This is a genomic window from Pelagicoccus enzymogenes (genome assembly GCF_014803405.1).
In the GTDB taxonomy this organism is placed as follows: Bacteria; Verrucomicrobiota; Verrucomicrobiia; order Opitutales; family Opitutaceae; genus Pelagicoccus; species Pelagicoccus enzymogenes.
Genome location: NZ_JACYFG010000051.1, coordinates 576717 through 634387, shown reverse-complemented (window position 1 = coordinate 634387; position 57671 = coordinate 576717). Strand labels below are relative to the sequence as shown.

The 57671-nt window shown below is 56.6% G+C and carries 51 protein-coding genes and 1 other RNA gene (2 of these 52 cut by a window edge); 31 read left to right on the top strand and 21 right to left on the bottom strand.

Features of this window, described 5'->3' with window-relative positions:
- From IEN85_RS21475 to IEN85_RS21445, 7 genes are all read left to right on the top strand, one after another.
- Window positions 1-253 carry the end of a small ribosomal subunit Rsm22 family protein gene (locus IEN85_RS21475; protein WP_191619153.1) on the top strand. The gene continues 761 nt to the left of window position 1, outside the view, so the window shows 253 of its 1014 coding nt (coding positions 762-1014); its start codon lies off the left edge, out of view; its stop codon occupies window positions 251-253.
- Window positions 254-506: 253 nt separating this feature from the next.
- Window positions 507-3092, top strand: coding sequence for a chitobiase/beta-hexosaminidase C-terminal domain-containing protein (locus IEN85_RS21470; protein ID WP_191619152.1), 2586 nt, complete (start codon window positions 507-509; stop codon window positions 3090-3092).
- Between the two features lie 23 nt (window positions 3093-3115).
- A complete protein-coding gene (locus tag IEN85_RS21465; RefSeq protein WP_191619151.1) occupies window positions 3116-8236 on the top strand; it encodes an immunoglobulin domain-containing protein in 5121 nt (1706 codons plus the stop codon).
- 60 nt (window positions 8237-8296) lie between these two features.
- Window positions 8297-9271: a DUF4097 family beta strand repeat-containing protein gene (locus IEN85_RS21460; RefSeq protein WP_191619150.1), complete on the top strand. Its 975-nt coding sequence runs from the start codon at window positions 8297-8299 to the stop codon at window positions 9269-9271.
- Window positions 9272-9623: 352 nt separating this feature from the next.
- Entirely contained in the window at window positions 9624-10367 is a 744-nt protein-coding gene (locus tag IEN85_RS21455; RefSeq protein ID WP_191619149.1) for a pseudouridine synthase, read from the top strand.
- Between the two features lie 9 nt (window positions 10368-10376).
- Window positions 10377-11078, top strand: a complete 702-nt coding sequence (locus IEN85_RS21450) for an HAD family hydrolase (RefSeq protein ID WP_191619148.1) — start codon at window positions 10377-10379, stop codon at window positions 11076-11078.
- Between the two features lie 24 nt (window positions 11079-11102).
- A complete protein-coding gene (locus IEN85_RS21445) occupies window positions 11103-12722 on the top strand; it encodes a beta-N-acetylhexosaminidase (RefSeq protein WP_191619147.1) in 1620 nt (539 codons plus the stop codon).
- A gap of 9 nt (window positions 12723-12731) precedes the next feature.
- On the opposite strand, the gene IEN85_RS21440 is transcribed toward IEN85_RS21445, so the two are convergent.
- The 3 genes from IEN85_RS21440 to IEN85_RS21430 form a co-directional block, all read right to left on the bottom strand.
- Window positions 12732-13178, bottom strand: a complete 447-nt coding sequence (locus tag IEN85_RS21440; RefSeq protein ID WP_191619146.1) for a peroxiredoxin — start codon at window positions 13176-13178, stop codon at window positions 12732-12734.
- Window positions 13179-13342: 164 nt separating this feature from the next.
- A complete protein-coding gene (locus IEN85_RS21435) occupies window positions 13343-13852 on the bottom strand; it encodes an outer membrane lipoprotein (protein ID WP_191619145.1) in 510 nt (169 codons plus the stop codon).
- A gap of 50 nt (window positions 13853-13902) precedes the next feature.
- Window positions 13903-14532, bottom strand: a complete 630-nt coding sequence (locus IEN85_RS21430; RefSeq protein ID WP_191619144.1) for a hypothetical protein — start codon at window positions 14530-14532, stop codon at window positions 13903-13905.
- Window positions 14533-14745: 213 nt separating this feature from the next.
- On the opposite strand from IEN85_RS21430, the gene IEN85_RS21425 reads away from it, so the two are divergent.
- The gene (locus tag IEN85_RS21425) at window positions 14746-14940 is read left to right on the top strand and encodes a hypothetical protein (protein WP_191619143.1); all 195 of its coding nucleotides are present in this window, start codon (window positions 14746-14748) and stop codon (window positions 14938-14940) included.
- A gap of 115 nt (window positions 14941-15055) precedes the next feature.
- Entirely contained in the window at window positions 15056-15469 is a 414-nt protein-coding gene (locus IEN85_RS21420) for a hypothetical protein (protein WP_191619142.1), read from the top strand.
- Here the strand turns inward: IEN85_RS21420 and xseA are convergent.
- Both xseA and IEN85_RS21410 read right to left on the bottom strand, forming a co-directional pair.
- Window positions 15466-16839, bottom strand: a complete 1374-nt coding sequence (gene xseA, locus IEN85_RS21415) for an exodeoxyribonuclease VII large subunit (RefSeq protein WP_191619141.1) — start codon at window positions 16837-16839, stop codon at window positions 15466-15468. The two genes, IEN85_RS21420 and xseA, sit on opposite strands and share 4 nt — an antisense overlap.
- Complete coding sequence (locus tag IEN85_RS21410; protein WP_191619140.1) at window positions 16820-17491, bottom strand: TVP38/TMEM64 family protein; 672 nt, start codon at window positions 17489-17491, stop codon at window positions 16820-16822. Before IEN85_RS21410 ends, xseA begins: the two co-directional genes overlap by 20 nt.
- A 226-nt stretch (window positions 17492-17717) precedes the next feature.
- On the opposite strand from IEN85_RS21410, the gene IEN85_RS21405 reads away from it, so the two are divergent.
- The gene (locus IEN85_RS21405) at window positions 17718-18098 is read left to right on the top strand and encodes a response regulator (RefSeq protein WP_191619139.1); all 381 of its coding nucleotides are present in this window, start codon (window positions 17718-17720) and stop codon (window positions 18096-18098) included.
- Between the two features lie 19 nt (window positions 18099-18117).
- Here IEN85_RS21405 and IEN85_RS21400 read toward each other — a convergent pair whose 3' ends face one another.
- The gene (locus IEN85_RS21400; protein WP_191619138.1) at window positions 18118-18327 is read right to left on the bottom strand and encodes a hypothetical protein; all 210 of its coding nucleotides are present in this window, start codon (window positions 18325-18327) and stop codon (window positions 18118-18120) included.
- A gap of 272 nt (window positions 18328-18599) precedes the next feature.
- Here IEN85_RS21400 and IEN85_RS21395 point away from each other — a divergent pair, with 272 nt between their 5' ends.
- From IEN85_RS21395 to IEN85_RS21385, 3 genes are read left to right on the top strand one after another with little or no spacing between them, the layout of a single operon-like run.
- Window positions 18600-19487 carry a transglutaminase family protein gene (locus IEN85_RS21395; protein ID WP_191619137.1) on the top strand — a complete coding sequence of 296 codons (888 nt, stop codon included), beginning with the start codon at window positions 18600-18602 and terminating at the stop codon, window positions 19485-19487.
- A 53-nt stretch (window positions 19488-19540) separates the two neighbouring features.
- A complete protein-coding gene (gene aroE, locus IEN85_RS21390; protein WP_191619136.1) occupies window positions 19541-20464 on the top strand; it encodes a shikimate dehydrogenase in 924 nt (307 codons plus the stop codon).
- 10 nt (window positions 20465-20474) lie between these two features.
- Window positions 20475-21395: a prepilin peptidase gene (locus IEN85_RS21385; protein WP_191619135.1), complete on the top strand. Its 921-nt coding sequence runs from the start codon at window positions 20475-20477 to the stop codon at window positions 21393-21395.
- Between the two features lie 152 nt (window positions 21396-21547).
- On the opposite strand, the gene IEN85_RS21380 is transcribed toward IEN85_RS21385, so the two are convergent.
- The 3 genes from IEN85_RS21380 to ygfZ all read right to left on the bottom strand — a co-directional run bounded on the left by IEN85_RS21380 (window position 21548) and on the right by ygfZ (window position 23139).
- Window positions 21548-21862, bottom strand: a complete 315-nt coding sequence (locus tag IEN85_RS21380; RefSeq protein WP_191619134.1) for an HU family DNA-binding protein — start codon at window positions 21860-21862, stop codon at window positions 21548-21550.
- 132 nt (window positions 21863-21994) lie between these two features.
- Entirely contained in the window at window positions 21995-22180 is a 186-nt protein-coding gene (locus IEN85_RS21375) for a hypothetical protein (protein ID WP_224772763.1), read from the bottom strand.
- A 17-nt stretch (window positions 22181-22197) separates the two neighbouring features.
- Window positions 22198-23139, bottom strand: a complete 942-nt coding sequence (gene ygfZ, locus IEN85_RS21370; RefSeq protein WP_191619132.1) for a CAF17-like 4Fe-4S cluster assembly/insertion protein YgfZ — start codon at window positions 23137-23139, stop codon at window positions 22198-22200.
- 257 nt (window positions 23140-23396) lie between these two features.
- On the opposite strand from ygfZ, the gene IEN85_RS21365 reads away from it, so the two are divergent.
- The 3 genes from IEN85_RS21365 to IEN85_RS21355 all read left to right on the top strand — a co-directional run bounded on the left by IEN85_RS21365 (window position 23397) and on the right by IEN85_RS21355 (window position 28369).
- Window positions 23397-24461, top strand: coding sequence for a 3-deoxy-7-phosphoheptulonate synthase (locus IEN85_RS21365; RefSeq protein WP_191619131.1), 1065 nt, complete (start codon window positions 23397-23399; stop codon window positions 24459-24461).
- A 175-nt stretch (window positions 24462-24636) separates the two neighbouring features.
- Window positions 24637-25617, top strand: coding sequence for a malate dehydrogenase (locus IEN85_RS21360; RefSeq protein WP_191619130.1), 981 nt, complete (start codon window positions 24637-24639; stop codon window positions 25615-25617).
- 400 nt (window positions 25618-26017) lie between these two features.
- Window positions 26018-28369, top strand: a complete 2352-nt coding sequence (locus tag IEN85_RS21355; RefSeq protein WP_191619129.1) for a glycoside hydrolase family 127 protein — start codon at window positions 26018-26020, stop codon at window positions 28367-28369.
- 156 nt (window positions 28370-28525) lie between these two features.
- Here the strand turns inward: IEN85_RS21355 and IEN85_RS21350 are convergent, their stop codons facing one another.
- Window positions 28526-30022, bottom strand: a complete 1497-nt coding sequence (locus IEN85_RS21350; RefSeq protein WP_191619128.1) for a mechanosensitive ion channel family protein — start codon at window positions 30020-30022, stop codon at window positions 28526-28528.
- A 197-nt stretch (window positions 30023-30219) separates the two neighbouring features.
- Here IEN85_RS21350 and IEN85_RS21345 point away from each other — a divergent pair, with 197 nt between their 5' ends.
- A complete protein-coding gene (locus IEN85_RS21345) occupies window positions 30220-31131 on the top strand; it encodes a cation diffusion facilitator family transporter (protein WP_191619127.1) in 912 nt (303 codons plus the stop codon).
- A gap of 76 nt (window positions 31132-31207) precedes the next feature.
- Here IEN85_RS21345 and IEN85_RS21340 read toward each other — a convergent pair whose 3' ends face one another.
- The 5 genes from IEN85_RS21340 to IEN85_RS21320 form a co-directional block, all read right to left on the bottom strand.
- Window positions 31208-32269, bottom strand: coding sequence for a 3-deoxy-7-phosphoheptulonate synthase (locus IEN85_RS21340; protein ID WP_191619126.1), 1062 nt, complete (start codon window positions 32267-32269; stop codon window positions 31208-31210).
- 467 nt (window positions 32270-32736) lie between these two features.
- On the bottom strand, window positions 32737-33720 hold the full coding sequence (locus tag IEN85_RS21335) for an alpha/beta hydrolase family protein (RefSeq protein ID WP_191619125.1): 984 nt from the start codon (window positions 33718-33720) through the stop codon (window positions 32737-32739).
- 192 nt (window positions 33721-33912) lie between these two features.
- Window positions 33913-36870 (bottom strand): TonB-dependent receptor plug domain-containing protein, encoded by a 2958-nt coding sequence (locus IEN85_RS21330; RefSeq protein ID WP_191619124.1) that lies wholly within the window; start codon window positions 36868-36870, stop codon window positions 33913-33915.
- Window positions 36871-37857: 987 nt separating this feature from the next.
- A complete protein-coding gene (locus IEN85_RS21325; RefSeq protein ID WP_191619123.1) occupies window positions 37858-38862 on the bottom strand; it encodes a FecR family protein in 1005 nt (334 codons plus the stop codon).
- 37 nt (window positions 38863-38899) lie between these two features.
- Window positions 38900-39415 (bottom strand): RNA polymerase sigma factor, encoded by a 516-nt coding sequence (locus IEN85_RS21320; protein WP_191619122.1) that lies wholly within the window; start codon window positions 39413-39415, stop codon window positions 38900-38902.
- A gap of 293 nt (window positions 39416-39708) precedes the next feature.
- On the opposite strand from IEN85_RS21320, the gene IEN85_RS21315 reads away from it, so the two are divergent.
- From IEN85_RS21315 to IEN85_RS21290, 6 genes are all read left to right on the top strand, one after another.
- Window positions 39709-39903 (top strand): LacI family DNA-binding transcriptional regulator, encoded by a 195-nt coding sequence (locus IEN85_RS21315; protein WP_191619121.1) that lies wholly within the window; start codon window positions 39709-39711, stop codon window positions 39901-39903.
- On the top strand, window positions 39903-40193 hold the full coding sequence (locus IEN85_RS21310; protein ID WP_191619120.1) for a hypothetical protein: 291 nt from the start codon (window positions 39903-39905) through the stop codon (window positions 40191-40193). Before IEN85_RS21315 ends, IEN85_RS21310 begins: the two co-directional genes overlap by 1 nt.
- Window positions 40194-40392: 199 nt before the next feature.
- Window positions 40393-40914, top strand: coding sequence for a DUF3592 domain-containing protein (locus tag IEN85_RS21305; RefSeq protein WP_191619119.1), 522 nt, complete (start codon window positions 40393-40395; stop codon window positions 40912-40914).
- Window positions 40915-41090: 176 nt separating this feature from the next.
- Window positions 41091-41450: a transfer-messenger RNA gene (ssrA, locus tag IEN85_RS21300) on the top strand.
- 228 nt (window positions 41451-41678) lie between these two features.
- Window positions 41679-42344, top strand: coding sequence for a DUF6088 family protein (locus IEN85_RS21295; protein WP_318186765.1), 666 nt, complete (start codon window positions 41679-41681; stop codon window positions 42342-42344).
- Window positions 42341-43366, top strand: a complete 1026-nt coding sequence (locus IEN85_RS21290) for a nucleotidyl transferase AbiEii/AbiGii toxin family protein (protein WP_191619117.1) — start codon at window positions 42341-42343, stop codon at window positions 43364-43366. Before IEN85_RS21295 ends, IEN85_RS21290 begins: the two co-directional genes overlap by 4 nt.
- A 608-nt stretch (window positions 43367-43974) precedes the next feature.
- Here the strand turns inward: IEN85_RS21290 and IEN85_RS21285 are convergent.
- The gene (locus IEN85_RS21285; RefSeq protein WP_191619116.1) at window positions 43975-44757 is read right to left on the bottom strand and encodes an energy transducer TonB; all 783 of its coding nucleotides are present in this window, start codon (window positions 44755-44757) and stop codon (window positions 43975-43977) included.
- Between the two features lie 442 nt (window positions 44758-45199).
- On the opposite strand from IEN85_RS21285, the gene IEN85_RS21280 reads away from it, so the two are divergent.
- The 4 genes from IEN85_RS21280 (at window position 45200) to IEN85_RS21270 (ending at window position 48899) form a co-directional block, all read left to right on the top strand.
- Window positions 45200-46288 carry a hypothetical protein gene (locus IEN85_RS21280; RefSeq protein WP_191619115.1) on the top strand — a complete coding sequence of 363 codons (1089 nt, stop codon included), beginning with the start codon at window positions 45200-45202 and terminating at the stop codon, window positions 46286-46288.
- 486 nt (window positions 46289-46774) lie between these two features.
- Window positions 46775-46906: a hypothetical protein gene (locus IEN85_RS24725; protein WP_263597567.1), complete on the top strand. Its 132-nt coding sequence runs from the start codon at window positions 46775-46777 to the stop codon at window positions 46904-46906.
- Between the two features lie 87 nt (window positions 46907-46993).
- Entirely contained in the window at window positions 46994-47920 is a 927-nt protein-coding gene (locus IEN85_RS21275) for a glutathione S-transferase family protein (RefSeq protein ID WP_191619114.1), read from the top strand.
- Between the two features lie 70 nt (window positions 47921-47990).
- Window positions 47991-48899, top strand: a complete 909-nt coding sequence (locus tag IEN85_RS21270; protein ID WP_191619113.1) for a histone deacetylase family protein — start codon at window positions 47991-47993, stop codon at window positions 48897-48899.
- Between the two features lie 50 nt (window positions 48900-48949).
- Here the strand turns inward: IEN85_RS21270 and IEN85_RS21265 are convergent, their stop codons facing one another.
- The 3 genes from IEN85_RS21265 to IEN85_RS21255 form a co-directional block, all read right to left on the bottom strand.
- Window positions 48950-49144 carry a hypothetical protein gene (locus IEN85_RS21265; RefSeq protein ID WP_191619112.1) on the bottom strand — a complete coding sequence of 65 codons (195 nt, stop codon included), beginning with the start codon at window positions 49142-49144 and terminating at the stop codon, window positions 48950-48952.
- Between the two features lie 188 nt (window positions 49145-49332).
- Window positions 49333-49785, bottom strand: coding sequence for a glycine zipper 2TM domain-containing protein (locus IEN85_RS21260; RefSeq protein ID WP_191619111.1), 453 nt, complete (start codon window positions 49783-49785; stop codon window positions 49333-49335).
- Window positions 49786-49911: 126 nt separating this feature from the next.
- On the bottom strand, window positions 49912-50856 hold the full coding sequence (locus IEN85_RS21255) for a cupin domain-containing protein (RefSeq protein WP_191619270.1): 945 nt from the start codon (window positions 50854-50856) through the stop codon (window positions 49912-49914).
- An 84-nt stretch (window positions 50857-50940) separates the two neighbouring features.
- Between IEN85_RS21255 and IEN85_RS21250 the strand changes: the two genes are divergently transcribed.
- The 4 genes from IEN85_RS21250 to IEN85_RS21235 all read left to right on the top strand — a co-directional run bounded on the left by IEN85_RS21250 (window position 50941) and on the right by IEN85_RS21235 (window position 55715).
- Window positions 50941-51807, top strand: a complete 867-nt coding sequence (locus tag IEN85_RS21250) for an NmrA family NAD(P)-binding protein (RefSeq protein ID WP_191619110.1) — start codon at window positions 50941-50943, stop codon at window positions 51805-51807.
- On the top strand, window positions 51804-52277 hold the full coding sequence (locus tag IEN85_RS21245; RefSeq protein ID WP_191619109.1) for an anthrone oxygenase family protein: 474 nt from the start codon (window positions 51804-51806) through the stop codon (window positions 52275-52277). Before IEN85_RS21250 ends, IEN85_RS21245 begins: the two co-directional genes overlap by 4 nt.
- Window positions 52278-52282: 5 nt before the next feature.
- Window positions 52283-52693, top strand: coding sequence for an ester cyclase (locus IEN85_RS21240; RefSeq protein WP_191619108.1), 411 nt, complete (start codon window positions 52283-52285; stop codon window positions 52691-52693).
- A 250-nt stretch (window positions 52694-52943) separates the two neighbouring features.
- Window positions 52944-55715 (top strand): exo-rhamnogalacturonan lyase family protein, encoded by a 2772-nt coding sequence (locus IEN85_RS21235; protein WP_191619107.1) that lies wholly within the window; start codon window positions 52944-52946, stop codon window positions 55713-55715.
- Between the two features lie 231 nt (window positions 55716-55946).
- On the opposite strand, the gene IEN85_RS21230 is transcribed toward IEN85_RS21235, so the two are convergent.
- Window positions 55947-57473, bottom strand: a complete 1527-nt coding sequence (locus tag IEN85_RS21230) for an alpha-N-arabinofuranosidase (RefSeq protein WP_425503179.1) — start codon at window positions 57471-57473, stop codon at window positions 55947-55949.
- Window positions 57474-57623: 150 nt separating this feature from the next.
- Window positions 57624-57671, bottom strand: the final stretch of a protein-coding gene (locus IEN85_RS21225) for a glycoside hydrolase family 2 TIM barrel-domain containing protein (RefSeq protein WP_191619106.1). Its footprint extends 2784 nt past the window's final position; 48 of the gene's 2832 nt are visible here — the last part of the coding sequence; its start codon lies beyond the right edge, outside the window — the gene reads right to left on this strand; its stop codon occupies window positions 57624-57626.

Here is a 57671-nt window from a genome sequence, read left to right as displayed (position 1 = left end):
CAACAAAAGCCTTCCGGCCTCAACCGATCGCCCCCAGGCCCCGGCCGCCTCCCGCCTCATCGGCCGACCCCGCCAATTCAAAGGCTACACCCGCCTGCTCAGCTGCGACGCCGCCGGCCTGCGCGACCTCGAGCTGCAAAAGCGCGACGACAAGCAGCTCTGGAAAGCCCTCAAAAAAGAGCAAAGCACCCTCTTCCGCTGGCAGGAGATAGAGGACGCAACCAACCGCCTTAAAAGCGGTGAGACTATCTAGTAGAGGGTGGAGCAAAGACTTCGAAACGTCCGTGGTCTCTTAGGGTGCGAACGATTTCGGACGATCCGTTCGTCTAAAAACGAACAATCTGTCATCAATTGATTTGTCATCTTCGGTAAATCTACCAACGGATCGTGGGTACGTATTTGATACGATCATGGAAGTACTTAATCCCCCGAGCTGTTCCAGATTCCGCCAAGCCCTTCGGCAAGCTGGTTACTTAGCTAAAATAGCCATTCTGTTTTCAATATCCTTGGCTGATTCGCGAGCTCAGGAAGTCGTGACGCAACCTGAAATTTCTCCTTCTTCAGGAAAATTCTACGACTCGGTGACAGTCAGCCTTGGCATTCACGACTCCGAGAGCTCGATACACTACACGCTCGAAACAGAGGGAGTCACTAGCAGCAGAAAAACCTATACCGGACCTTTCGATTTAGATAAATCTACCATAGTCCGAGCAATCACGAAAAGTACCAGCGGCTTGGAGAGCATCGTCTCCGAGGCCCGATTTCTGAAGATTGAGGAGCTTGAGGCTTGGAACACTATCCAAGAACTGGATACGGCCGCACTTCAAGCTAACGTCGATCTTGTCACCGCGTTTTCGGACGGTGTGCTGGCACTGAAAACGGATGGAACGGTAGTGCAGAGGCAGACCACATTCGACCGGACTCCCCAACCACCGGCAGGGCTCGGAAAGGTGGCTGAAATCGCGGCCGGTTCGCACTTCCTAGTTACCCTTAGCGAAGCAGGTAAAGTCAATACTTGGGGAAACTCTGACTATTTGGATACTTCCAAGATAACTCCTCCCGAGGGACTGGATAACGTCGTTTCGATCGTAGCAGCAGAAGATGCCGCCATAGCCCTTTTGCGCGACGGAAAGGCTAGGGCATGGGGCGGCTCTGCTCGGAACTGGTCGCTCGAACCTCCACGACACCTTGCCAACCTTATTCACATCGTGGCGGACGATGCTTTCGCCGTCGGCATTTTGGAGGACGGCAGTATCAGGGCATGGGGCAGCGGTAATTGGCGCGATGAGTCCTTGCCCAGCGGCATTGAAGGAGCCATCGACTTCGCTTTCGGCAACAACCACTCCCTAGCTCTCAAAGCGGACGGGACCGTACTGGGCTGGGGTGGCTATGCCGCGACGCCCGAATTCAAGGCTGCTGTCGGTTCCTGGACTGACATAGTCGACATAGCGGTCTCATACGACACGAGCTTCGGCCTTCGTGCGGATGGTACCATCGTAAGTTGGCCTCTCAGCAGCTCTCTCCAACCTGATTCTCGTCTAGACAAAGTCATCGCCATTGATGCCGAGCACTACGGCATCGCCGCGCAGCGTGAAGCAGCTAGCCAGCCCCATCAGCTCTCACTCTCTTTCGACGCAAGCAGGGGGCATGTCCGCCGCTCCAAACAAAAGAGCAACTTCCAAGAATCGGAGACTCTTAAACTTGTCGCGATCCCCGCCCCAGGATTTGGGTTTCACCGCTGGGAAGGCGATCTGCAATCATCAGAGAACCCACTCAATATCCGCCTAAACGAAGCACTAAACCTTCAAGCCGTTTTTCTTCCAATCCTCCTGCCCCCCTCTACCGATTTCGACGATTCGCGAAGCCAATCGAGTGGCGGCCAAATAAGCCTCACGAACCCTAACGCCTCGGGAGCGATACACTACACATTGGACGGCTCGAAACCCAGTTCCGATTCCCCTATCTACGAAAACCCGATTCCCTATGAATCATCCTTTCAGCTGAGGGCTCGTTGCGTTGCTGACGGCTTCGCTGACAGCATTGAGACGATTCGTTTCGTCGACCTCGTTAGCCTTCTCGGCTACGGCCCTCAAAACCACAGCCTTCTCGACTCCCCTCCTGGAGCCAACGGCGTCGCAATAGTCGCTGCTGGCTCGAACCACATACTCGCGCTAAAACAAGATGGAACCACCTTCGTTTGGTCAGATCGCCCACTAGAGTCGAAGGTCACTTTGACGGACGTTGTGAGCGTGGCCGCCGGGAGCGGCATTAACTACGCTCTCCATTCAGATGGGCGAGTCTCGATCTGGAGCCTCGATAGCGCCCTCTGGCAAAGCCCCGACTCCCTGCAAAACATCATATCAATCAAGGCCCAAGGAGACCACTTCATGGCCCTAAAGGAGGACGGCACGGTGCTCGCTTGGGAGGATTTTACCCGCACTCAAATCACAGTGCCCCAACTTCCCGAACCGGCCGTCGCAATCGCATGCGGCGAGCGCCGTAGCCTTGCACTTTTCGCAGATGGCCGAGTAGCCGAATGGGGCGAAGACGGACCGCTGATCATTCATGACGAACTCGGAAAAGTCGTCGCCATCGAGGCGTCCCTCGATTACTCAGTCGCTTTGCGAGAGGACGGCACCGTAAAGCCTTGGGGCCTCATCTCGACGATCGGTCCCAGTCCGAACGACATCATCGATATCAGCCTGAACTGGGCAGGAGGCTACGCTCTGAGAGCGAACGGAGATATTATCCCCTTCGGGAACTTCTATGACCTCGTTCCCATCAATGAAGATCACGACGGCGCACTCGGTTGGATCTCCGTCGGCGGAAGCTTTACCATCGCCAAACCGCTCGGACAAGGTCCTCTGAAAACGCAATTCAGCGTCCTCGCCAACCAGCAAGACCTAACGCCAATTTGCTCCTTCCAAGTCCCCGAAGGTCAACATTACTTCGTCCGCTTCAGCCGGGATCTCGAAAACTGGATCCGTCATCCGAACTATCAGGCCATGAAGCTCAGCAAGGGAACGCTCCAAACCATCTCCCCGTACGATGAGGAAGGTATCCCCATCTTCCTTCAACTCGTAACTCCCTAAGAAGCACCGCAATCCACCTCGCCATGCGAATCCCTCTCCCCCCAAAGACGTTCAGACTTATTTGCCTGATCACCTTGGCTCCCTACTTCCAGGGCCTGGCCGAAACATACCGACTCAGCGAGAACTTTGAACTCGAGTCCCGCCAAGACGCCATCCCATCGCAACTTATCGCGCTCGAGGATGGCTCCCACTTGGCCGTCGGCGGCTTCGACTCGGTCGACGGAGAATTCTCCGGCTCGCTCGCAATCCTCAGCCCGGAGGGCAACTTCGAACCCCTTTCGCTGAGTTTTCCAATCCTCGAGGCCCAAGCCGATCAAGCCGCACTCAACAGCGATGGTTCAATAAGCATCTCCTTCACCAACGTCGCCCCAGAGCTGGGGCTAAACGGGAACACCGTGATACAATTCTCCCCAAACGGCGAGCCGGTCCTTACAATCGCAAACCAACAAGGTCTCATCCTGCAGAAGGACAACCGTTTCCTTCAGATCTTCGGGGAAACAGACCCCAGCCAACCGGGAAAACAATTCACCCGGATTCAAAGGCTCGTTCGATCCGAAACGGGAGACTACGTTTTGGACGAAAGCTTCAAAGCTCCCAGAGTCGAGGGCTACTGCCGCGCCGTTCACATCCTTGCGAATGGAAAAATCCTCGCGGTCGGCGCCTTCCCCAACAGCTCTACTCTGACGACCGGAAACCTCATGCTGCTGGAGCCAAACGGCCAAGCTGCCCCGGGATTTAGCCGCTACGGCTATCGAAACGAGCAGCTCGAATACAACCAATACCACATAAGCAGCCTACCCACTGGCGAAATTTTTCTGCTATACGAAAGCGGCGACCAATATTTTCCGACTAAGATTGGTGCAGACGGAAAGCGTGACAGCTCATTCGGCGTATCAAACCAAGCTTCAGTCTACTACAAGAGCGAAGTCTTCTCTGCTGGTGACGGCGGCTACTTCGTCACCGGCGCTTGGAACCAGATCGGAAATGATTTCACGCAAGTGATAAAACTGAAAGCAGACGGCCAGATCGACGAGGCATTCAACTTTGATCCGGACGGATTATTCACCGATGATGGTCCAATCGATTACTTTTCCGCAGCCATGACGCAAAACGGCCTCCTGCTGTCCGGCCGCACTAGCTCCGATTCCAAGAAAATCGCTTTTGCCTTCCTCTCTGAAAACGGCACCCTAGCGGAAGCCCACCCAAGCAAAATTTCCATCAGCAAACCGAAAGCCGCGAGCTGGACGAACAGCGGCGAACTCTTGATGGGAGACGGCATCGCACGAATTGACGGGACCATTCGCGTATCGTTCGAACCCGTCAACAACCTCAAGCTTACTCAGCTAGCCGACGGCACTTTCACTACCGACGACTTCCTTTTCTACGACCAAAACCGTACCCGCCTACCTGTCCAACCTCACTTCGACCCTTCATTGTGGTTCCGGGCTCAAATGCCAAATGGAGAATGGCTTGCCGAGCAGCGAGCAAGCAAATGGGGACAGGAGATCGGCGTCGTCAAACTCCTCCCTCATGGCAGCGTAGACGAATCCTTCCCCACCCTCGATCCGGACACCGCCATTCTCTGCGTCACGAAACAACATATCTACTACACTCTTGGAAAATGGGCAAATATCCCAAGAGAAGTCCGTCGTATGTCTCACTTGGGAGCTCCAGACCCGGACTTCTCGATTCCAAACCTCTACGGAAATCTCGCGTTCATGAAGGTAGTCGGCGACTGGCTGTATTTCCCCAGCCTCACCATAGGCGATAACCAAATCGCCAAACCCCTCGGCGCTAGATTTTCAATCAACGGCGAACTGGACCAGAACTACGCTCCGGAGAAGTTCATCGAACGGCCCTACCAAAGTGCAAATACCTGGCCTAGCCAAAGCGCAAACCGCTACGCGGATGACGGTTCGACTGTGATATTTGGATACAAAATAGATCAGCCAAGCGAATCAGGAAGCGAGCGGCTATGGCATGTCTCACCTGAAGGTGTGGTCACCGAAGTTGATGACCGATTTAAATGGAAAAACACAGAAGTAGACATAGCACCAAATGGAGACCTCTATTTGGCCGGCACAGCCCTCACTCCAATCGGCCCTCTACCGACCTCCGCAAGATATACTCGTTCCCCAGCAAGCTTCTCCACTCCTTTCAAGAAACGAGTTTCCTTCTCTGAAGGTCCTGTCTCTCTCGAGGTCACTATCGTCGATTTTTTGCCCGACTCCATCGTCTGGCTAAAAGATGGAACAGAAATCCCGGGAGCAAACGCCCCCCAACTCGACTTCGACCACTTGGACGCGTCACATGCAGGCACCTATCAAATTCGTATCCAAAGTGTAGATACAACTATCACAAGCAACCCAATTCGCCTACTACCGCCCAAAGCTCCGCATTTCCTCACTCATCCCCACGACAGCGACGCAAGCTCCTTCGGGAGCCTAATTCTGAAAGCAAGCGTTGACGGAGCACCCTACCCAGAGCTCCAATGGTACGTCGACGGTTTGCCCATCGAGGGCGCCAATACTCCCGTCCTCGAATTCGATGAAATCGGACTGCAGGACATCGGTACCTACCGTCTAAGATCAAAAAATTCTATCGGAACCCAATGGTCTAAGCCCGCAATCGTCTCGGTGAATGACATCGTTCCACAAATCGAAAAGAAATTCGACGTCGGACGCGAAAGCCCGCTCTACGCTTCATCAATCATCCCTTCTCCAAATGGCGGATACTACATCCAATCGCTGGAGGACTCCCTGCCTCCCATCCGCAAGATTAGGACAGACTACGTGAATGAAGAGGGGGAGATGACAATTGACTGGAGTAAGGATCGCATTCCCGCCGGATACGACAGCCTCAACTTCTGCCCCTTCACAGGAACCCATTTCGCTCTCCTGACAGAATTTGTTCCTGGAGGATCGGGCGACACAATCACCCACTTCACCCGCCTCACCCCTCAAGGAATGCCTGACACCGCGTTCGGCGTTCACCGTTTCGATAGCAACATGTATTCTGTTATCGCTTTCCGCCAATGGCCAGATGGCAATGTCTGGGTCGACGATGGCAGCACTGCACTCGAAATATCAAACTCAGGCACGGTGACCCCACTGCCGAGAATTGAACAGTTCGTAGGTGGCATGCCTCCCTGGACCTTTATTCATCCTCTGAGCATGAGGATCGCCGACGACACTTATACACTCACCCGGCCCAATACTCATTGGCTCATCCGCCTCGGAGCCGATGGGAAGAGCCTCCCTGGTTCAGACATCATCGATATCGGCTACTCTCCCTTAGTTACTCAAATCCTTGGCATCTGGGCAAACGGTACTCAACTCAAGCACGACCCTGTTGCTCAAACTCTGAGTGGAAGCACATTCGAGGGCGAGGAGCTCTGGAATCTCAATATCACAGGATGGACCATTCCTACCAATAACATCTTTGCTGTTAAGAGTGCAGATGGCACTCGCCTCTCCATCATAGCCCACGCGGAACTCGATCCAAAGTCCGCTCGCATCTTCTGGGTCGAGTCCGATGGCACTAATAATTTTCACGACTCGAAAACCTTCGATGGGCTCCACAGTTACCGGCAAATCGTTGGACTTAAAAACAACGCCTTCGCCCTTCACGGACTCGCCGACCCACAAGGAACCAAGGAAAGAGTTGTATTCATTAATTCTGACAGCAACCCATCCGAGCCCACAAAACTCGTCCGCCTAGAGACTGCCTACTTGGGTGAACCTACCGCCGCTCTCGATGGTCAAAACCTGTTCCTTCCTATCACTGGAGAACACGTCGACGGAACCCTAACAGGACCGATCCTCAAGTTGGATGCCGCCGGAAACATCGATTCATCATATTTCGCATCCTTGCCAGAAAGCGCTCTACCCGCGACAAAAGCGCTTTGCCCGCTTCCTCAAGGATACCTCGCTGTGCTCCGCGGAGAAAACTACGGCTACGAGTACGAATTACACGTCCTCGACCCAGTCGGAAACCCAGTCAGTTACCGAGATCTCGGCACCATCTATCAATCTCCGCCAAAACTCATCTATCATCCGTATTCAAATACCGGATTCCTCGTGGTCTCCATCGAGCCTAACTCCGGCGAATCCGTTCGCTTTGACCGCTACCTCATCGACGGAACCCTCGATCCCGACTACCAGCACGGGGTAAAGAAAGTCCAAAACAACTACACCATGGTTACCAGCGACAGCCTTGGCAGAGTCTACCTCTACCGTCGACAATTCAACCAAACTCCTGCGGCGGTGATCAGAGTAAATGCCAACGGAGAAGTAGACAATTCCTTCACCCTCGATCCAAGCTTGAGCCAAATCGAGGCCATAGCCATCGACAGGAGCGACCGACTTCTCATAGCAGGAACTCAATTGCTAAGACTCTCAAATAATGGAGCTATTGCCCCAGGCTTCGCGGTGCAAATAGATGCGATATCGGCGAGTGATCAATTCGGAGCGCTGCCGAATGGAGACGTCATCGTAAGAAATAAACGCTTCGACCAAAACGGAGTCTTTGTAAGAAGTTATGGAGTCTCCAGCCGTACTCTCTCAGGGACTTTGTTCAACGAACGAGTCGCCACTGTCACTTACGACCCTCAAACGAACCAATCCTCCCTGCATCTCATCAGCTTATCTGGACCACCGAAAATCCAGAATCAGCCAAGAGGCCAGTCCGTACCGATCGGTTTTCCGCTCACCTTCGCGATCAATGCTAGCGAAAAACCGGGGCTAAACTACCAATGGACCCACAACGGTAACCTTATCCCTCAAGAAACCAGCAGCCGCCTGAGCTTTAATTCTGTTCACGCCGAAAACGCGGGATCCTATCAAGTAACCGTTTCATGGGATGAAGGAAGTCTCACGCTACCAGAATTCGAACTCATCACTACGACGGCGACTCCCTATGGCCAAAACGTTCCCCCTCTGAGCTTTCAACTTACGGAAGCAGGAATCGAGTACAGCTGGGTAAACGAGATCGAACAATCGTTTGAGCTCGTCATTTCTGAAGACCTGAAGGCCTGGCAAATTGCCCCATTCCCAAGTTCGGCTGAACAAAGAACCCAGAAGGCCATTGCCCAATTCAAAGACCTCCCACCTAACTTTTTCGTAAAACTTTGGATCAGCCCATAAAAATCGGTAACCCGAACCCGAGCAAATGAGTAGTCACGGACCAGAACCAACCACCTGGCCATGAATACAAAACTCATATCACTACCACTCGTCGCCGCTGCCCTGATCGCCACCAACACCGCCACCGCGGCCGACGAAGTCCAGCATCACAGCCTCGACGGAATCACCAAAGTCGACTTCTACATTTCCAAGTCCAATGTCGCCTTGATCGGTTCCGACCGCAGCGACCTCGAACTCGAACTCGAAAAACCGCTCACCGGATTCGACGACAGCAAGGTCACCCAATCCACGACTCGCGAAGGCGACACCCTCCTCATCAAGATCGAGTTCGAAAAAGACAATGGGTCCTGGTTCTCTTGGGGCGACAAAACCAAGGGCTACAAGCAAGCCACTCTCCACCTCCCCGCCGATCTTATCGCCAAGGTCCGCACCTCCGGCGGAAACGTTACCGCCGAGGGCATGACGTCCGCGCTCAACCTCAAAACCTCGGGAGGAAACATCGACGCCTCGGACATTTCAGGCCCGCTAGAAATAAAAACCTCAGGCGGAAACATCCGGCTCCGACAAATTCAAGGCGACACCCACGCCCACACCTCCGGAGGAAACATTAACGTCGAAGGCCTCGTCGGCGCTGTCGATCTGCACACTTCCGGCGGAAACATCAAAATAGAGGGAGCGATCTCTGCCCTCAAGGCCCACACCTCTGGCGGCCACATAAGCGCCAACCTGCAAAGCGCCCTGCTCGAGCCCATGGAGCTCGGAACCTCCGGCGGAAACGTCAGCGCCACCCTACAGGCCGGTATGCAAGCCCCAGCCGAACTTCGTACCTCTGGCGGCAGCGTCAGCATCTCACTTCCCCACAACCAAGCCTTCCAAGTCTACGCCAAGTCAAACGGCGGTGGCGTTTCCTTCAGCCACGGCGGCAGCTTCCAAGGGACTCTCGACAAGAAAAAGATCGAGGGCGACGTCAACGGCGGCGGCCCTCTCGTAAAGCTCACCACCAGCGGCGGTCGCGTAACCATCGCCGAAATCTAGGGCCGCTTTCGCAGCCCATCCTCCGTGGTGGGACGGCCGCTCCGCGGGCGTCAAACACAGTCCTCAATCCCCAACCCAATTTTCTAGTACGGTCAAAAAAAGACATCGCCGGCTCCGCCCGGCAGATGGTAGGAGGGAAGCCCGCATCGCTACGATGCGGGCTTTTTCTCTTTTTCCTTCGTGCAACTTCAGGAACTTCATGGGAGAAGAAAAAAACGACACGCGAAACAACAACCCAAGCAACCAACAACTCCTCCCCTTTTTCTAAATGTCTCCCATAGCAAGTCGCACCTCACAACAACAAGACCGTTGTGGGAGCGCGCTTGTCACGCGATGATTCGCGTCAATACAAATGGAAAACCTTCAATCCAGCTCCCCTCCGCCTCCCGAGCCCCCTCTCGAAGTCTTGTATCGAGACGAGCGATACATCGCCATCCATAAGCCCTCCGGCCTGCTGGTACACCGCAGCCCCATCGACAGACGCGAAACCCGCTTCGCCATCCAACTCCTGCGCGATCAAATCGGCCAACACGTCTACCCCGCCCACCGCATCGACCGCCCCACCTCCGGTATCCTCCTCTTCGGCCTCGACGAAGAAGCAGGCACCGCCCTCTCCGTCTACTTCCAAGAGCGAAAAGTCAAAAAGACCTACCAAGCGGTCGTGCGTGGCCACCTTCCCGAAAGCGGAAGCATTGACTCCCCCCTGCACAAATACGAAGACCAGGACGGCCACAAGAAAAGCGCCCAAACGCAAGAAGCGCTCACCGCCTACCAGCGCCTCGCCACCACCGAACTTCCGTATCCAACAGAACGCTACGACACCACGCGCTACTCCCTCGTCGAACTCTATCCCCACACCGGTCGACGCCACCAAATCCGCCGTCACCTCGCCCACATCCGCTACCCCATCATCGGCGATACCCGACACGGCTGCAACAAAGCCAACAAACACGCTCGCACCCACTTCAACATCCACCGCCTCCTCCTCGCCGCCACACAGGTCGAGTTCGAACACCCATTCGACGACAAAACCGTCACCATCACCTGCCCCCTAGAAGCAAGCTTCCAATCCGCCTTGGAACAAATCAATCTCTAGAAAATTGAAATGAGAGAAGCCCGACTCACCATCGCCTTCGACGCCGACGACACGCTTTGGCACAACGAGAACCTCTTCGAGGAACACCATCGCAAGTACTGCCAGCTGCTCGCCGAATACCACGACGCAGAAACCGTAGAGAGCACCCTCTTTCGCACCGAAATGCGAAATCTCGAACTCTACGGATACGGAGTCAAAAGCTTCACCCTTTCCAGTATCGAGACCGCCATCAAACTCACCGACGGCGCCATTCCCGCCGAAGAACTCCGCCGCATTATCGACTTCGGCAAAGACATGCTCGCCCACCCCGTCGAACTCATCGAAGGAGCCGCCGAAGCCGTCGAAGCCCTCAGCCGCCAACACGAGCTCATTCTCATAACCAAAGGCGACCTGCGCGACCAGGAACGCAAAATCGCCAAGTCCGGCCTCGCTCCGTACTTCAAGCACATCGAAGTCGTATCCAACAAGAACAACGAAGACTACGCCCGCCTCTTCCGCCAACACCTCATCGACCCTCAATCTCTCGTCATGGTCGGCAATTCCCTCAAGTCCGACATCCTCCCCATCCTCGAATTGGGCGGAACCGGAGTGCACATTCCCTACCACCTTACTTGGGAGCACGAACGCGTAGAAGCCGCTCCCAAACACCACTCGAAGTTCCACGAAATCGCATCCATAAAACAACTACAAGATCTCATCGCTTCTCTGTAGGAGCGACCTTGGTCGCGAATATCGATGCACCTTCTCCCACAGCCCAAATCAACCACTCCCCTGGAAGGCTCCCTAGTTGACAGCCCTTCCGATCCTAGCGTCCAAATATCCTCTTCCGCTCCAAAAAACGGATACCGCCTTACAATTAGCCCCAATAGCATCGCAATCTCGGCCGCCAGCGAAGAAGCCGCCTTTTACGCGAAAGCCACCCTCGCCCAAATCCTTGTTCAGCATCCTCAAGGCGTCCTCCCTTGCCTCGAAATCGAAGACTGGCCCGACTTAGAAGTCCGTGGCTACATGCTCGACATCTCCCGCTGCAAGGTCCCTACCCAAGCCTCGCTCTACGAACTGGTCGACCTCCTGGCCTCCCTCAAGTACAACCAGCTGCAACTCTACACCGAACATACCTTCGCCTACCGCGATCACGAGCGCGTCTGGGCAAACGCCTCTCCGCTCTCACCCGAAGACATCCTAGACCTCGACGCTTATTGCCGCGAACGCTTCATCGAACTCGTTCCCAACCAGAACAGCTTCGGCCACATGGAGCGATGGCTGCGTCACCCGGAATACCACCACCTCGCCGAAAGCCCGGACGGCTTCGAACACCCCATCTCCGGCTGGAAAAAATACGGCAGCACCCTCAAGCCCACGCCCGAGTCCGCCGATTTCGTCGACTCGCTTTTCGCCGAGCTCCTGCCAAATTTCACAAGTAAAAACGTGAACGTAGGCGGCGACGAGCCTTGGGAACTCGGGCAAGGCTACTCAAAGTCTGCCGTCGAAGCGCAGGGCAAAACCCGCGTCTACCTCGAGCACCTCCTGCGTATCCAAAAAAAGGTACAAGCCCGCGGCTACCGCATGCAGTTCTGGGGAGACATTATCATCAATCAGCCCGAGCTCGCCGCAGAACTTGGTCCCGACATCACCGCCCTGCTCTGGGGCTACGAGGTCAACCACCCTTTCGAAGCCCACTGCCAAGCCATGCATGCCGCCGGAGCGAAGTTCGTAGTCGTCCCCGGAACCTCCACCTGGAACAGTATCGGCGGACGCCTCTACACCGCATTGCCCAACATCGACCAAGCCGCCGAAAACGCTCACCGCCATTGCGCCGCCGGCCTGCTCCTGACCGACTGGGGCGACAACGGCCACCACCAATCCCACTTGCTCAGCGTCCTTCCCATTTTGCAAGCCGCCGAGCGAGCCTGGAATTGCAACGCCGAAACCACGCCTTCGTTGAAGGATGCTGCGGTCAAACTGATCCCCGAACCGCTATCGGATTCTGAATACGCCTCAGTCGTTGCCTTAAGCGACATCGCAAATGGTTTCTCGACCTACTTACATAATCAAAGCTGGTTGAACAAAATCCTCTTCGCCACTGCCGAGACCTACTCGAAACTCGCCAGCCAGCTCGATAAAGGCGAACTGGAACGCGCCCATGCTGCCCTCAACCAATCAGCAGCAAGCGGAGAAATCGAGCTCGCCCGCGAACTTCTCGCCTACGCAGCTCGCAAGGGCTTGTCTCTTCTAAAAGGTCAATTACCGCCCTCCTTGCCACTTGAAGCGATTGAGAGATTCAAAACATTTTGGCTGACGCGAAACCGACCGGGGGGCTTGGAGGAAAGCGTCTCCCATTTCCCCACCGCTTGAGCCTTCGCCTCAAGGTTGAAGCGCACGCAACACGGCGGTGACATGGGAATCCGAACCCAAAAGCTCATCGTGCACCGCCGCTATCTTTTGATCCGCTCCGATCAGGTAGGTCACGCGTTTGGGGATTCCCACAAAAGGCAGCCGAGCCTTGTAAGCCCGAGTGACCTCACCGTCGGCATCCGCCAGCAATTCGAAGTTTAGACCATGCTCCTTCTTGAACCGCACGTGCGTATCCAAGTTGTCACGACTCACCCCAAAAACAGAAACATCCAAACCTCTCAAATGCGAAAACTGATCCCTGAACGAGCAAGCCTGCTTCGTGCAAACCGAGGTAAAATCCTTCGGATAGAAATAAAGCACGAAGGGTCTGCCCTTAAGCTCCTCTAGGGAGACCGTTCCTCCCCCCGTGCTCTCCAAACAAAAATCCGGGGCTTCGTCGCCAACGTTCAAGCTCATCGTCCGAGACAAACGAACAAGTGGCCAAGACGCCTTCAAGCAATAACGACCATCAAAACACTCTCCCTGAGAGTTAAACAAAAGCGGAGACAGGCCTTCAAAACCTGCCTCCACTTGTCTGGAGATTAGCAGCGCCCACCACAGGCCTCGACTCCAGAAGCCTGTCAGTAGACACCGTCCGTTTCGTAGTGAGCGTGAGCCACGTGAGCCTCGCCGGAGGGCGTGTGCGTTACGCTGACACGATCTCCTTCCACGAATCCGATGTCTTTGGTTTCCTGGACAACCACCACCGTGTGGCCATCGTCCAAATCTACCGTCAACTCCTGAGCTTGCTTCTTGCTAAGCTCCTTCTCCACCATTCCTCCTACGATTCCGCCGACCACAGCCCCACCTGCAGCCGCCAAGGTTCGTCCCGTACCATCACCGGCAGTCTGGCCAATTGCGGAGCCCATGATCGCGCCGCTAGTTCGACCCAAATAACCGGCCTCCCCTTCGATCACGACCGATCGTGTCGCCACAACCGTTCCGCTATTCACCTGCTGTATCTTTCCGGATGTCGAGCGAGGAACAGTCTGATAGGATTGGGAAGCGCAGCCCTGCAAAAACAGAACCAAAGCCAAGCCTATCGAAACACGCGCTAAAAGACGCGTCGCACTAGCGATGTTCTTTTCCATCGCTAGACCGGTACGAAATCCGCGGCCCTACGGATTCAGCAAAATAGCCCCTACCAAGTCACTGGCTCAAATTCAGCCTCTTCAACATCCGTATCCGGAATAAGATACGCGTTGGTATCCGGGTCTACCGTGGGATCCACGCTGGCGTGATAAACGACGGAGTCGCCTGCCCGCGTGGTGTACAGCTTCACCCGTTCATCTTCATAGAATCCCGGCTCGCGATAAACTTGCACCACAAGCACGGTCTCCCCGCTGTCCAGAGCGATCGTCAATTCCTGAGCTCGCTTAGCAGTCAAAACCTTTTCAACCCGCTCCCCCACGACCATTCCTACCGCGCCGCCAACCGCCATGGCGGCCTGGTTTTCATGGCGATTGCTCGTCTCGTAAATACTGATCGAGTTCGGTGACGTCTGCTCGATCACCGCCTCCGACTCCACGGGAACCGCAAGGGCTCCCACCGCGCCGCCGATACCCGCGCCCACGAGGCGACCGAGATTCGTCGACACCCCGTCGATCTTAACTTGTCGCACGCCTACAACCGTTCCTTCCTCTACCTTCTGTATCGCTCCCGCGTGCGTCACAGGGTACTTCGAAGCAGTGGTTGGGCTCGAAGCGCAGCCCCCCATCCAAATGGAAATCGCTACCAGAAAGACAGGGGTCGGGGAAATGCGTAGTTTCATAGCTCCAGAGTTGCGGATTATACCGAACAACACACTCTGCTCACAGCCGTTTGTCAAGCTAAGTAGTTTTCCTAAATTCCCCTGCCGCTTCACATCAATTTAATTAAAAACGGATGAATTTCCGCAAACCGGAAGGAAGAATTCCTCACGCTATTTACAGAACAAAAATCCAGGCTTACTGTCTTCTTCTCATCAACTTACAAAGTACCTCAAATGAACGACCTCAAACCTAGCAGACCTGCCTTCAATCCGCCACTCCGCATCTTCAGCCTCGCAGAAGCGAACGGAGCCTTGTCCAGCCCAAGCAGCAGCTTCAAGCGACCACAACTGCAACGCCTCGTGCGACACGATCGCATCGCGCGCTACTTCACTCGCCGCGGCCTCTCCTTCGGTTCTCCACTTGACTGAGCTCAAGTTTTAGAAATAGCTTTTTCGGACCGGAGCCAACCGCTCCGGTTTTCTTTTTTCCCACCCCGAGGAACCTCTTATCGTAAACAGTTTCTCCTGAGGCATCCCAAATCTCATGAATTACGAAATCAAGACTCAGCTAAGCATCTCACTCGTCAACACCCCGGGCGCCATCGCGGCCTTGAGCGACACTCTAGCGCTTCACGACGTCAGCCTCAACGCCCTGACGATTGCCGAAGGCGAGGAACAGGGACGCTTCCGCTTCACCGCCTGCGATCCCGTGGCGGCAAAGCGCTCGCTCGAGTCTGCCGGGCACACCGTCGAGGTCGACGAAGTCCTTTCCATCCGTACGCAAGACAGCAAAGGGAAACTCGCATTTCTCACCAAGGCCCTCTCCGATGGGGGTATAAACATCGACTACATGTACGCCAGCGTCGACGAGGAAGGCGCCGGCTCCCGCCTCATCTTGAAGGTATCGAATATCCACCTCGCCACCCGCGTGCTGGACGAGATTTTGGTAGCCGCCTAGGCCTCCTCCCCCCGCTCCACGTCGTCGACAGTAAGCGACAAGCGACCGTCGCTCAGCGAAGCCTTGAGTTTCGTTCCCTTGCCAACGGACGCGACGGACCCCATCGGCCTGCCTTGCTCATCTTCCAAAATGGCATAACCACGTTTCAACGTAGCCTGAGGGCTGATCGCTCGCAACGTTGCCCCCGCTAGATCCAAGCGAGAACGCAAGCCGGTAACTTGCTCAGCCATTCCACGTTCCAGCCGCCGTCCCGCCCGGTCGAGCCGCTCGCGCAAACGCGAAATCCGATTTGCCACGTCCTGCTCACGCAAACGCCGCTCCGCCTCCCGCAACTCATTTCTTCGCTCGTAAACCGCCGAGCGAAACGCAGCGCCAAAACGGGCGCTCAATTCATCCAGGCGCAAAAAAGCCCGCTCCAGAGCCGACACCGGCGAAACCGCGTTGAGGCTCCGAGCCAATCGATCCAACTCCCGCCGATACTCCAGCACCCCTTCCTGTAAGGCCTCTCCCAACCCCACTCGAGCGACTTCGAGTCGATCCATGGTTTCGATATAGGCGCTACTGATCATCTCCGCAGCCGCGGAGGGCGTTTCCGCCCGCACGTCCGCCGCAAAATCGCCCAGCGTAAAATCGATCTCGTGCCCCACCGCCGACACTACCGGTATCAAACTTTCAAATACAGCCCGAGCCACCCCTTCCTCGTTAAACGACCAGAGGTCCTCGATACTCCCTCCGCCGCGAGCGATCACCAGCAGGTCGTAGCCGCCCAGCTCGTTCACATACCGTATGGCAGCTTCGATTTCCCGAGCGGATCCCGCCCCTTGAACCTTTGCTGGAAACACATGCAAACAACCGCCCCAATTCCGCCGCTTCAAGATTCGCATGAAGTCCTGCAAGGCTGCTCCCGTAGGAGACGTCACGATCGCGACCCGGAGCGGCAAGAGCGGCAAGGCTCGCTTGCGATCCGCATCGAACAAGCCCTCGTCCGCCAACTTTTTCTTCAAGCGCTCGAACTCCTGGAAAAGCCGTCCTTGGCCACTCTCCTGCAGTTCTCGCACCACCAGCTGGTAACGTCCATGCGGCTCGTAAACACTGATCTCTCCAAACGCCAAGACCTGCATTCCTTCCCTAGGAGTAAAACCTAAACGCGAAGCCTGAGCCCGAAACATCACCGCAGGAACCTGAGCCCCCGGATCCTTCAGGGAAAAGTACAGGTGTCCGGAACTCTGGCTGCGAAGATTGGAAATTTCGCCAATTACCCAGGCAGGAGGGATGCGTCCTTCCAGCGTCTTCTTGATCGCCGCCGTATACTTCGTGACCGAAACCCGCGGCACGTCGTCAAACAAGTCCTCAAGCTTCCGCGTCGCCATTTTGCAAACTCGTCTTCGCTTCCAAGCGACTTCTCCAGTAGCGGAAAGCCAAGGCTACTAGAACAGCCAAAAAGATTCCCAAGAGAGCGAGCCGTCCATTGCCGCTCATGATCGACTCACCTAAAACGATAAGGCTGGAGGAGATGATCCAAATAATCGGCAGCGAAACCGCCAAATACTGTCCCAGAGGCATGCGGGCCAAGCCCAGCAAGTAGTTCTGCAAGGGGAACGGCATACCCGGCGTTATGCGCAACAACAAGGCAAAGCCCACCATGCGCTTAGCGGGAATGTCCGGAACGGAGTAGCCAAAACGGTTCACCACCCGCTCGAAGATCGGACGAAACCATTTTCCGGATACAAACCACGAAATCACGACATTGAAAGACAGGGCACAGGCCGAGCCAAAGATCGCCGTTTCAATTCCGAAAGCGGGCGCCAAAATCAGGAACGGAGACAGCGGCATCCAAAAGAGCGGCAGCACCGCCATGAGGCTGAAGAACACCCATGGCCCCATCGCTGCAAACGACTCAACCAGAGCCATCAGCTGCTCACGATTCACAAACTCCCGATAACGCCAGAGCACGGCTCCGCCGACGACTGCCAAAAGCGACAACGCCACGATCACAGCTAACTTGAACCGAAGCCCCTTCATTTCCACCGAACATCTACACGTACCTAAGGAAAGCAACTTAAAGATATCAGGCCGCCAAGCTCCCTTGCCGGCAGAAACGATTCGCTCGCGAGCATGGCCCGTCGTATTCACCAAGTGGTGACGTAAGGGTTTTCACAGCTAGGCCCACTTATCCAATTGCCTAAAATTCAAACAATCTCACGCTAAGGACTTTACTTAACGAGTTTTTAACCGAACAAAGTCAGGTATGCAATCGGGACCTAAGGGAGCAATTTTGATAATCGACGACGAGGAAGGCATCCGCGCCGTCTTGCAGGCTATCCTAAGCAGCATCGACTTCCCGACTGTCGAAGCGTCTGACGCGAAAACGGCCTTGGCCACCTTGGCGGAAAACAAAGACTCCATCCAAGCCTGCATGCTCGACATGAACTTGGAGGACAGCTACGGCGAGGACCTCTACGATAAGCTGAAAGCAATCTCCCCCGATCTTAAGGTGTTCGCCATGAGCGGCATCTTCGGCGAGGAGATCAAGGAACGATTGGGGGACCGGGAAATTTCCGGGCTGATATCGAAGCCTTTTTCGACAGTCCAGCTGATCGAGACCGTTCAAGCAGGGCTCGAAAGCTGAGGCGCAAGAAACCCTCGCGCTAGGCGATGGTGTTCAAAGTGCGTCCTACCGATCCGCCGCGAAGCGGTTCGTTTTCGTGCAAGGCACCCTCGCGCGGGTTAAAGTAGGAGCCCATTTCAGCCGTTGACTGAAACGCTTCTTCCTCCTCCTCGCGCTCTTCCCGCTCACGCTGCTCGCGCAAGATCGGATAGTGCCTTTCTAGAATATTTCGTGGATAGAGCTGTTCCATGCTCGTGATTTGTTTGTCAGAATCCTTTCTGGTCGGGACCTTTCAAATTGGCCCAATACGTCTAACGACGTCTACGACCTTCACTTAAATTTGCAGCGGCTATTTCTCACTTTTTTAGCAAGCCTACATCCTATTACTGAGGGGGCAGACAGGATTTTGCCCAATCCCTCCACCGCGGAATCCATTCCTTGCAGTAAAGCCAGCCCCTCCACTCCCACCTTCTGGAAATTTCTCAAAAATCCCGGACCAAACCGATTGCCAAGCGTGCCGATATGGCCACACTCCAAGATGTGCCACCTATCGACCTGACAACAGAAAGACGTGACGCGTTCAGAGGCCTGCTCGACGACCCGAGCCCCGTCGTTCAAAAAGCTCTCGTCCACGAACTTTCAAAGATAGGCCCCGCGGCATGCGCCTTTCTCGAGGAGATCGTAAGCGGCAGCAACCGGATGCTAGCCCTCCACGCCAAACGCATTCTAAAAGAGGTCGAGAACGCCAACCCGAGCGAGGAATTCCGCAAATTCATCCGCTCCCAAAACTACGAGCTGGAGACGGGGGCCATCATGCTTTGCCGCGTGGCATACCCAGAAGTCACTCCTGCTGAGATTTGCACTCAGATCGATTCCATCGCCGACCGCTGCCGCGAGCTCATCGCCAACCCGATTTCGCCTCGGGAGCGTTGCGTGATGATCAACCGCGTGCTTTTTCACGAGTTCGGGTTTCGCGGAAATGCCGAGGACTACGAAAATCCCGACAACAGCTTCCTCAACCGCGTCCTGGAAACCAAGAAAGGGCTGCCAATTTCCCTCTCCATCCTCTACCTCCTCGTCGCTCAACGCGTGGGCGCCGATCTCGATCCCATCGCCTATCCCGGACACTTCCTGGTCGGCTCCTTCGAAGAGGATCTCCCCTTTTACATAGACACGTTCAAACGCGGTCGCTTCATCGCGCCCGGCCAACTGCTCGACTACTCCAGCGGCTACCTGTCCGTCTCCCAACTCGGCAACCTCGCCCCCAGCCCAATCCGCGAGGTACTCACCCGCTGCTGCCAAAACTTGGCCAACCACTACGGCGCCATCGGGCAGGAAAGCCAATCCAAGCTCTTCGCAAGCTTCGTTCATGACTTCCAGACAGCTCACAGCGCCTCGCACAGCAAGTAGTGCCAGCTGAGATTTTTCTCGCCTGAGCAAGCCGTCGCGCAACGATAGCTCCGATGCCCAGCTACTCAGCCGACGAAACCTACACACTTGACGATCTGCCACTCTGGGACTTTCCCGGCACCAGCCTCGCTGTATTGGGACAACCAGTACGCCACTCCATAAGCCCGCAGATGCACAACGCTGCTCTCGCGAAACTCGCCGAGACGCGCCCCGAACTCGCCAACTGGAGGTACTTCCGCTTCGAGATTCAGCCCGAACAACTGCTGGAGGCTCTACCGCTTTTTCACCAGAAAGGATTCGCCGGACTTAATCTCACCGTGCCCCACAAGGAAATCGCATTCCCAGCCGTGCAAGGAATCGATCCGGCCGCCCAACCCATCGGAGCAGTCAACACCCTTAAGCGACACGATAGCGGCTACGCTGGCTACAACACCGACGGTTACGGGCTCGCCCAAGGAATTCGGATTCAGCTCGGACGCTCCATCCAAGGATCCGACTTCGTGCTGCTCGGAGCAGGCGGAGCAGCCCGGGCAGCCGCCATCCAAGCCCTGCAATCCGCTTGCGCTCGCCTGACCATCGTCAATCGAAACCAAGACCGCCTCAGTCGACTCATTTCCGAACTCCAGCCGATCGCCGACCAAGCCAACATCCCCCTCCTCAGCCTCTCGCCCGCGACCTTGGATGTCCTCCCATCCGGATGCCTGCTCGTCAACGCCACTTCACTCGGACTCAAGCCCGACGACCCCACGCCGATACCCGTTGAAAAGCTGCCCGAAAATGCGAGCTGCTTCGACATGATCTACAACCCACCCAGTACAGCGCTCATGAAAGCCGTGGCCGAAAAAGGCGGCCAAACCGGCAACGGCCTCGCCATGCTTGTACACCAAGGCGCGAAATCGCTCTCCATTTGGACCGCTACCGAAGCGCCAGCTGACACGATGCAAAAAGCGGCAGAACGAGCTCTCGCCAGCCACTAGCAAACAATCGATGGATACACTGCACTTTATCGAAGCGGATTTCCCATGGTTCCTGTCTAGCTTCGCATTCGTAATGGGAGCCATTGTCGGAAGCTTCCTCAACGTATGCATCTATCGAATACCAGCCGGAAAGTCAGTCGTCAGCCCAGGATCAACTTGCGCCTGCGGACAAGCGATCAAATGGTTCGATAACATCCCCATCCTAAGCTGGTTCATCCTCCGCGGACGAGCGCGCTGTTGCGGAGCTGCCTACAGTTTTCGCTATCCCTTCGTCGAAGCGCTCACTGGCTTTCTCTTCCTCGCAGCCTGGCTTTCGCAGTCTCCCTTCAAAGCCCTCTGCCTGATGCTTTTTGCGGCCATGCTCGTCTGCGCCAGCTTTATCGACTTCGATCATATGGAAATACCGGATCGCTTTTCGATCGGGCTTGCCGTGATTGGCTTCGCCATTTCCGTATTGGTTCCCGAACTACACGATATCCCACGCAGCCAGTTCGCTTCCGCCAGCGTGCAATCGGTATTCGAATCAGCCCTCGGCATCCTTATCGGATCCGGCACCATCCTTTGGATCGGGTTGCTCGCGGAATCAATCCTGCGCAAGGAGGCCATGGGCTTTGGCGACGTGAAATTGCTAGGCGGCATCGGAGCTTTTCTCGGCTGGCAAGGCGCCATCTTTTCCATTTTCGGAGGCGCCTTGATCGGATGCCTAGGCATGTTGGTCTGGAGCATCGTCAGGAAACTTCGCCCGCAACCAGAAACGCCGCATCAAAGAGCGAACACTTCGGAGGAAAACGAAGAAGAACTCCAAGGCCACATCCCCTTCGGCCCCATGCTCGCCAGCGGAGCCTTGCTCTACGCGTTCCTTCTGGAGTCTCCAGTGCTCACATATTTCGCCCAGTTCGAGGAGCTGTTCCGACAAATATCACAAGGCTGATTTGTAACGGATGGAGCCGCTTCCCCGAAAAGGCTTCCATCAAACAAACGCCTGACAACGGCTTCGCGGCAAGCAACCGTATCCAAGCTCCCAACACGAAAAAACCCGCGGCGGTTTAGCCACGGGTTTCAAAATTTCTAATCGCTTAAAAATTAGAGCTGCTCCTTCAAGCCAGCGCCAGCCTTGAACTTGACGTTCTTGCTGGCCTTGATCTTGAGAGGCTCCTTGGTGAGCGGATTGATACCGGTGCGAGCAGAGCGCTTGCCTACGGAGAACGTACCGAAACCGACGAGCTGGATGGCAACTGCATCCTTGGAATCCTTGTCGCGGATCTTAACTTCCTTCGCTGCCTTCTTAACGGCAGTCTTGATAGAGGACAACACAGCGCCCAAAGCCTTTTCAGCTTCAGCCTTGGAGGAGTCTCCTAGATTCTTTTGGATTTCGGCAATAAGTTCAGATTTATTCATATATGTGGAGTATTGTTGAAGCTACGTTAGGGTAGAACCAGAAGTTGATTCGAGGGACTACTGAATACCGCAATCTAGATCGGTCAAAACAAAACGTGCCGTTTTCGCGATAAATATGGGCTTCTAGGCCCCTTAGTTACTGGGTTCGCGCGTTTCGCCGTCCCTTCCCGCCTTCACCAACTTCAACAAATCGGCCAAGGCTTCCACCTTTTCGACACCCCGCTGCTCGGAAATTTGCTCCGCTCGCTTTAGCAACTGGGCGGCCATAACCTTGGCCTGAGAGCCTTCGGCACCCCATTGCTCGAGGATAGATGCCACTTGTTCCACCTCCGCCATTATCTCCCCTCCTCGCTCTCCTGAAGCTCCACCAACAAGTCGCCCGCAGCCAGCGACCGGCCGCTAAACCCAGAGCTGACCACCGCAAGTCCGACAACGCCTCCAGACTTCGAATACGCAACCGACCTCAAACTACCTTGCCGCTTTCCGGCTTCATCCAGCAAGTCTACTGGAAGCGCTAAACCGGATGCAGTATCGACATTTTCAATACTCACGACTCGCAACCCCTTTCGCACTCTCCCCATAGCGTGCAATCGAGCCATAACTTCCTGCCCGAGGTAACAGCCCTTGCGAAACGAGACCGCATCCACCTCCAGGCCGAGCTCCTGCGGCAAATCAGAATCACCAAAGCCCTTTCCGATCTGCGGCACCCTTCCCTCGATCGCAAACGCATCCAAGTCATTGCATGAAAGCGATTCGACGCCCGACTCAGAAATGAGCGCATCCAATCTCTCGATACAGACCGAACCTGACGTATCGATGCCCACCAATTCCAAGGAAGAAACGCCTCCTCTACGTCCCCAGAAGGCAACTACGCCTTCTGACTCCGAAAACTCCCCCAATTGCGGCAGTTTCAGACCCAAGCGCTCGCATGCGGCAGCTTGAGCTGCATCCCCAAAAACGCTGCAGGCCAACGGAGCTTCGCTGGCCTTTTCCAGCTCCGCATCTTCCATAATCAAGTAAGCATCCAAACGATCGAATATAGCGGCCCCTTCGCAAAAATAGCTCAACAAGGCCACTCGCTCCTCGCCCTGCCGCAATGCGAAGCTGTCCGCCACGATCTTCCCCTTCCGGTTCAGCCACAATCCGTAGACAACCTGCCCCACTTCCATTTTTGCGAGATCGTTCGAAAACTGGCCTTGCAAGAACTCCAAGGCATCGGGACCGCTGACGCTTACGAATCCGCTCGGTCGGTACTTATAAAAAGAAGATTTTTGCATAGCTCGTAACAGGCTGGGCGCTAGGCCAAACACATGCGAAATAATATTTGACAGAGGTAAAAAATCCTCCATCAAGTCGCCGCAACAACAAGCACTTTCTCGCCTAGCGAGAATTTGGGGTAACTAAGAAAACGAGTGGCGGATCGCTTAGGGGTAGGCGATCCGCCTTTTTCTTGCCCTGATTCCACCCCAAAATCCTGCCAAATCAGGGTAATTCCATTTGAAATTTGCTGCCGGCTTCACCAATAACGCCTCCAGTGAAGAATACCTCCGACATAAACGTCACTCGCACCGACGCACTCCCAACGCCTCGTCAACTCATCTCCGAGTACGACAAGACGGAAGCGCAAGCGGAGTTCATTTCGCAATCCCGCGACGAGATCCATGAGATCATTTTCGGCGGCGACAAGCGACTGCTCGTAGTGATCGGCCCTTGCTCGATCCACGACACCGAAGCCGGCCTCGAGTACGCCAAACGCCTCGCCGCCCTGAGCGAAAAGGTCAAGGACCGCATCTGCCTCGTCATGCGCGTCTACTTCGAGAAGCCTCGCACCTCCCTTGGCTGGAAAGGCCTCATCATGGACCCCGACCTCGACGGAAGCGAAAACATCAAGAAGGGCCTTCGCGTCGCTCGCGAATTCCTGCGCAAGGTCATCGACCTCGGCCTGCCGACTTCCACCGAGCTGCTCGACCCCATCACTCCCCAGTACATCGCCGACCTCGTTTCCTGGGCTGCCATCGGAGCTCGCACCACAGAGTCGCAAACGCACCGCCAGATGGCTTCCGGCCTCTCCATGCCACTCGGGTTCAAAAACGGCATGGACGGCACCGTCGGCGTCGCCGTCAATGCAATCAAGGCCGCTAGCGGCTCCCAAACGTTCCTCGGCATCAATACCGACGGGCAAGCGTCCGCCGTCACCACCAAGGGCAACCCCAACTGCCATGTCGTGCTGCGCGGCGGCAGCGGCGGCCCCAACTACGACGCCGACAGCGTTGCCAAGTGCGAGGCCGACCTCAAGAAAGCCGGGCTCATCCCCGCCATCATGGTCGACTGCAGCCACGGCAACAGCAACAAGGACCACAACCGCCAGCCCATCGTGCTCGACGACATCATGAACCAGATCGCCGCAGGCAACGACTCCATCATCGGAGTCATGGTCGAGAGCAACCTCGGAGCGGGCAACCAAAAGTTCCCCGTTCCCAAGGAGGAGCTCGCCTACGGCGTCTCCATCACCGACGCTTGCATCGACTGGGAAACCACCGAAACCGCCATCCTCTCCGCCTACGAGAAGATGGGAGCCCGCTTCGCAGCGAAAAAGTAGCCCCCCTCGCCGAACGGATCCCGCGAGGGATCCGGCCTCCTGAGCTTGTTTCGCAAGCATTTGCTAAACACGACCTTAAGCTTAGCTTATTTCTTCCTTCAGGCCGCTCTATTTATTAGGGCGGCTTGTTCTTTTGATTCGCAATCATAACAAGCTCACATAGCTTCGGGTCGCTATGAAAAACCCAGTACACGTGGCGGTCACCGGCGCAGCCGGTCAAATCGGATACTCTCTCCTCGTACGCATCGCGTCAGGACAACTGCTCGGGCCGGATCAGCCGGTCGTGCTGCGGCTCATCGAAATCGAGCCTGCCATGAAGGCCCTCGAAGGCGTGGTCATGGAGCTGCAAGACTGCGCCTTTCCGCTGCTCAAGGGCATCGTCCCCACCTGCGACCTCAACGAAGGCTTCGACAGCGCCAGCTGGGCTCTGCTCGTCGGCTCCGTCCCCCGCAAGGCTGGCATGGAACGAAAGGACCTGCTCGGCATCAACGGCAAGATCTTCACATCCCAAGGCAAAGCCATCCAGGAAAACGCCGCCTCCGACATCCGCACCCTCGTCGTCGGCAACCCTTGCAACACCAACTGCCTCATCGCCATGAACAACGCGCCCGACATTCCCAAGGATCGTTGGTTCGCCATGACGAAGCTCGACGAGAACCGCGCCAAGACCCAACTCGCGATCAAAGCCGGCGCCGACATCACCGAAGTCAAGAACCTCGCCATCTGGGGCAACCACTCCTCCACCATGTATCCAAACTACTTCGACGCCACCATCGGCGGAAAGGCGGCCACCGACGTGATCACCGACGAAGCTTGGTACAAAGACGACTTCATCCCGACCGTACAGCAGCGCGGCGCCGCCATCATCAAGGCTCGCGGACTGTCATCCGCCGCTTCCGCCGCCAACGCCGCTATCGACACCGTCGCCAACATCATCAAGCCCACCGCAGCCGACGACGTATTCAGCGTGGGCATCTGTTCCGACGGACAATACGGTATCGAGCCCGGCCTCATTTACTCCTATCCAATCAAGAGCGACGGCTCCAAGCTTTCCGTGGTCGAAGGCCTCGAAATCAACGAGTTCAGCCAGCAAAAAATCAAGGAAACCGAGGCCGAACTTCTCGAAGAAAAGAAGATGGTCTCCGACCTCCTCTGATCTATTTTCAAAAATCCATTTATCACCAACGCCAGTCGCTCCCGCGGCTGGCGTTTTTTTCTGGAGGGACGGGGTCCACCCCGTCCGCAACTCCCTCAAAAGAGCCACGTCCAACGTCCCACATCCCTCGCCCCATTGTGGGAAGCGGCCTTGCGCCGCGATTGGATAGATGAATCGTGCCGCAAGGGCACTTCCTACAAACAGCTCCTTTTGCCGGCAGGTCGTGATGCCCCCACTTCGAGCGAAGCGAGCCCCCTGAGCAAAGTCGAAGCGCCACTTAACGTTTAAGCCTGCAAGCTCCCCCTCCCGTCTCGCGTTTAACCGCAACGAACTCTAGCTTTAGCGTTCAAACTGAGATTTGCCCCCCGGTCTCGCAACCAATACCAAACACCACCGCCCCATGCGAAACCTTGCGATCGCCTCTGCAATCGTCGCTCTACAAGCGTCGCCCCTACTGTCCACCAAGCTCTTTCATCCCAGCGCCGTCACCATCGAGCCCGGCCCCTTCCTCGACTCCATCGAGGCCGACGTCGACTACGTGCTCGCCCACGATCCCGACCGCCTTCTAGCTCCCTTCCTTATCGCCGCAGGGCTCGAGCCCAAAGCGCCCAAATACGGAAACTGGGAATCTTCCGGCTTGGACGGACACTCCGCCGGGCACTTCCTCTCGGCCTACGCCACCCTCTCGCTGCAGAACGACAATCCGCTGCTAGCCGAACGGCTCGACTACATGCTCGACGAGCTGCAACGCTGCCAAGATGCCATCGGCACTGGCTACGTCGGCGGCGTTCCCAACTCAAAGAAGTTTATCGCCGAACTCGAAGCCGGCGAGATCAAAGCAGACCGCTTCTCCCTCAACGGAGCTTGGGTTCCCTGGTACAACCTCCACAAAACCTACGCCGGCCTGAAGGATGCCTGGCTGGTAGCAGGTAGCGAAAAGGCCCGCGACATTCTCCTAAGACTTGCCGACTGGACCTATGAGGCGACCTCGAAACTCACCGAGGAACAGCTCCAGCAAATGCTCTACACCGAGCACGGAGGCATGAACGAAATCTTCGCCGAGATGTATCAAAAACTTGGCGACGAGCGTTACCTCGAGCTCGCTTACCGCTTCACTCACCACGAGCTGCTCGATCCCCTGCTCGAAGGCGAAGACAAACTAACCGGCTTCCACGCCAATACCCAGATCCCCAAGGTCATCGGCTTCCAACGTACCGCCCTCGCCGCGAAAGATCAGAAACTACAACAAGCGTCCGCCTTCTTTTGGGACACCGTCGTGAACCAACGCTCCGTTTCGATCGGCGGCAACTCCGTCCGAGAGCACTTTCACCCCGCCGACGACTTCCATTCCATGCTCGAGTCACGCGAGGGCCCCGAGACCTGCAACACCCACAACATGCTCCGCCTCACCTCCCTGCTCTTTCAGGCCGAGCCTTCGGTAGCCCTCACCGACTACTACGAACGCGCCCTCTACAACCACATACTCTCCGCTCAACACCCACAAACAGGCGGCCTCGTCTACTTCACCCCTATGCGACCCCGCCATTACCGCGTTTACTCCGTCCCGGAAAACGCCTTCTGGTGCTGCGTCGGTTCCGGCATCGAGAATCCCGGCCGGTATTCGGAATTCGTATACGCGAAGCAGGACACCACCCTGTTCGTCAACCTCTTCCTGGCCAGCTCCTTGGATTGGCAGGAAAAAGGCCTGAAACTCACTCAGACAACGGACTTCCCATACAGTGAAAGCACTCGGCTCACCATCGATTCTGCCCCTGGAAAGAAAAAGTTCACACTTAAAGTCCGCCGTCCCTCCTGGACCACCGAGGCCTTCGAACTTACTCTCAACGGTAAGTCCATCAAAGCGAGCCCAGACAAATCTGGATACGTCAGCATCACCCGAAAATGGAAAACCGGCGACACTCTGGACGTCTCCCTCCCGATGCAGGTCCGCGCCGAGCAGCTACCAGACGGTTCCCCATACTACTCTTTCCTCTACGGCCCACTCGTACTCGCTCAAAAAGTGGCAGAGGGCGACACGCCAGGCCTGTTCGCCGGGTCCGGTCGCATGGAACACATCGCTCCTGGCGCCTACCTTCCACTCGACCAAGCCCCCATGCTAGTGGGCAACGCCCAAGCCCTCGCCTCGCGCCTCCATCCCATCGAAGGGCAGCCGCTACACTTCCAACTCACCGGCGACGTTCGTCCACAGCCCGACCGCCCTATCGTCCTCGAGCCCTTCAACCGAGTCCACGAATCCCGATACTCTATTTACTGGCAATCCGTGGATACCGCTGATTACGCAGCCATCCAAAAACGGCTCGCTGAAAAGGAAGCGATCGAGCTCGCCCTCGCCGCCCGCACCGTCGACAGCATCGCTCCCGGGGAACAGCAATCCGAAGTCGAACACGACTACCGTGGCGAGGGAGCCCGCAGCGGGGCAGAACTTGGCAACCGCTTTCGAGAAGCGTCAAAATGGTTTGAATACACACTCAGGACCGACTCCGAAGGTCCCTTCGAAATCGCTCTCAAAGTCCTCGCCAGCGAGTGGAACAAAGCCAGCACGATTTCCATCAACGGCCACCTCGTCGGAGAGGTAAGGTCCCAGTCAGGCAGCCCCGACAGCTTCTCCGAGGTCACCTTTGAAATCCCCGCCGGAGCCATCAACTCCGATCGAGCCACCATCCGCATCGAGTCCCTCGACGGTAGAACAACTCCCAAGGTATTCGGAATCTTCCTACGCCGCCAAGAGTAAGAAATTCGGAGGGACGAGTGCAATCCCGTCCGCACCAAGAAAGTAGACACCCATTTTTCAGGTGGCTCGGCCGCTCCGCGGGCGAAAAAACGACAAATACCCAGACACCCGCGGAGCGGACGTCCCACCTGTTTACAAAGCTTCTCTAGCCCTCTACTAGTCCTCGCCAAACTCCGGCTGCTCACGCTCCTTCTTCATCACCACCTCGATCGGCTTGCCACCGCGGAAATTGAGGTCGCGTTGCGGGAACGGGATCTCGATTCCGTTCTCCTTGAAAAGCTCCCACATCCGCATGTAGATCTCGCTGCGAATGCTTCCCAATCCATTGGACGGATCGCGTATCCAAACTCTCAATTCGAAGTTCACGGAACTGTCGCCGAAGTTCAGCAACCAGCATGTCGGCGGCTTTTCCGACACCACTCGCTTGCACTCGCGAGCCGCCCGGTTTGCCAATTCCATAACCTTATGCCCGTCCGAGTTGTAGGAAACTCCAAACGGCACCCGCACCCGCACCAAGTCATCGCTAAACGACCAATTCGTCACCTTTTCCGTGATCAAGGTCTCGTTCGGAATCAAGTGCTCCATTCCATCCCGCGTAATGACGCTCACGTAACGAGCGCTCAGCTTGTTGATCCAACCATAGGTGTTGTCGACCTCGATCACGTCTCCCGGCTTGATCGAGCGGTCGCTCAAGAGGATCACCCCACTGATCAAATTGGAAATCACCTTCTGGAAACCGAAGCCCAAGCCTAAGCCAACCGCGCCGCCCATGAAGGCCAAGGCCGACAAGTCGATGCCCATCGAGCTAATGCCAAACAGGATAGCGCCCACCACGACCAAAGCCTTCAGCACCTTGATCACCAGCATCTGCAAAGCCGGCGTCAGCGAAGGCGACTTCTTCACGCGCCCCTCGCCCAATCGCATCACCCACCCCGTCAACGGTATCAGGATTAAAATTACGAAAATCCCCTTGCCGATCGTCAACGCCGTAACGCGAGTGGACTCGCCTTCCGCCACCGGCAAGACCTGCAAGCTGTCCAGGCCATCCCGGATCACCTCCCATATGCCCAGCAGGTTTAGCAACAGAAGCACCGCCGTGACAAAGTAGAGGGTCTTGAAATACGCCTTTTCGCGAATGGGCCGCGGCAAGGCGCCCGACAACAAGATCAAAGTCGCAACGCTGGCAGCAGCTCGCAGCAATATGTAGTTCTTGGCTGCAGGCGCAGCGCTCTTCTCCACTGCCAGCTGAGACTCGGAAACCACCTCGCCGCCCGACTTGGCCGTCTCTAGGGCAGCTGCGGCCAATTGCTCGTTCGCAGCATCGAAGTAAATCGATACCGACCAAAGCAAGGACGCCACCGCGATGCGAAAAAAGTTCTCGCTGATCCAGTCGATCGTCGACTCCACCCAATCGTCACGCTCCTCGATCGCCTCCGTGACTCGCTTGAAAAGCGGCTTCAAGGCGAGCTGCAACAGATAGGCAAGCAACACCACTCCGAAGATCGCTCCCAACTGCACGTAGAGGTCTTCTCCCACCAACAAGCCACGCACCTTTTCCCAGGCATTGACGAGCCAGTCCCGGGCGACATCAGACCATGCGGCCTCGTTGGGAGAATCAGTTTGAAGAAGCACAGGAGCGAGAAGATCAGGCATGGGACGTCATGCTAAGGAAACTTCCCCCACCCGCAACTGAGATTTTTCATAACCGTAACTTCTATCGCCTGTATCCAAAATCTGGCGCGAATAATGAACTGCTTCACCGCGACACAGGGCTACCCAAGGTAGCCCCCTTCTCTCTCTTGCACCCTGCAAAGCACATCCTGCAAAAATACCGAAGACCGACCGAAGCCATGTCCAAAAGACAGTCACACAACCAAGAATTGAGCGGTCAACGCCTCGTCTGGAGCATCATCGCAAACCTCGGCCTATCCCTATTCCAGTTCGTAGCCGGGATCGTCTCCGGCAGCGCCGCGCTGCTCGCTGACGCCCTGCACAATACCAACGACGCAGCCGCCCTTGTGGTCGCCTACGTCGCTAGACGCATCTCACGCAAGCGGGCAAACTCCAGGTATACCTTCGGCTACCGCCGGGCAGAGCTCATCGGCGCCCTCATCCAATTCACCGCCCTCGTCGTCATCAGCGGATTTCTCGTGTTCCACGCCATCGGGCGACTTCTCGAGCCCGTACCTATCGAAAGCAGCTGGGTCGTGCTGGGAGCCAGCATCGCCCTCCTCGTCGACCTCACGACCGTTGGACTCCTTTGGGCCACCTCCAAAGGCAGTCTCAACGTCAAGGCCGCCCTGCTGCACAACCTCACAGACGCCGCCACTTCCCTCGCAGTCCTGGCCGGAGGGGCGCTCATGCTACTTTTCGGCTGGAGCTGGATCGACCCCATCCTCACCCTCGCAATCGCCCTCTTCATAGTCGTTACCGCCTTCAAGCTGATCGGCCAGACAAGCCGTATTCTCATGGAGGCCACCCCAGAAGATATCGACCTCGACCAAGTAAAGGAAGAAGCCGAGTCAGTGACCGGAGTGAACGACCTTCACCATCTGCACGTTTGGCAGCTCGACGAATCGCACAGGGCGCTGGAGGCCCACGTCGTCATCTACGACGACATCACTCACCGCCAGCGCGACATCAAGAAGCAGCTCAAGACCCTCTTCGCGGACCAGTTCGAAATCACCCACAGCACCCTCGAGTTCGAGCGAGCCTCCGAAGCTTGCCGCGGCAAAAACGCCCGCCTCGTGCAGGCTCCCTAAGAAACAGATCCAAAAACCTCCCCCATACACCTCTCCCCCTCCGCGTCCTCCGCGGCTAACTCCCCCACCCTCCTCTCTACAATCGCCCGCGCCTCCGCTTGCGCGCCGCCTCCGCCAGCTCCCGCAAAAGCGATTCCGTAGTTTCAAATCCAATACAGGCGTCCGTGATACTCTGCCCGTAGACCAGCGGCTCGCCAGGAACCACCTTCTGGTTCCCCTCCACCAGGTGCGACTCGATCATGCAGCCCACGATTCCTGACTGCCCCGCCGCCACCTGCCCGGCCACATCGCGGCCGACCTCCGCTTGCCGCTCGAATCGCTTGCGGCTGTTGCCATGGCTAAAGTCCACGATCAGCCCAGTCTCCACCTTGGCCTTTCCCATCTGCTCGATCGCGGCCGCCACGCTGTCCGCATCGTAGTTCGGCGCCTTGCCGCCCCGCAAAATGATGTGACCATCGGCATTGCCAGCCGTACGATAAATCGCCATTTCCCCACTCGGAGTCTGCGACAGAAAATTGTGCTCCGTGCGCGACGACTTCACCGCGTCGATCGCGATCTGCAGATTCCCGTCCGTCCCGTTCTTGAAGCCGACCGGACACGACAGCCCCGAAGCCATCTCGCGATGCACCTGGCTCTCCGTCGTGCGGGCCCCAATCGCCCCCCAGCTCACCAAGTCCGAATAGTATTGCCCGGTCACGATATCGAGAAACTCGGTCCCCGCCGGCAGCCCCAACTCATTGATCCTGATCAAGAGCTCCCGAGCCAGGCGAATCCCCTTATTGATATCGAAACTCCCATCCAAGTTCGGATCGTTGATCAGCCCCTTCCAGCCGACCGTGGTGCGCGGCTTCTCGAAGTAAACCCGCATCACGATTTCCAGATCATCCAAAAATCCACTACGCAGCGCGCTCAAGCGCTGCGCATACTCCAGGGCCGACTTCGGATCATGCACCGAACACGGCCCCACCACCACCAGCAAGCGATCGTCCGCCCCATGCAGGATGCGACTAATCGCACCGCGGGTCGACGCCACCAAGCCCTCCACCCGAGCCCTGCCCGGAAACTCTCCAATGACGACCGCCGGCGACGGCACCGTCTTGATCTCAGTGATTCGCGTATCAGAGGTAAGGGAACTCATATCAATTCGAAAGCGTTTCGGACGCAGGCTAGGGGTAAACCGATACTAGCACCCTCACCCAAAACCGAGAAACCGCAACCGCATCCTAAGGTAGCGCCGTGCTTTAGCCCGCGACCCCATTGCAGGATCCATCCTTCGCGGACGAGGGCGAAAGCACCGCGCTACCTCCGACCGCAACCAAAACGCGAACCACCGTACTCCCCTGCCCCATCAACCCTCCTGTCCCTCTTGCGCCTTCTGTAGTTAAACAAAAAACTCAGCGAGCCCACCACCACCCACACACACGCCTTAGCCTGGATTATTCATGAAAATCGTAGCGAGCGTTCGCGAGCCCTGCGTGGAAGCGGCTTTGACGCCGGTTCGCGGGAGTTGCTGGGTTAAACCCCCGCTTCGGTCCCGGACCAAGGCAAGGCCGCTTCCGGGCGGGAATCGGGGACGCGCAGTAGAATTCTCATGAATTATCCAGGCTAGCGCCCAGCCGCTTCGCTAAGCTGATCGGCCGCGACCTCGACGAGCATCTCGTGCCCCCCTTCGAAAATCGTAAGCGTGGCGAAGGGCGATTCGCGCTGGAACCAGATTTCACGGCCACCGAGCTTCCGCCCGGTGGGACGCACCGCCTTGCTGAGCAAGTCGATGGTCTGCTCATGCGTGACCCGCAAGGAAGGCTGCCCCGCCTCCTCGCAAAGACGATTGTACAGCTGAATGGAGTGAATGCTGGGAACGCTGCCGCGATAGCCGTCGTCCACCCCGTGAAAAAGGTGGAGCGGAACCTCGCGAGGCCGATGCGGCATGTAGAGCGGCGAGCGCTTCTTCGCCTCCTCCGAATCGATGCTGCCGCCGAGTACCTGCTCGATGTGCTGGGCGTACTTGAGCCCGCGCTGCTTGGTCTGGTAGTACCACATTTCCAGGTCGGTAATCGGCACCCAGGCGTAGAAGCCGGCGATGCGGTGCTTGCTCTTAAAATAGGTGGCGCAGGTCGCATATCCGCCGCCGCTGGTGCCGATGACGTAGATGCGCTCGGGATCGACATTCCAGCTCTCCAGACAGTAGTCGATGGCGTCGTCGATATCCTGCAGCGCCAGCTCGCTCACGCAGCCTTCTGGCGTGTTGTTCACTCCGCGAAAATCGGGGTGGATGTAGTGGAATCCGCGCTCCACCAGAATCGCGGCCAGCGGGTCGGCTTGCTCGTAGTTGCTGGACCACGTGTGCAGGCTGACGACCAAGGGGGCCGGGGCAGCGTCCGCCGCCTCGTAGGCGTAGGCCATCTGGGCCTGGCCGTCGATAGTGCTGGGAATCGAGACGAGCTGGTAGGACGCGTCCCAATCCGGCGATCGGGTCTGGTCCCACACCGGGTCCTTGCTCGGCGGTTCGGAATTGTCAGGGGCCGCGTGGCTGGAGCTCAAGCTCGCGATCAGGGCAAAGGCGGCAAGTGGGGCGAGAAAACGATGCATAGGGATACTATTAGAAAACACGTTACGAAGGGAAAGGCGATTATGCGCCTGTAAAGGTAAGAGACTGAATAGAATCGTTTCACCACCGATTCCGGCGGCGCGCACGACCAGCAAAAGAGGGTCGCGCCAGCATCCAAGCCGCGCGACCCTCGCACTCCTAAATCAACTTATATTCGGTCCGCAGACAGTCTCCTAGAAGCTAAAGGAATTCGTCAGCTCCCAGGTCAGGCCATTGACCGGCCTCCACTTGTAGTTCTGCCACGTGAAGTTATCAGGATCCGTCCCCACACTTCGCTTTTCGATTACATAAGGATCGTTGTCATCGAATACGTTGCGGACGTTCAACTGCAGTCGCCAATCGACCTTGTCGGTCAAGGAGCGACCGTAGGCGGCGAAAAAGTCGACATTGGTACGCTCCTCGCCCTTGGCCGGACGGGTGATATCAAAGTTGCCAGAGGCATCCTGATAGTAGCCCACGATGGGGGCGCTCTTCCAGTCGATCACCGTACCGAAGGAAGAGCCCCCCAGGAAACCATCCCCCTGCACCTTGTACTTGACGATGCTCGTCAGGGCGTACTTGGAGGACGGGAACTGCTGGTTGTCCTGCAGGGCCCGAATCTTGGCGATCTCATACGCCGCGTCGTCGACCCGCGCCCCAAAGGTGCTCGATCCGTCGTTTATATACAATCCCTGGTACGCCGGGTTGGAATACACGTTCGCATAGCGCTCGTCCCAGAAGGCAATCATATCCATCCCGGCCTCATTGATCAGGGTTTCGTTCTGGCTGCCCGAGATCCGGAAGCTCCAGCCGTTGGCGAAGTTTCCGTTGATCATCAACTCTATGCCTTCCGCCACCTTGCTGGCATTCGTGTGCCCGTTTCCGTTTTCCAGCATATTGCTGGTCACTCCGGTCACATCGGAATTCGCGACTAGGATCTCCTCCAGCGTCCAGGCATCCGTCCGGAAATCCCCGAACTGCATCGATTCGTCCGAGTGCGTCTCATAGGCGTTCAAGGAGAGAAACACCTTTTCCTCCAGAAGCTTGAAGCGCACTCCGTAGTCGTCGGTGATGCCTTGCGAGGAACCTAGGAAATTCCCGAAGATGTCCTTGCTGTCCGAAGGCAAGCCAATGCTATTCGAGCGGTTATAGGTGAGGCTCACCCAATCCGTCGCATGGAATACAAGCCCATGGTTGCGCGAAATCCCGGATACGTAGTCCGTCGGCTCCCCGGGAATCTTCGCATAGCGGAAGGAGCTCTCGCCTGCCGGCTTGTTATCAACGTATCCATATTCTGGAACGATAATCGCCGTCGGGTCGGTCTGGTCTGCATACGTGCCCGCCGAACGGAATTCGTCCCTCGCTTCTTTGCGGTAGCCGATGGAGGTCACGATTCGATCGTTCCAGAACCGGCTCTGCAATACATAGAGCTTGGTATCGAGCTTCTGACGCAGCGCCATGTTCGCCCATAGGTCCGTCTGCAGCCAATCAAAAGCGTAGCCATCGATCTCAATCCGATCCTGATCCCAATAGGTCTGGCGCCAGTCCATTGCGGTATACTCGCCTTCCGCCGGATTGAAAAACGAATAGAAGGAGGGACGCAGCTTGCTCGCTCTCAGGCTTCCCGAAATTTCATTATTCGGATCGCGAGTGGTCACCAGTCGCCCTTGCTCCCAAATCTCCGTTTTATCATTTTTCTCGGCCATCACGGCAATGCGGTGCGAGCCAAGGTAATTGCTGCGATCACCGAAATCGAAATCATAGGATAAAGACATTCGAATATCCTCAATATCCCAATAACGGCGCATTTGCATAGGACGGCTGGTCACCGTGTACAACTCGCCAAAACGCTCGCCCGCTTCCGGGTACACCCAGATGTCGGAATTGATTCCGTTGGCGGAAAGCTTTTGCTGATCGTTCTTTCCGTAGGACAAATCCAAATACAGATTCTCAGCTAACTTCTGTTGGAAATTCAGTTCCGTCACGTTGTAGCGCGTATCCGACAGACCGTTCGGGCCAGAAGCGCTGTAGTTCATCGGATAGCCGAAATTCGCGTAGGTATACGGATCCGCAACTTGCAATCCATTAACGACATACGGATCAATCTGCAAGAAGCGATCATGCACTACGTCCTCGAGGTCGTGCACCATATAAGTAACGCCCTTGATGCTCATCGCCGCATCGCCCACAGGAGTCGCCTTGTCATTTCCCGCCAGCAGCACGTTACTGCCCTTGGCGATCCCATCCGGATTGCGCGGGTCGTCGACGTCCAGAGCGAAATCCACGACCTCCGGACCGCCGGCCGCCAGCCAAGGCGTAACCCGGTCCTGTCCGAAATACATTTTCGGATACGCGCGATCGACGTTATTATATTCGTGGCTAAAGGTAAAGGTCGAGTTTTCCAAGGGTTTCCACCGCAGCGACACGTGCAGCGCATCGGTTTGCGTATACCCCGGCTTGTGATAATATTCCCAGTCCTGCTTCAATCCGTTTACACGCACCGAAAGCTTGTCCTCCACCAGCACCCGATTTACATCAAAGGAAAAGCGATGCCCCCCTTCGCTTCCAATCTTGTAGGACACGGAATTATCATCCTCGAAAAACGGCGTTTTGGTCGAATAATTATATGTTCCGCCCGGGTCGCCCAGACCAAACAATACCGCATTCGGCCCCTTTGAGAAATCGACGCTTTGCGTATTATAAGCATCGACGCTAGTCTCGAGATTCATGAAGTTGCGCGTCGCCGTCCCTACACGAAAGCCGCGAATCGTAATCCAGTTATAATTCCATACCTCGCGCGACTCGCCGGAGGTATTGGCAAAGCCGACGGTAGCCGGTTCGACGTTATTCGCGATGACCGCGATGTCTTGGATATCCGTTACCGCCATATCCTCCATCAGGTCTTTCGTTATAACATCGACCGAATTCGCTATATCGTCCATACTCATTTTAGTACGGCCGCCCACCAGCGAACTCGTCGCCCGATAGCCTTGCTCTTCCTGGGCGCCTACCTCGAAGGGAGACAGTTCGAAAACCTCGTCGCCATCCAACGACGATTCTCCCGCTTGCCCGCTCAATGGGGAATTAGCGCCTACAATCAAACCACCTACGACCGCAAAAATTTTACGGACGCCAGATTTCGTTTTTTTCATATCGTTTCCTACTTTTATATTGGAGTTAACAGACCCGGAATTCCGGGGGGTACGATACGAACCTGCCTCAGATCGGATAATCGCATAGGACTGGGACTCCGGATCTTTGAACAACTGCAAATTGGAATTCAGCAAGAGAAGCGAGAACGCTTGATCGATGGAGTAAACTCCCTCTAGGGCATCCGTCGTAACGGATGCGACCAGTTGATACTCGAACATGAGATCGATGTCCGCTTGTTCCGCCGCTGTTTTCAAGGTCTCTTCGGCTGATCCTTTCGGAATACGAAACTGCACTTTTGCGGAATCGGATGCGATCAACTGCGATCCCCAGCCTTGGGCAAGACACACCAAAAGCCCCAACAAGACGACTATCACCCGCTTTCGAAAAATCAGCGTGGATGGTACTATTATTGGGGGTAGGCATTTGCAGAATGGTTCGTCATTCCTGCAGAGTGCTAAAACCAATTTACTCACTAAAAGTATTTTGAAATTTATCTCAGAGACCGTCCGATAAATCAGAACATGTATAGTTTCGCGGGAGATCGTCGCGCCCAAAGGATAGGTAAACACAGGGGCGGGCGCCGGGACTCGGAATCCTACAATTTCGGTTGCGGCTTTTCTGTTTATGCTTCGTCCACGCTTTGCGGTCAAGTTGGAGTTTTACCCAGACGCCTTTTCAGGAAATCAGCTCCTCGCGCCCGCTTGCTCGAATACGCCCCGAAACATGGAAAGGAACGAGAAAACGGTTGACTAGGAATTCGGATCATCGTCCGAAAAGCAACATACCCTAGACAGGGACGCAAGGCCGGCCCTTTAGACTGATCAATGAGCATCAAGCCCGCCATGACAAGGCATCGGCGGCGAGCGAAAAAAACATCGGCGGATGCAAGCGGCTCCTCCGATCCGTAAGAACGCTCCCGGGACGGCAGCGGAGTTCGATTACCCGTGGCGGATCGTTATATAATTACTGCGAATAGACCCCGCCCCCTAATTTCCAGCGTACAAGTAGATATTATCACCTTCGCGTCTCGACTTGATTCCGGACGTCGCCTCAAGCAATCGCACAAAGCCATCCAACTTGTTGGAACGAAACTTCGCCGCCACCTTCAAGTCACCCAGTTCCCCATCCTCCAATACCAACTGGATCTCATTGTATTGATTAAACAACTCCAAAACCTCCGCCAGCGGAGTAGAATCAAACCTCAACGTAACAGGCTTCCATACGATCAAGCTGCGAAGCTCTTCTGGGTCCAATTCCCGGATCACAAAGCCAGAATCCTCTTCCGGGTCATTCAACAGCGAGGCGCAATGCTGCTCCGTCAGATAAGCCGACTCCACCGCCGACGCTTCGTCTTCCTCTGGGCGCACGGCATCGGTCTGCTGAAACGAAAATCGAACCTTTCCCTCCGTAACCAGAACTTCCACGGAACGTTCCTTGAGCTTAACATTGAACTGGGTGCCGACCGCCTGAGTCACTGAATTCCCCGCATACACAACAAACGGCCGCTCGGGATCCGGGGCCACCGTAAAATAAGCCTCCCCACGCAGGACCCAAATACTTCTGCTCCCTTCCGAAAACTGGTATTCAATTTCCGCTCCGTTATTTAAGTCTATCGTGGACCCATCCTCCAATTCCGCGAAATCGGCCGATTCCCAGCGGAGGAGCTCCCTTGCTTCCGCCTCCAGCGAATCGTGAGAGGGAGTTTGAATAAAGGTCCACGCCAAAGCCGTGATCGCCAATACCAACCCAGCTGCGAGTGACGAATACCAATACCAATTCACAGAGGACTCATCGCCAACGAGGTCATCGGCAAGGTCGGTATTACGCAGCATTTCGAATCGTCCCCACGTTTTCCGCATCCGCTCCAATGCCCGCCGAGCGCCAGGCGTCTCCACAAGCCACTTGCTCAGCTCCTCCCGCTCCGCAGCCGACAAGCCTTCCTGCTCGCGGATGGCCCACTGGCTAGCGGTCTTTTCGATATTCGATTTCATGTTCCTTAAAGATTGGTTCGGTCTCCAGCCCAGGCCCCTAGACCTTTTCAAAAAATTGAGCGCACTTCCGCAATCCTATCGTAAGCTGGGCGGAAACGGTGTTCACCGATATCCCTAGGCGCTCGGCGATCTCGGCATGGGACAAGCCTTGGATTCTTCTCATCACAAAGATCTTTCTGCATTTTTTGGGAAGCCGCTGGATTGCGTCGCGCAGCATCCCCACCTCCTCTTGGTAGATGACCCAGTCATCCGAACCCTTGGAAGGTTCGAACGGAACAACCGTCGAGCTCTCCTCAAACGACTCAGAGACAAGCATCGCATCCTTTTTGAGCTTTTTGTAAGACGCGTTACGAGCGATCGAATAAAGGTAGGCTTTCGGATTCGTAATGGGTCGTTTTTCCGACGCTTTGTACACCTGCATAAACGCCTCCTGCACCACGTCATCGACACCATCCCTCAAGTCAAACTGGCTTCTCAGCCACTTTCGCAGCCTTTCTTCATGCGGTAGAATTTCTTCCGTGAACCAAGATCCACGCTCCTTTAGGTCTTTCATCTAGGGTAGCTTTAGGGGGGGCAAACGAAGTAAGAGCGAGGCGATTTCGTCCAAACAGCCGATCTACGCCGGAGAGTGAGCTGCCTTACCAAAGCGTAAGAGCCGCCAAGCCCGACAAATCACTAAACCTTTCGACAAAAAAGATTCCAACCAGCCCGCTTCACGCGGCGGCCGCCATCCGGGCGATGCGACAATCGGGCACCCTGGAAGGCAAGAGCTCCACACATGACTAAATAACCATACCCAACCGCCGCCGAATCCCTAAAACATCAGTCGCTCCCCCTCTTGCCTGCATGGACGAAGCTGCACATTCTACCGCCAAGACCCGCCCCTCGATGGACGATGTGCCCGCCGCCGCCGGCGTTTCTACCAGCACGGTCTCGCGATCCCTGCCGGACGACCCCGAATCCGCCCCGAAACCAAAGAGCGCGTCCGCCAAACCGCCCTCGCCCTCGGCAATCGAGTCAACCCGCTGGCTTCCGTCCTGATGACGCAGCTGCGGGAAAACAATCCGAGCGCCGCGGTCTGCAACCTCGCCTGGCTGGATTTCTTCTCAAACGAGGACGACTGGAAAAACGACCTCATCGACAGCGCCTTCTTCAACGGCGCCTGCCAGCGGGCCAGCTCGCAACCCCAAGCGGCCGAGACCTCGTCGCCACCTACTACGCTATCGCGCCGCAACTCGTATCCAAAATCAACCATCTCCGCCAAGCCGCACGCATTTGGATTAAAACCTACTGGCTCGGCATCTTTCCCGCCGCCCTCGCAGCAAAGCTAAATCTCAACTCCCTAGCCCTCCGTATCTATAAATCCACGACAGATAAGCTAGAATCTTACGCGTCATAGATCCAAGATTCCTTCACTATCAAAAAAATCCGCGTTCATCCTTGGTTCCAAAAATCCCTCAGGCTCACCCACACCAACCTTAGACCATCCCAGTCTATCTGTGTAAACCGTGGTTTAAACAGCATCCTCCCATGAGCAAATCACCCTCACCATCCCCAGAAAAGACATCCCCGATTCCCGAGACCCCAAAGGCCGGCCGCTGGAGCTGTCTCGTCTGGTTCGGCATCGCCGCCCTCATCATTTACTACTTCGGTTTCCAAGCCGCGGAAGAGGACGCCCACGCTAAAGCCAACTGGGACTACTACGAAGCCACCATCACCCAAAGCGAAGCCAGACACGGTGGTCTCGAAGGAGGCTGGGCCATCCACTACAGCTTTCAAGTGGACCTCCCCTCCGGAGCACGCAGCTACACCGACTCCCAGTCCTCCTCCAAAGGCTACGATAAGGACGAGCCCGTCGAAGGCCAATTCGCCATCGGCAACACCCTTCCCGTCTACATCAATCCCGACAACCCCACCCAATTCCACCGGCCGCTCAGCCAAAGCGGGCTACGCTGGATCGCCATTCTCGGCGGCGGGTTCTTCGGTCTCATCGGCCTCTCCGTGCTCTTCTCCGAGGACAAGAAGGAACTCCAGCCACCAGCAGCTGACTAAATCACTTGATTTCGGAAAAGTTTCTGACACGTTTCCGGTCCTTGTTCTTTGACTTCCAGTCAAACCGCCGCTGAAAAGCGGCCCCAGCAAAGTCGTACCGAGCGAGGCGACACTCTAGGAGCTTCGCGACAAGACATCTGAAATTTTCAATCTCAATTGCAGGCTACGCCTGCCATGGGGGTGTTCCGGATTCGACCTCAAGTTGGAGCATCTGGCTGCATGTAGAGGATGATAGTTGGCCTCTTAAATCGTCTATCAAAAACACAAATGGCACACATGAAGAAATGCCTCTAGCTGCTTAAATATAGCGCTACGTTCCCCCGCCGATACTCGCTAGGCGGTGCGGAGCGACGACCAGCGAGCATAGCCGGGAATGGGCGCCACTTGCGTCTCGGCCGTACTTCACCAAGCGGCTGGCTTCAAAAGTAGCGCGGTTTCGTCGCGACTGCGGAGCGAGATCAAAAACGAAAACAAACATGTAGACGCCTTATGTGAAGGCTCGAGGGACGCGGGTTCGACTCCCGCCACCTCCACCACTTGTATTCATCTAAACAGCCTGATCTGCATACCAGTAGATGTGTTTGCACCTCTTGAGCAGTGGTTGGATCTGGCAAATGTCGGGCAATGAGTCTGTTCTAGACGGATGCGAGGGCAGGTTTAGCCAATGCGGGTCAGTCCCTCGCAACGACACCAGATCCGTTCCCTCCGCCCCCCCTCGGGCTCACTGCTAATCTTTCTTGCGTCGCCCCTAAGAACCAAGCATTGTGTCACGAAAAAGTATAGTTTTTTGTGACATATTACAGTCGACTTTCGTGACGCAATCCATTGATAAAAAGTTAATTAGCCGCATACGAGGAAAAGGGATGGGTTCTGTTTGGACTACCGCAGACTTCGCCGATCTCGGAGAGCGGACGGCCATCGCCAAGGCCTTGTCGCGTCACGTGAAAGCCGGAGACATCAAACGGATTGGACGGGGACTCTACACCTACCCTCAAACGCATCCCGTCCTCGGGGAGCTGACGCCCTCGATCGAGACCATCGTCGATGCATTGAAGGGGCGCGACCAAGTTCGCCTGCTCCCCACGGGGGCCTATGCTGCGAATCTGCTCCACCTCTCCGAACAGGTCCCTGCTCGTATCGTATTTCTATCGGATGGTCCCAATCGAAAAGTCCAGGTTGGCAAACTAGAGATCGAGCTAAAGCACGTAGCCCCGAAACGCGTTGCCGCGGCCGACCGCATGTCAGGTTTGATCGTCGAAGCCCTTCGCTACATGGGCAAGGACAGCGTAAGCGAACGAAGCGTGGCCACTATCGCAAAGTCGATCGACGAGCGGCAAGCCAAGCAGCTCATCAGCGACCTTCGCCTCGCTCCGGCATGGATGCGTCCGCACCTGCGCGCGATTGCCCAAACGAAAGGGACGGTAGAATGAACGCCTTCGCCACCTTGCCCGCCAGTGAGCGGCGGCTCTATTTTCAGCAATACCAAGGTACCCAAGGAATCGATACAACCATCGTTGAAAAGGATTTCTGGGTTTGCTGGATGCTCGGTATCCTTTTTCACGCCAAACCGATTGCTGACAACTGCGTCTTCAAAGGCGGCACCTCCCTGTCGAAAGTCTACAACACGATCCAGCGGTTTTCCGAAGACATCGATCTGTCGGTAGATCCTGGGTTTCTTGGCTGCGAGGAAAGCGAGCTCGAAGCGATCGGCCTTTCGAATACGAGACGTATAAAGCTGGTGGAACAACTGCAGGCGATTTGCGCGAGCGTAGTCGAGGATCAACTCAAGCCGCTCCTCGAGGACGAAATCACCCAACGTATCGGCAAGCGGCAAGACGGCGAATCCTGGCTAAGCTATGAACTGGAGGGAGCCACTCACTCGCCTGTCCTGCTGTTTCACTACCCAACTGACCGGAACGCCAAAGACAGCGGATATATTCCACCTTGGGTAAAACTGGAGTTTGGCTCGCTCACCGACCAGCGTCCCACGGGATGCCGCAAGGTTTCCGCCATGGTCGACGAACTCGCGCCCGGGCATTTCGAGGATTGCCAGGCTCACGTCGTAGCCCTCGAAATCGAACGTACCTTCTGGGAGAAAGCGACCATCCTGCACGCGGAGTATCACCGTCCCAGTCCGAGACAACGCGACCGCTTCTCGCGTCACTACGCAGACTTCGCCGCGCTTTGGCGAAATCCGATCTGCAAGAAAGCGCTCGAGAACGACGACCTGCTAAAGCGAGTAGTGGCACACAAGTCCCGCTTCTTCCGCACCTCGTGGGCGAACTATGAGACCGCGAAACGGGGAAGTTTCCGTTTGCTACCTGGGCCGGAAGCTATCGAAAACCTCAAGAAGGACTACAAGGCGATGGAGCAGATGTTTTTCAGAACCCCGCCACCGTTTGAGGAAATTTTGGATACGCTACGAGAAGCGGAATCGACGCTGAATGGATAGCTCCTGCAATCCTATCAGGCCATTGAGGCTTCTCGCAGGAAGGGAATCAAAGTAGGTTGGCAATTGCCGATTTTGTGCCTGATAATTTTCAGAAAGATGCGTTTAGAGTCATTTCTGCACACTTAACTAAATGTATAAGTAGCTAATGGATAACGTTCGGTGTATATTTAGGAATAAAGTGACACACCAACAATCCCTTCGACTCCCGCCACCTCCACCATTTGACCGCCCGAGACAAGGCTAGACAGAAGACGTCTAACCGACTCGTAATCAAGGTCTTTCAAATCGGTTTCAGGCCTGTCCAATGAGACAGGCTGAGACTCGATTTGACCCTATGAGACCAAAGTAGATGCGCCAAGCTGGGCGCCTCTACGTTTTGCCAGCGACGGAAGCCCCATCAAGGCTTCGCGAATAGGCAGGGGCTTGTTTTACTGTGTAGGCCTCGAAAGTCAGCCTGATGTCCTTGTGACGAAGCAATCGGGCACCGACTCGCGGCCCACAACAACGGCCAATCCCCCATACCGCCAAGGACAGACCTTGGTAGCTCATCAACGATTTCGCGTCCACAAACTCAACCAGAGCTTAGCTCTTCTTCCTCCACCCTTTTTCTAAAGAGGCTTCTTTATGCGAATCGTTTGCACGAGGCGCAGCGTTGCAGGCTCCTTGTTTACAGTGAGCGGAGCAAAACGCCAAGACCTCATCGCATGCTGCAGCGCATAAACGGCTTCGTCCGCGACGTCCTCGCCCCTTTCGGCGGGCGTAGGCATGCGCACGCGTCCTTCAGCGTCCACATAATATTCCATCCTGACACTTATGTAGTCGCTTTCTCCATACAACTCTCGACCCATAGCCGGCTCGCGATAAGCGACAAGCTGCGGACTGGAGTCAAGCTGGCGAGCCACCACATAGTTCACCCGCTGAGGACGGGCACGCGTTCTACGCATCTCGCCTTGCCTGGTATAGACCTTAACGAAGGAACTCTCCAACAGGTCCTCCCGATCCCGCCTCATCCGCTGATAAGCCTTGCCGGCATCGAGCTGCACAACGATGTCCCCAACGGATCTCACCGCGTGCCCACCAACCCTTGCCGAAACAAATTCCCAACCGTATATGACCTCCGCGATCGAGTTGACGAGCGAGACATCCGAGGCCTCTAGGACAATCCAGTCCTCCAAGAATCCGTGCTCGTCGACCATGACCCGAACCGTAGCGAGCCCCGTGGACTGCCCTTTTTCCATCAACTCCTGCGGAAAAGAGGGAGCCTCCGTAACGGAAAATTGAATACTGCTACCCTGTACGCTATCCGAGGCGAAAGCTTCCGAGGAAAGCGTTGAAGACATACTCGCTACCAAGGCGAGCGCTGCGACTAGACTGAAGACCGACTTTTTCATGTTCTTTGCGTTGTTTGAATAAAGGGTCCCAAAGAAAAACGAGCATCGCTTAGCTTCCTCTGCGCCACGTAAGGGTCAATCGAAGGAAAAATCGAAAGGATCTAACTTTTTGACATACGAACTGCCGCAGCTCGCATGAGCCATAAAACAGACCGACCTGCAGCGAGTAAAAAGTGACAGCGAAGCTCCAGAATAACGCCACCCGTTTTCACAGTTCAAAACTATGGAGCACCCCAACCCCAGCATTCAATCCGCTCGGTCCATCAATTGAAAACATCCCTCAACAGATCCATCCCTCTCATCTGAGAAATCTGTGTTCACCAACCCCCCGCCAAGAGCCTCCTCCTCGAGTCGCACGCAAACCAGAAAAAGCCCCACTTTTCCCTCAAAACGCCCCGCACGCGCAATTGACTAATCGAAAACACCTGATTCGATTAATTCCGTGAATGGAATCCCCTTTGTTTGCATAGCGACTGTATCGCTATTTGCATCCTGCTACGCCGTCGCTGCAGAGATCCCCGTCGTCTTCACCATCGTCGAAAGCGAGCGCACTGGCTCGATTCGCTACTCGACTGGAGATACCTCCGAGCAAACGTTTCAGCACACCGGCAGCATGGAGGCTACGCTAAGCTTCGACCCAGCGACGCAAAGCCCCACCGCCATTCGATTCACGGCCGGATTGATTTCCGAATCGCCCACCACCTTCAAGAACACCGCGACCATGTACCTGCATGGACTCGGCATCAAGAAAGTGGTTTTCGAGCAAAGCACGACTGGCTTGCAGATGAGGGTCAACACCATCGGCGCCGCCCATCCAATTTCCCCAGAGGGAAAGATCCTCGAAAACGACCGACTGGAGTCCTTCCCCATCGCCGGCATCCTCACTGCAAAACTGACGATCGACGGGCGCACCCAAACCCAAGAAATCAACGTCGCCACCAATCCGCCAGACCGCACAGAGGGCCCAGTGGGCACCGACCTGAGCCTGCAAGTCTTCGAAGAAAGCCGCAATGGTCGAACAAGCAATTATCGGATTGCCTTCATCACTGTTGTCGACACTCGCCGCTCCGAGTTCATGCCCAATACCGACACTGCAGTGACCCGTACCCTTAACGGCTCCTCTCTCGCGGAAGCGACCTTCAACGCGCCCAGCCCCTTCGGCCAATGGCTGCTCGAAAACGGCTACGAACTTCAGCACGACGGGACCCAAAACGCAGCTGGAATTCCCCTCGCCCTCCTCTTCGCCTTCAACCTTCCTGCGAACTACAGCGGAGCGCTGCCTTGGAAAGCGGAACTAGAAAACGGCAAGCCCATGCTCACCCTGCAGCTTCCCGCGAGCGGCCTCAAGCAAGCCATCCAGATCGAAAGCTGCAGCGAACTCGGAAGCGGGATCTGGGAAAAGGTACATCCCTCCGCCTTCGTGAACGGACAATCGGACCTCTCCACCGGGGCTATGGGACAACGCCGTATCTTATTTACGGATACATACTGCCTCTTCTACCGCATCACCACGGCAGAGAACAACCTTTAGCCAGAGTCTCCGACCGCTTCCCTCCGGTTCCTTGCTGCGAGCAGGAGGACGCGGGCAATTCGGCAACACAAGTGAGAGCGAAGGCGAGCCCATCCCTCTCGTATCCTTTCTACAGGTACAACAGTCGGCTAGCCAACAATACCCGTTGAATCAATCCAACTCGCGCGTTTCTGGATGCAGCTTGAACTAGTCCTGAAAGTGACGCAGAGGGGCGATAAAACTCAATAACACCGAGCGATGGTTCGTTCCCATGTTAAAGCCCCTCCCCCAGCCCGCTTGGGCTTGTCTAAAACATTATCTGGAAATGGGAAAGAAAATGAAATCCTCGACTAAGGTAAAACTGCTGTTCTTCACAGCCGCCTTCATCGCGTTCCTGCTAGCAAACTACCTGTGGTTCTCGGGCCACAAAGAGCAGGGAATATTTGTCGGAATCTGGGTACCCTCAATCTGCTCGGCCGGGGCCTTACTACTAGCAAGGGGGCGACAATGAGCGACCTAACCATATTTATCATCGGCATACTCGTCTGCTTCCTCTGCCTTGGCGGAGTGCTTATCCACAATGTTGTGAACGAGAACATAGCCGAAGTTGACGAGACCGCAGACGACGAAAAAGACTGAGAAACGGCACGACACCCCGTCTGTGTAGTCTTCATTCGGATACTCGTCCAATGCAGCCAAATCCGACCTTCGTTCGTTGGCACGGGCATGACTCGAAAAGCCCAATTCCCCGACGAGCAAAGCGAGGACGGATCGTTCGAACGCCAAAAGGACGCCTTCGACAACTGGGTATCGCCCTCGCCTGACTCCCAGTACCCCGCAGCCTCCGGCCGCTACCACCTCTACGTATCGCTGGCCTGTCCTTGGGCTCACCGCACCATCATAATGCGGGAACGGCAGGGCTTGGCTCCGCACATAGGTATGACGGTTGTCGATCCGATTCGAGACGAAAAAGGCTGGCGCTTCGTAGACAACGTGCCGCGCTGCCAACCGGATCCGCTCAACGGCTTCAAATACTTGAGCGAAGCCTACCGAGCGACCGATCCCGACTACGACGGGCGCGTGACCGTGCCAGTGCTTTGGGACAAAGAGACCAAGCGCATCGTCAGCAACAACGACGATAACATCATGCGAATGTTCAATTCCGCCTTCGCCAAAATCACCGGACAAGGGCACGACCACTGCCCTCCTCACTTGATCGGCCAGATCGACCGTCTCAATCAACTCATTTACGAAACCGTCAACAACGGGGTCTACCAAGCGGGTTTCGCATCCAGCCAGAAGGCTTACGATGCAGCGCTGTATCCACTTTTCGATACGCTCGACATGCTAGAATCGCGACTGAACCGTGGCCCCTACCTCTTTGGCGACACTTTAACCGAAACCGATTGGCGGCTTTGGGTGACCCTTATTCGCTTCGACGCCGTATACCACGGGCACTTCAAATGCAACCTGCGTCGCCTCGTCGACTACCCGAACCTCATCGCTTATACCGAGCGCCTCTATCGGCTTCCCGGAATTGCTGAAACCGTCGACTTCGACCACATCAAGCGTCACTACTACCTCACCCACGACGAACTCAATCCAAGCGGTATCCTACCGGCGGGGCCACACTCGATCTTTCCCTTCTCCTAACTTCGCAGCCGCCATCCGCAACGTTCACTTCGGCATCGACCTGCCGCCATGAATAGCTAGCAATGGGCCGATGCTGCCGCTCTTCTACCATCCGATCTACACCGAAGGTATCGATCCCAGCGCCCGCTTCCCGCGAGAACGCTATCGCCTTTTGGCAGAACGGCTGCATAAGCATGAAACCATCGAACTGCGCGAACCGCGTCTCGCCACTCGAGACGAACTCGCCTTGGCCCACGACTTGCGCTACATCGATACCTTCTTGGCAAACCAACTCGACGAGAAAGCCATGCGCCGCATCGGGCTGCGCCCCTGGACTCCAGCCATCGTCGAGCGGACTTTGCGAATAGCTGGCGGCAGCCTGCAAGCCCTCGACCTCGCATTGGAGACAAGGGGAATAGCAGGCAATCTAGCCGGCGGTACCCATCACGCCTACCGTGACTTCGGTTCCGGATACTGCATCTTCAACGACGTGGCGCTTTGCGCGCTGAACGCCCTGCAGCAAAAAAAGGATCAGCGTATCCTCTCCCTCGACCTCGACGTGCATCAAGGAGACGGCACCGCTTCCATCCTAGCCCGGGAGCCTAGAGTATTCACCTGTTCGATACACGCCCAGAGCAACTTTCCTTTTAGAAAACAACGCAGCGATCTCGACATCGGGCTGGAGGACCAGCTCGGCGACCTCTCATACATGGAGATCCTGGAGCGCGCCATGGATGAAATTGAAGCGGATCGCTTCGATCTCATTCTCTTCCAAGCCGGCGTCGATACGCTAGCGGAGGACGCGCTGGGAAACCTCGCCCTCACCCGAGAGGGCCTTCGAAAACGCAACCAGAAAGTCTTCGAACTCAATGCCCAACACGGAATCCCTATCGTGATCTTTATGGGCGGTGGTTACGCGAAGCCGATCGAACTCACTGTGGACGCCTTTGAAGACCTGTTCCAACAAGCAGCGCAGGCAGTCTCCTCCGCTCGAGCTTGAGCCTTTCCAGAGCTGCGAGCAGCAAGCTCGGAACCTTGGTTCGGCACGTCCTAGCGATTGCTCGGCTTCGTGCTCAAGAATCCCAAGCCAATCCCCATGAGGCTGAGCGGTGCTACGATCCAACCTGCTGCAGGCAAGGACACCGGGGCAAAGATGGCGAAGAGGGCGACGATGCCCACGCTCACACCGCTAACGATAGCGGCGATTCCAACACAGGCTTTTTGGTGGTTCATTGGTTCTGTCATTTCCGTATGGATAGAGGTTAGAGGAAGATCCCTGAGCGCTTCGGACTGAAGCGTCTTGGCTCGAATCTCCCTTTTCATCCTCTAAGTGCCAACCTCCTCAGGTAAGGTGACAGCCTTTTTCAAAAAAGAAGCAGGGCTCTGCGCCCTGCCCAGCAAATTTGCATTAGACGATATCCGCCCTCAAGTCATCAGCCCCCCACCGAGCTGCCCGCACGGTCCATCAGCTTCCGCTTCTCGTCAGGGGTCAAGTAAGCCGACCAGTCGACGATGATATCCTTGTCGGCGCGGGCTCGTACCCGTTCCTTTTCGGCATCCGTCATCAAGTCGCCGTAGTCCACGGCGCGATCCACATCGCGTTCGCTCTCCGTGCGATAGTCCGCCTCGTCCTTCGCTCGACCAGCCTCGCGGCCGATCATCGCTCCGGCAGCCGCACCGATGGCGGCCCCCTCGCCTTCTTCACCGGATTGGTGACCGATGATGCCGCCGATAATAGCCCCCGCCGTCGCCCCCGCAGCGGCGCCGCGACGTTCGTGGTAGCCAGAGGAGGCGCACCCCACCAAGCCGACGCAAAGGGCTCCCGCTCCACAAGCGATCCACAGTTGACGTTTCAATCCAGTATTCTTTCCGGGTATCGTTTTCATAACGAAGGCCCCCAACGCATTCGCCGCGCCACGGGTCCCTACACCAAGGCTCACCGAGGGGAACCGTCTTCGTTAGCCTGCAAAATGCAGACCGTCCGTGCAAAATTCAGCAGCAGTCCAGACCGCTCAAGCGCCCGCCAGTACCCGCTCCCGATGCTCCTGCGGACTCATTCCTCGCACGCGCTTAAAAGCGGAACTCAAGGCAAACGGGCTACCGTATCCCACGCGCTCCGCCACGGTTCCCACCGTTTGATCCGGCTCGCACAAAAGGTCCGCCGCCAGAGCCAGGCGCCACTGAGTCAGGAAGGCCATGGGCGGCTCCCCCACCGTTTCGCTGAAGCGCCGCGCCAAGGCCGCTCGCGACACCCCGACTTCCGCTGATAGGCTCGCCAGAGTCCAAGGGCGAGCCGGCTCCTTGTGGATCAGCTTCAGGGTCTGCCCCACCACTGGATCTCCCTTGGCTTGATACCATGGCAGCTCGCGCGCCTCTCCCCGTTCGAACCACTTTCGGAGAATTGCGATCAGCAGCATATCCAGCAAGCGATCCAAAACCGCAGCCTGTCCTGGAGCGTCACGCGCCATCTCGTCGCTCAGCATCTGAATCAAGGGCGACTCCCAAGCCTCCCCCTTTACCCAAAGCAAAGGCGGCAAGGCATCCCGCAAGCGCTCGCTCACGTCCGCCATCGATTCGTAACTCCCGATCAACATCAAGGTGTCCGCCCCCAAATCGTTGCCCCAGGTCCGTACCCCAAGCTTCATCTCCTCGTGAAGGGAACGCCCTTCCGGCGAACGGCACTCTTGGCCAGGATAAACGTAGACCGTCGGCTCCGTGCCCGAAAAGTCGGATACAGTGTAGTGCCCGGGAGCCCGCGTGATGGCGACATCCCCCGCTTCCAGCGAAACCGCCGCCCCATTGTCGTGTGCGATGTGGCAGCCTCCCCTTACCATCGCAATCACCGTCAAGGGGGAATCGGCTTCGATCCTCAAGCTCCATGGCGACGCCAACAAGCCACGCAAAGCAAAGGCGCCGCGAGCCCTAGGGCCTTCCAATAGTCCGCTGAACGCGTCGATTTCCTTCATTTTAGACGATCGCTTATGAGCTTGAGCATCCGAGCTATGGCCTGATTGCCGAGAATTCGCTAGGCTACAGGGGTTATGACAACGAATACACAAACACCGTCAACTCAATCTCCCCGTGCCGTGCTCGTCATCGGGGCCAATGGAAAAACCGGCCGCCGCGTCGCTCAACGCCTGCAAGCCGCCGGCCTGCCCGTGAAAGCCGCTTCGCGCTCAAGCGAGACGCCCTTCGACTGGCAAGACAACTCTACTTGGGCTCCCGCTCTCGAAGGGGTCCAGTCCGCCTACATCACCTTTTATCCAGATCTCGCCTTCCCAGGCGCTGCCGACTTGGTGGAAGGCTTCGCAAGGGTTGCCCTCGACCATGGGGTCAAACGCCTCGTCCTCCTCTCCGGCCGCGGGGAGGAAGGCGCCCGGGACGCGGAGCAACGTATCCAGAATTCGGGTGCGGACTGGACCATTGTCCGCTGCTCGGTCTTCAACCAAAACTTCAGCGAATCCTTCGCTGAAGCAATTGCCCACGGACACCTCGCCATGCCCGTCGGTCAAACGAAAGAGCCATTCGTCGACGCGGAGGACATCGCCGACGTCGCATTTGCCGCTCTTACGGACAATCGCCACATCGGACAGGTCTACGAGCTCACTGGTCCACGACTGCTAACCCTAGAGCAAGTGGCCAGCGAACTGAGCGAAGCCATCGGTCGAACCATAGAGTTCCACAGCGTATCCGTTTCCCAATACGCGGAAGAACTTACCCAACACGGATTTTCATCGGAAGAAGCCCTGCCAATCGCCCAACTGATCTCTGAGGTCTTCGACGGCCGCAACGCCTACCTCACCGATGGCGTACAGCGTGCTCTCGGGCGCGCCCCGCGCGACTTCTCCGATTTCGCGAACGCCGCCGCTGCAGATGGGATTTGGAATCCCAAGGAGGTTCTGTCATGAACTCCTGGATACTTGTTATCGAAGTGTCCGCCTTGTTCGGGTGCGCCTTGGTCGGAGGCATCTTCTTTGCCTTCTCTTCCTTCGTAATGAAAGCGCTCGGGAGGATCCCAGACCCTGCGGGGATGCACGCGATGCAATCCATAAACATCGTGGTGCTCAATCCCCTCTTCCTCGGATTATTCTGCGGCACCGCCCTGCTGTCCGTAATCCTTGTCGTCAACGGGATCGCGACAACCACCTCGCCTTGGCTTATCGCTGGCGGTCTCAGCTACTTCTTGGGGACCTTCCTGGTCACCGCGCTCGGAAACGTGCCGCTGAACAATCGACTCGCTACCGCGAGCCCGAGCGATCCCGCGGGGCACGCAACCTGGCAAAGCTACTTGCCGCGCTGGACCTTTCTCAACCACTTGCGCACCGCTGCCGCAATCCTCGCCGCCTTCTGCGTCCTCATGGGACTCCTTCCCGCCTGAAACCAATGAAAGAGCAAAACAAGCAAACCGTACGCATCTTCATCGAGGAAGCCCTCAACCGGGGCAACCTCAGAGTGATCGACGAAGTGATCCACGCCTCCTATCGCTACGATTCTCCCAACGAAGCCATGCAAGGAGTCGAGCAACTGAAAGCCTTCGTGCTAGCTCTGCGCAGCGCGTTCCCGGACCTGTATATCGCCATCGAGGAGCAGATCGCCGAAGGGCAAAGCGTCTGCACGCGCATCTCCCTGAGCGGAAGCCACCAAGGCCCTTTCCTCGGCGTCCCCGCTACCGGAAAATCCGTGCAACTGCAGGGCGTCATCATCAGCCGATTCGAGGGGCCGCTGATCCTCCACGAGTGGGAATTGCTCGACCAGCTGGGCTTGCTGCAGCAACTGGGGCTGGTCAAGCAGTGAAGCGATAGTCCCGAGAGCCCGCCTGCCGAAAGGCGGGCTCTTACTGTCTGACAAATGTAGTTCTCGTCTCCGAGGCTGGGGAGCATGTTAGTCTCCGCACGGCGTGACAAATGGCCCGAGTTGACTACCCTGCATGGGTGGTTCGCGAGCATCCGGTCCACCCGACACGCAGCCCCCCCAAAAAAAGACTCATTTCGAATCCTTAGCGCTTCAAACGCCCAAACCCTTCACTGCCTCAGCCCCAACGCACATGAAAAACATCTGCCGCCGTAGTTTCATCTCCACTACATCCCTACTCGCCATCTCAGCCAAGACTCTCGTCTCGGCCCAAGATGCGTCCGCCCAGGCCGTTGCTGGAAAAAAAGCCTACCCCAAGCCCACAGCCGGCAAAGGCCAGCTGCGTTGGCTGGAGGGACAACAAGCCCACGCCGGCACCGCCTTCGGCGTGGCATGGCCCAAGGGTGAACATCGAGCCGACACCACCTTTACGGTCAAGACGCCGAACGGCAAAGCCGTGCCCGTACAGACTTGGACCACGGCCACTTGGCCCGATGGCAGCCTCAAGTGGACCGGGCACGCCTTGGCGCCCGACGCGCCCGCAGCCGACTACTACGAAATCGCAGCTGGCTCCCCCGCGACTCACTCCTCGCCGGTGAGCGTCAAGCAGACTGCTGACTCCACCCTGGTAGACACCGGAACCATCCTCTGCGAGCTCCCACATAGCGGGGCCGCACTCATTTCCTCGGTCTCCCGCAAAGGCAAGCCCGTGCTCGTCAACGGCCTGCTTACCGGCACCCGCCAAGACGCCCCGGAACGCGGAGCAAATGTGGAGCCCTTCAGCAGCGAAATCGAAACCGTCGAGCTTGAACAAAGCGGACCCGTTCGCGCCGTCGTTAAAATCACCGGCACCCATCGGACCGGCGGACAACGCGATTGGCTGCCCTTTTCCGTAAGGCTGTATTTCCACGCTGGCAGCGAAGGTATCCGCATGGCCCATACCTTCGTCTTCGACGGCGACGAAGAGAAGGATTTCATCAGCTCCCTCGGCGTCCGCTTCCACGTTCCCATGGGCGATGCCTACTACGATCGCCATGTCCGCTTTGCCGGACAGAACGACGGGATTTGGGGCGAGGCAGTCCAAGGCCTCACCGGCCTGCGCCGCGACTCGGGCAAGGAAGTGCGCGACGCTCAGGTCGCCGGCGAAAAGGTTCCCGACATCACCACCTGGCCAACGAACGTCAGCAGCCGTATCCACTGGGTACCTACATGGGGCGACTTTTCGCTGAGCCAGCCCAATGCCAACGGCTTCTCGCTGCGCAAGCGAACCAAAGCAGGCCAAGGCTGGGTCCCCGTCGACCAAGGGGAACGAGCCAACGGTTTCGGCTACGTGGGCGGCGCCAGCGGCGGCGTTTCCTTCGGAATGCGCGACTTCTGGAAGCTCCATCCCACGCAGCTCGACATCCGCGACGCCGCTACCGACAACGCCGAAGTCACCCTCTGGATGTGGTCACCCGACTCCCCTCCCATGGACATCCGCTTCTACCATGACGGGCTCGGCCAGGATGTGGAAGGCCCGCTCGAGGGCACAGACGTTCCAGGCGTGCGAACCAGCGTCCCGGACACGCCTTACGCCAAGCAGTTGGACGCCCTAAACATCACCTACGAAGACTACGAGCCCGGCTTCGGCACCCCGCACGGCGTAGCTCGCTCAACCGATCTCTATCTCTGGGCCCACGACGCGACGCCCTCACGCGAACGACTGGCGGAGCTTTCCCAATTCACCGCCCACCCACCTCAGCTGGTTCCCAGCCCCGAGGACCTGCACCGCGCCCGAGTCTTCAGCAATATGTGGGACCTCCCTAATCGTTCCACACCTGCCCTCTCCAAACTGGAAGACCGCCTCGACTGGTCCATCGAGTTCTATCACGACCAAGTCGAACAACGTCACTGGTATGGCTTCTGGGACTACGGCGACGTCATGCACACCTACGACCGCGACCGCCACGTCTGGCGCTACGACGTAGGAGGCTATGCTTGGGACAACTCCGAGCTCTCCTCCGACATGTGGCTATGGTACACCTTCCTGCGCGACGGCAACAGCAAAGCCTTCCGCTTAGCAGAGGCGATGAATCGCCATAATCGCGACGTAGACATCTACCACCTCGGCCGCTTCAAGGGCCTTGGCACCCGCCACAACGTGCAGCATTGGGGTTGCAGCGCCAAACAGTTGCGCATCAGCACCGCCATGAACCGCCGCTTCCACTACTTCCTCACCACCGACGAGCGCACTGGAGACGTGCTGAACGAAGTGATCGAGGCGGACAAGGCTCTCGGCACCCTCAACCCACGCCGTAAGTTGCCAGGCGAGCCCTTCACTCCAGAGCAATCCATTATGTCTCCAGGAACCGACTACGGAGCCACCGTCTCCAACTGGTTCACCGCTTGGGAGCGCACCGGCGATCCCAAGTATCGCGGTTGGATCGAGGATACCATGCGAGCCATCGGGAAATCGAAGTACGGGTTCTTCACCACTGCCTTCGACTACGATCCCGAGACGAAGTCGATGATCCCTATCGACGAAGTTCCCAATCGCGTGTCCCATTTGAGTATTATGTTCGGCCTGCCCGCCATTTGCGCAGAGCTGATCCAAAACTTGGACGTCCCCGAGTTCGAGGAGGCTTGGCTCCAGTACTGCAGCCTCTGCAACGCGCCCGACGAAGAGGTCCAGGCTGTTTATGGAACCACCTTCCGCGGTCCGGGCTTCGAAAGCTCGCACTCCCGCATCACCGCTTACGCCTCCTACATGAAGGACGATCCCAAGCTCGCGGAACGAGCCGTCGACGCCTTCTACAGGAACGAGTGGGGATCTCGAGTGGAACTGAAGACGCACCGCATCGACGGTCCCGATGTCCTCAATCCAGTTGACGAGGCGGCTTGGGTCTCTACCAACGACTCTGCCCAATGGGGCCTCGCAGCCATCCAAGTGTCCGCCCTGATACCGCAAGCCTTGAGCAAGCAGTAGCCGCAGGGAGAAGATTCAAAAACCGTAGCGCTGAGCTTCAGCCAGCGTCCGCGTTGCAGGATCTAGCAACGCGGACGACATAGAAGTCGTTCCTCCATCAGGCACCGCCCTAAAATGTCGTAGGGCTGTCGCTCGCGACACGCCGCAGTGCAATTTTGCAACACAGCATGTCAGCGAGCGCCAGCCCTACCGTTTCGCAGCTTGATCGTAGCTGCCTTGCTGACTTTAAGTTTACTCCAGACCGATCGTCACCAACGACTTGGCTGGCAACTTGACGACCAACTTTCCCTTGGCGAACTTGGCGCCCTTGAACGCGCTCGGCACCAGAGCGTCGGGAGCGTCGAAGGTATTGCGAGCATTCATGGCATCAGCCGTAAGGATACGAGCCTCCTTCACCTTGAGCTTCTTCCCGTCGGCAAACTGTACCTCAACCGTACGCGCTTCGTTGGGGTCAATATTTGTCAGGCTCAAATGGATACGTCCGGCATCGTTGATAGAAGCGGTCGCGCTGATGGCAGGCAAAGGCTCACCTTCTTCGCCGTCGTACTTGTACTCCCCTCGATCGAGCTCATAGGGCAAGGCGGTAGCCTCGCGGTGGGGCTTGTAGAGGTCGAATGTATGGAAGGTGGGCGTGCGCAACATGCGTTCGCCATCTGTCAGGATCATCGCTTGCAGCACGTTTACCGTCTGGGCGATGTTGGCCATCTTCACGCGATCCAAGTGCTGGTGGAAGATGTCGAGCGTGACGGAAGCCGAGAGGGCATCGCGCAAAGTGTTTTGCTGATACAGGAAACCGGGGATGGAGCCCTCTTCCTGCTCATGCCAAGTCCCCCACTCGCCCACGATCAGCCAAACGCGCTTCTCGGGATCGTGCGCGTCCATGATGGCCTTGTGGTTGGTGATGAGTTCGTCCATCTCCATCGCTCTTCCCATCAAGCGGTACCAGCCGCCTTCATCGAAATTGACGGCCTGCCCCTTGTGCGTCGACCAAGAGCCATCAAGCGTGTAGTGGTGCAAGTCGATACCGTCGATCATGCGGCCCGCCCGCTCCATCACGACTTCGGTCCAATTGTAGTCGCCGCCTGCGGGCCCCGTCGCGATGCGGAACGGCTTCACGTCTCCGTAAGCATGCAGAAAGGTCGCGAAACGGCGATAGAGATCGGCGTAGTACTCCGGCCGCATATGGCCGCCGCAGCCCCAGCTCTCATTGCCTACGCCCCAGAAACGCACCTTCCACGGTTCGTCTCGGCCGTTTTCGCGGCGCAGCTTGGCCATGGGACTTTCGCCGGGATGGTTGATGTACTGCCACCAGTTCGCCATGTCTTCGACCGATCCGCTGCCCACGTTGCCTACTACGATCGGTTCGGTTTCCAACTCAGCCACCAGATCCATGAACTCATGGGTGCCGACGGAGTTGTCCTCGGTTACCCCGCCCCAGAGATTGTTTACCACCGTGGGACGCTGGTCCTTGGGGCCAATGCCGTGCTCCCAGAAATAGTAGTCGGCGAAACAGCCGCCCGGCCAACGGAGATTGGGCACGCCCAGTTCCTTCAAGGTCGCCACGACGTCGTCGCGAATAATGTAGTCGCCATTGGCGTCCTTCTTCCAAAAGCCGTCGTAGATGCCGCGACCTAAGTGCTCGGCGAAGTGTCCATAGATGTGCTCGCTGATATGCCCGTTCGAGCCGGACGTATCGATCGTCATCTGATGCACCGGTTCAGCCGAGACGGCAACAGCCAGAGCGAGGGTAGGTAGCATTGATTTGAGTAGGGTCATAGTCGTGTGGGGTTCAACGGTAGGCGGGGGATTCTGCCGTAATTGGATTTCGCATACGGAACATCTGTCTAGGCCAGCTCCGTTTAATGAAGCTCAAACGCTAGAAAACTGCGGGCGAAGGGTCGACTTAAATCAACAAGAATCTGACTGTCCTAAAGAACTAGATTCCTTGGTTTTTCC

Excerpts from the sequence above, each read along its gene's own strand:
- IEN85_RS21325 (WP_191619123.1), bottom strand. The coding sequence starts at position 38,862 with ATGAAATCGAATATCGAAAAGACCGCTAGCCAGTGGGCCATCCGCGAG.
- IEN85_RS21290 (WP_191619117.1), top strand. The coding sequence starts at position 42,341 with ATGAACGCCTTCGCCACCTTGCCCGCCAGTGAGCGGCGGCTCTATTTT.
- IEN85_RS21445 (WP_191619147.1), top strand. The coding sequence starts at position 11,103 with ATGCACCTTCTCCCACAGCCCAAATCAACCACTCCCCTGGAAGGCTCC.
- IEN85_RS21240 (WP_191619108.1), top strand. The coding sequence starts at position 52,283 with ATGAAAGAGCAAAACAAGCAAACCGTACGCATCTTCATCGAGGAAGCC.
- IEN85_RS21245 (WP_191619109.1), top strand. The coding sequence starts at position 51,804 with ATGAACTCCTGGATACTTGTTATCGAAGTGTCCGCCTTGTTCGGGTGC.
- IEN85_RS21435 (WP_191619145.1), bottom strand. The coding sequence starts at position 13,852 with ATGGAAAAGAACATCGCTAGTGCGACGCGTCTTTTAGCGCGTGTTTCG.
- IEN85_RS21270 (WP_191619113.1), top strand. The coding sequence starts at position 47,991 with ATGCTGCCGCTCTTCTACCATCCGATCTACACCGAAGGTATCGATCCC.
- IEN85_RS21250 (WP_191619110.1), top strand. The coding sequence starts at position 50,941 with ATGACAACGAATACACAAACACCGTCAACTCAATCTCCCCGTGCCGTG.
- IEN85_RS21305 (WP_191619119.1), top strand. The coding sequence starts at position 40,393 with ATGAGCAAATCACCCTCACCATCCCCAGAAAAGACATCCCCGATTCCC.
- IEN85_RS21345 (WP_191619127.1), top strand. The coding sequence starts at position 30,220 with ATGTCCAAAAGACAGTCACACAACCAAGAATTGAGCGGTCAACGCCTC.
- xseA (WP_191619141.1), bottom strand. The coding sequence starts at position 16,839 with ATGGCGACGCGGAAGCTTGAGGACTTGTTTGACGACGTGCCGCGGGTT.
- IEN85_RS21320 (WP_191619122.1), bottom strand. The coding sequence starts at position 39,415 with ATGAAAGACCTAAAGGAGCGTGGATCTTGGTTCACGGAAGAAATTCTA.
- IEN85_RS24725 (WP_263597567.1), top strand. The coding sequence starts at position 46,775 with ATGAGCGACCTAACCATATTTATCATCGGCATACTCGTCTGCTTCCTC.
- IEN85_RS21330 (WP_191619124.1), bottom strand. The coding sequence starts at position 36,870 with ATGAAAAAAACGAAATCTGGCGTCCGTAAAATTTTTGCGGTCGTAGGT.
- IEN85_RS21385 (WP_191619135.1), top strand. The coding sequence starts at position 20,475 with ATGGATACACTGCACTTTATCGAAGCGGATTTCCCATGGTTCCTGTCT.
- IEN85_RS21315 (WP_191619121.1), top strand. The coding sequence starts at position 39,709 with ATGGACGAAGCTGCACATTCTACCGCCAAGACCCGCCCCTCGATGGAC.
- IEN85_RS21450 (WP_191619148.1), top strand. The coding sequence starts at position 10,377 with ATGAGAGAAGCCCGACTCACCATCGCCTTCGACGCCGACGACACGCTT.
- IEN85_RS21440 (WP_191619146.1), bottom strand. The coding sequence starts at position 13,178 with ATGAGCTTGAACGTTGGCGACGAAGCCCCGGATTTTTGTTTGGAGAGC.
- aroE (WP_191619136.1), top strand. The coding sequence starts at position 19,541 with ATGCCCAGCTACTCAGCCGACGAAACCTACACACTTGACGATCTGCCA.
- IEN85_RS21430 (WP_191619144.1), bottom strand. The coding sequence starts at position 14,532 with ATGAAACTACGCATTTCCCCGACCCCTGTCTTTCTGGTAGCGATTTCC.
- IEN85_RS21335 (WP_191619125.1), bottom strand. The coding sequence starts at position 33,720 with ATGCATCGTTTTCTCGCCCCACTTGCCGCCTTTGCCCTGATCGCGAGC.
- IEN85_RS21380 (WP_191619134.1), bottom strand. The coding sequence starts at position 21,862 with ATGAATAAATCTGAACTTATTGCCGAAATCCAAAAGAATCTAGGAGAC.
- IEN85_RS21425 (WP_191619143.1), top strand. The coding sequence starts at position 14,746 with ATGAACGACCTCAAACCTAGCAGACCTGCCTTCAATCCGCCACTCCGC.
- IEN85_RS21285 (WP_191619116.1), bottom strand. The coding sequence starts at position 44,757 with ATGAAAAAGTCGGTCTTCAGTCTAGTCGCAGCGCTCGCCTTGGTAGCG.
- IEN85_RS21405 (WP_191619139.1), top strand. The coding sequence starts at position 17,718 with ATGCAATCGGGACCTAAGGGAGCAATTTTGATAATCGACGACGAGGAA.
- IEN85_RS21455 (WP_191619149.1), top strand. The coding sequence starts at position 9,624 with ATGGAAAACCTTCAATCCAGCTCCCCTCCGCCTCCCGAGCCCCCTCTC.
- IEN85_RS21465 (WP_191619151.1), top strand. The coding sequence starts at position 3,116 with ATGCGAATCCCTCTCCCCCCAAAGACGTTCAGACTTATTTGCCTGATC.
- IEN85_RS21310 (WP_191619120.1), top strand. The coding sequence starts at position 39,903 with ATGACGCAGCTGCGGGAAAACAATCCGAGCGCCGCGGTCTGCAACCTC.
- IEN85_RS21400 (WP_191619138.1), bottom strand. The coding sequence starts at position 18,327 with ATGGAACAGCTCTATCCACGAAATATTCTAGAAAGGCACTATCCGATC.
- IEN85_RS21275 (WP_191619114.1), top strand. The coding sequence starts at position 46,994 with ATGACTCGAAAAGCCCAATTCCCCGACGAGCAAAGCGAGGACGGATCG.
- IEN85_RS21260 (WP_191619111.1), bottom strand. The coding sequence starts at position 49,785 with ATGAAAACGATACCCGGAAAGAATACTGGATTGAAACGTCAACTGTGG.
- IEN85_RS21265 (WP_191619112.1), bottom strand. The coding sequence starts at position 49,144 with ATGACAGAACCAATGAACCACCAAAAAGCCTGTGTTGGAATCGCCGCT.
- IEN85_RS21410 (WP_191619140.1), bottom strand. The coding sequence starts at position 17,491 with ATGAAGGGGCTTCGGTTCAAGTTAGCTGTGATCGTGGCGTTGTCGCTT.
- IEN85_RS21420 (WP_191619142.1), top strand. The coding sequence starts at position 15,056 with ATGAATTACGAAATCAAGACTCAGCTAAGCATCTCACTCGTCAACACC.
- IEN85_RS21340 (WP_191619126.1), bottom strand. The coding sequence starts at position 32,269 with ATGAGTTCCCTTACCTCTGATACGCGAATCACTGAGATCAAGACGGTG.
- IEN85_RS21355 (WP_191619129.1), top strand. The coding sequence starts at position 26,018 with ATGCGAAACCTTGCGATCGCCTCTGCAATCGTCGCTCTACAAGCGTCG.
- IEN85_RS21460 (WP_191619150.1), top strand. The coding sequence starts at position 8,297 with ATGAATACAAAACTCATATCACTACCACTCGTCGCCGCTGCCCTGATC.
- ygfZ (WP_191619132.1), bottom strand. The coding sequence starts at position 23,139 with ATGCAAAAATCTTCTTTTTATAAGTACCGACCGAGCGGATTCGTAAGC.
- IEN85_RS21350 (WP_191619128.1), bottom strand. The coding sequence starts at position 30,022 with ATGCCTGATCTTCTCGCTCCTGTGCTTCTTCAAACTGATTCTCCCAAC.
- IEN85_RS21360 (WP_191619130.1), top strand. The coding sequence starts at position 24,637 with ATGAAAAACCCAGTACACGTGGCGGTCACCGGCGCAGCCGGTCAAATC.
- IEN85_RS21235 (WP_191619107.1), top strand. The coding sequence starts at position 52,944 with ATGAAAAACATCTGCCGCCGTAGTTTCATCTCCACTACATCCCTACTC.
- IEN85_RS21230 (WP_425503179.1), bottom strand. The coding sequence starts at position 57,473 with ATGCTACCTACCCTCGCTCTGGCTGTTGCCGTCTCGGCTGAACCGGTG.
- IEN85_RS21395 (WP_191619137.1), top strand. The coding sequence starts at position 18,600 with ATGGCCACACTCCAAGATGTGCCACCTATCGACCTGACAACAGAAAGA.